A 57671-nucleotide genomic window follows, 5' to 3' on the forward strand; every position below is an offset into this window, starting at 1 on the left:
ATTTATAGAAGATAAAAAAGAAGGAATCTTCTCTTTCTTCTGATAATCAAAAAAAGAGAATTCTTTATCGTACGCTTTCGCGAAAGCGTATAAAAAAAGCTTCAAATCATCAGACTTGAAGCTTTTTTAGTTAATACATTATTAAGAAAATCTGAATGACTACTCTGCTACATCAGCAATAACAATAGCTGTTATCCAACCATTCATATTCTTATCATTAGAAGGTTGAATGTCAAGTTTTGCCGTTACATCAACCGAATTGGATGACGGTGCAATAGTTGTTATATTACTATTCATAAAAACAGCCCTTTCCCCCTTAAAATCAATGTTCTTCACCCTTAAAATAGTAACGGGTTTCCCCTTTACATTTGATATCAAACACAAAGACCTTACTCTAAATAATCAGAGTAAGGTCTTTTCTTCTTTTGTAAAGATTACAATATCAACTTGTACGAGTAACCGAAGGTGGCACCCATGTTTGTGTTGTCGCTACTGAAGGTGCGGGTATATAAACTCGCAATATCATAAAAAATGAATCATCATAATTGTTGTCCTCATCTGCTGTAGGGGTTTGAAGCCAATAAGTTCCGTCTGAGTTATCTATAGGCTCTTCTTGTTGTAAAAGAATTGTCATTCCTCCTTCATTATTACGAGATTGATATTCTGTTGCGTTACTATTTATAGTATAAGCAACAGAATTTGGTATTAATTGGTACGAGCTATTATACAGTGTAATAGACCAAAACCCATTAAAATTACTTTCAAACGGAGGAAAACTATTTTCTGTAAACTCAATCGTATAATCCTGATTTCCTGATAGGTTTTGACCACTGCTATCCAAAATGGTATTTAAATAAACCGCTTCAATAGTCCACTGCGCTGTAATGCCTGATAATGCTTGTAAAGAAGCTCTTACCAAGTAATCTCCGACTTGACCTGCCTTACCCATATATGTAGGAGGATAACTCCAGTTATTTATCAATGTACTTGTGTTTCCAGAAGATGTTTTTAAAATCTGTAATCCGTCCTGAGCTGCTTGTTGTAATATTTCTAAATTCTCGGTGGACTGGGTTCTCAAATCTTGATTAGGTCCTATCCCTATTTGAGCAAATAATTGTATTAATTGATCTTGTGCAATACTAGGGTATACGCCTGGGGGACATTGCGTCATTGCTCTATTTATGGTAACCCAATTGCCTATAGAATTATTATAATCCAAACCTATTGGAAGTTGTGCTTTAGGCGCTACCGAATTGGATTCCCCAGTTACCCAATCAGAAAGTGTTGTTAGTTTATACTGATTCTGAATCTCATTTGCTATTTGGATATCCTCTTGAGTTCCTGTAGTAATTCCCGTACGACCCATTAATAAAATAGAATCATAAAATGGTCTTGGTAATACGTCCAATATTTGTTCATCTAGCTCTTTCCCTTCATTATAACGCTCTATACTTCCATGCCAATTGGGGCTAGCCAGTAAATAATTGCCCGCTGCTGTTCCTGTTGCTCTCGTCCCTACATATCCAAAAGTATCTGAGTCTATTCCAGATAACTCAATGCAATAATAGCGATTTGTCACCTCTGGTACTGATAGAATTAGTGGTTCTTCACTAAGATCACACCAAGCAAGTGAGTATAGTGTATCTGCATTAGGGCTACCTCCGGTAGGAGTACCCGAACTTGCTAAACCAGGTGCACACCAAAAAGAATTTATGGGAGCCGATATCGCCATTCCTCCATCTTGTTCTTGAATAGTTTTACCAGCTTCAGAAGTCCAAAGCCATCTAAGTTGGCTCAAATACAACCAAGGAAATGCATATATATACGCCTGAACAGCCAGGCTATATAAATTACCTTGAGATGCATCTACTCTGCCCAATGTAGTAGAAGGTAGTGTTCCATATTCTTTGAGATTGTCTAAGATCTTTTTTCCTATTTTTTGTGGGTTTATAGATTTCATACTATTAGTTGTTAGTGTTATTAATATCCTGAATCATTGCAAACCCAGGTGATGGATTGGGATAATAAAGCTTTCCATCATATCCTATGGAAGCCAAAGAAACACTAGGATCAACATCTGAAGGATATTGATGTAATACCGTTTGTGAGCCATCATCCAGATTGATTGCCCAATATTTGAGCATTCCATCTTCTGAATCTCTACTAATAATATACCCTCTATTACTTACTGATGAGCAACAAAAAGCACCTCCTATTTGAGCAATAGGCGAGTGCCATAACACCTCCATTGTTGTCGTATTTACTGCTGCCATCCCTCCTGTTAAATCTGATGTCTCGCATATCACTATAAGCATGTTTTTATCTGGAACAGCTCCTACACAATGTGCACTTACAGATCCTATCGCTTCTGGAAATGGAATACATGTCCCCTCGACTTCTCCAGAAGTACGGTCAACACTATAGATTTGCATGGCATTATTATCTTGAGGTTTTGCCGCTGCATACACACGATTAGAAACTACAACAGCATCACTAAGATTAAAAGAAGTATCTCGTTCTTGATGAGGTACTGCCCAAACTGGATCGGGGAGTATTGTTTGTGTTTCTTGATCATACAATAATTTTGACATGAATCCATCACTTGTAAAATACAAACCACCTTCTTCATCACTTACTGGCCTAGGCATTATAGGATAAAAAGGATATACGTGTTCTTCATTCCACATAATAGAATATAGATCTAAAGAGCTTATTACTTTGAAAGTCCCATTGGTTCGTTCTGAAGAAATAATATGGGCTGCAATCGAGGTTGTTACTAGAAAATTACCATCTGGTAAAAAACAGCACGTGTTATATGCTTGTCCAGAAGGCTCAAAAGACTCTGACCATACTACTTCGCTTAAATCAGGAGAAAGTCTAGCCACTCTATCATTTGCTGTAAACCATAAATATCCTTTATCATCTAAGGTTCCTCCCGCAAAAAAAGGAAACGTTGCATCAAGATTAGGACTCGTAGCTAGTAGTTCCAGCGTTTCTGGATGAAACGCTTTTACATAATTTTCAGCTTCTTGCACATAAATTGCATTTGGTGTACTTAGCATAAGTATTACATCCGAATCTAATTGTGCTAGAATAGTACTAGCATCCTCTTGTGTAGGACCTTCATTAGGACTTGTTTTAGTGCCTTGTGGGTCACAATGAATCATAGGCCAAGTAGTATTTGCCAGTTCGTTTTGAGAAGCTAGTTTTCGCTGTTTTTTTCTTTTAATAATTGACATAGTTGTACTGTTTTAATGAGTTGTATCTACTCTTTTATCTTCTTAGGCTTATTTTTTATAGCATCTATAAGAATGGTTTTTCGACGTTCACCTATATAGAATTATGACCTATTCTATAAAACAAAATTGGTTTATAGTTTTATAAAAAAACAGCTTGCATTCCCTGAAAAAATGTGACCTAACCCCCTCCTTTTAGTAAAGGGTATACCCTGAAAACACCTATGGAATTCCATAGAAATCAAAACCCTTTCTTAGCGTAACCTCCTGTATATAAAGAGATTCTAGTAAATTTGTAAAATCAACATTCATGCTATTATGTCATTTCAGAAAGATAATCTTGTACCTTGTATACCATAAACCAACTAAAACTTTTAATCATGAAAAAATCGGTGTCTTATTATTTGATTTTCTTGCTCCTTATTATTTCTTGTAAAAAAGAAAATGAATCAGTTACAATAATTACAGAAGAAAAAAGGATAATCGAGACCTCAGAATACCCTTGTATAGATTCCGATTATATCATGTATAAAGAGACAGCTACAATGTGGGAAAAAAGTTGGGCTGGAGTATTTACAAATCCTCAAGAAAATGCTTCTATCTCACCTGTGCTTCAATTTTCAAATGATAGTATTAATAAACTACTTGATAAATTTACTGGAAGAGAACCTATTGGTGTACGTATCTATTATATTCTTCTAGAAGACAAAGACATAGTTCCTTCTCTTGCTATGGTTAATTTAGAAAGTTGTAAAAAAGATCAAACTTGTGATGATTGTGTCTTAATTTCTACCATATATGGAGAAGAAGAATTTATTTCTTCAAAAGAAGCTGATACTTTAAGAGGGTTTTGGGAAGATGCATCAGATACATATCCTGATCACACTCCTGTATATGGTTACAATTATGGGTATGAAAAAATCAAAGAGCTTATGAATAGCTCTGAAAATGCTGTCTCAAATCCATCAGAAGCGGCTATTAATATAAAATATGGACTACATACATTAGGGCCATTAGATACAGAACTATTCACCGACCCAAATTCTCCTAGTACAGATTTAAACGTCACAGGAAGTATTGTATATGCTAATATTATATATGCCAACACTATAAATACTGATAATGCCCAAAGAAATAGCGCAGACCCTGAGTTTGATTTTGATTTTGCAATGCCTTGTCCAGCATATTGTAGTGGTAATGGTTCTGAATAAATTAAATAACACCAAACTATGACGCTCGTTTATATTGCTCTTTTTTTTCCATTGTTACCTGCTATTCTTTCTATTATAAAATGGAAATCTATGGATACACCTCAACGATGGTTTGCGATTTTACTTTGGTCTATAGTTATTATTTCTTTTTCTGGAAGACTATGGACAATACAAACTCAAGAGAGTAATCTGCCTTTTTTTTACATTTATATACTAATTGAATATTTAATTTTATTACATTTTTTTAGAATATTATTAAAAATCAAAAATAGTAGTTGGCTATTTCTAACTGTCGGATTTACAATAACCTGGTGTATAAATATATGCACAGGAAAAGGTTGGTGGGCTTTTCCAGATTATATTCATGCCTTAGAAGCCATTATCATAATTACGCTAGTTATTCTTTGGTTTATAAAGATGTTAAAAGAAAAAACTATCGCACAACCTTATAAAACATTTGAGTTTTGGATTTGCGCTGGATTATTAATTTTTTTTAGTGGAAACTTCCTCTTATTCGTTTTTCCTAAATTTATATTAAATACTGGTAATGAAGTTTTTCTAGCTATCTGGAAAGTAAATAATATCTTAAACATATTATTATACAGTATATACACTATTGCATTACTATGCGTGAAGAGGAGAATCAGATAATATTCATTTTTGTAGTAAGTGCTGCCTTTGTAGTTCTTCTAGCTATTCTATTAGTGCTATTTCTAGTAATCTATCAGAAACGTATCGTTACACAAGAAAACAGACTTCAAAAACTTGAAAATGAAAAACAACAATCTTTATTAAAAGCGACTATAGAAGGGCAAGAACGAGAACGTAAACGTCTTGCTAAGGATTTACACGATAGTATAGGTTCTTTATTATCTGGATTAAGTTTTAATTTGAAGTTTCAAAAAAATTTAAAAAACCAAGATCAGCAACAACTTGTATTTCTAGAAGAAGCCTGTAAACTTGTAGATGAAGGCATTGAGAATATACGCATCGTGAGTCATAATTTAATACCTTCTACCTTAGAAAACTTTGGTCTCGTATCTGCTATCAAAGAATGTATTGTTCCCTTAATACAAACAAACAATCTTGAAATTAATATCCAAACGTCTGAAGAATTCCCCCCTTTACCTCTAGAAATTTCTCTAGGTATTTTAAGGGTGTTTCAAGAGCTTGTTCAAAACACGATCAAACATGCTTACGCCTCAAAAATAGAGGTGCTATTAATTTGTACACCAGATACTATTTCATTAGAATATACAGACAATGGCAAAGGGTTTCATATAAATGATATAGATCTATATGGCATAGGAATCAAAAACATGCAGAGCCGTATACAAGCGCTACACGGGACATTTTTTATTGATTCAAAAGTTAAAAAAGGATTTAGAGCGTATCTAGAAGTTCCTATTATTTTAAAAGAAGATACTCATGGACAAACTCATTAGAATTGCGATTGCAGATGACCACCAACTCGTACGCGCTGGCATTGCCAGAATCTTACAAGAAAACCAAGAGTTTTTAATCGTACAACAAGCAGCAAATGGTCAAGAATTAATAGATGGTATAAAAAACTCAAGACCTAACGTAATATTATTAGATCTTGAAATGCCTATTTTATCTGGTAGAGAAACGCTTATCCAAATTCGTAAAGAATATCCAGATATTAAAATTCTCATGCTTACTATGCATAAAAATGAGGCGTTCATTGTACAAATGATGGAACTCGGTGCCAACGGGTATCTCATCAAGAATACAGATCCAAAAGAGGTTACAAAAGCCATTTATAAAGTCATGGAATCTGAGTTTTACTTTTCAGATATTGTCTCTATGGCAATGCTTCAAGGAATTTCAAACCCAAAAGCAGCCACAAATCAATTAAAAGGAAGTGGTCTTACAGAGCGAGAAATAGATGTATTACGTCTTATTTGTAAAGAATATACGACTATCGAGATAGGAGAAGCCTTATTTTTAAGTCCAAAAACAATAGAAGGGTATCGTAAAATACTCATGGATAAAACAGAAGCCCGAAACATGGCTGGACTTGTCCTATTTGCTGTACGTCATGGGTTACATATAGAATCATAGTACTAAAAAAGATGCTCAGAAGAGCGTCTTTTTATTTATTTTGATATATCAAGATTAACACCCTAATCCAGATACAGACTTGCCACCACCCGGACAATTAAGATCACAACTCACTTCTATGATTTCTGAAAGACCTTGTTTATTTTGAACAACACATCCACAGCAAAATTTATCGCCAGATGGAAAACGAAGACCTGCTGTAATTTTCTTTTGTTGCTTTGATGTAAGTGCTTCGGCTCCTTTTAAGTGTACTAATTTTTTCATAACATCTATGTTTATTTTCCTTCCCTAGATTCCCTTTAAAACACTAAAGGAATCTCTCTCATGACTCCATAAATATACTAACATAAAATACTAAACACTAATAATCAATCGCTTTACCTCCGTATTTTAGACAAAATGAGGGTATAAACACATAACAAAAACACTATACATACTTTTTTTAGATTTCTTACCTTGTGGTATCATCAACCTTATATCATATATGTCTTTATCTCGTTTTATCATTCCTGTACTATGCATTGGACTTTTATTGCAGTCCGCTTTCGCGAAAGCGCAACAATTATCAAAACAAGAACAACAACTTATTGTTAAAGTATCTGAAAATAATCAGGAAGCCATTCGGTTTTTAGAAGAGGTTGTAAATATCAATAGCGGAACATTAAATACCGAAGGTGTTAAAGAAGTTGGAGCTGTCTTTACAAAGGCATTTCAAGATATAGAATTTAATACAGAATGGATAGATATGCCCTCAGAAATGAATCGTGCAGGACATCTATTTGCCTCAACTCAAGGTAGCAAAGGAAAACGATTATTACTCATTGGACATCTAGATACTGTTTTTGAAAAAGACAGTGAGTTTCAACAATTTGAAATGGTCAATGATTCTATTGCAAAAGGCCCTGGAGCAAATGATATGAAAGGCGGAAATGTTGTTGTACTCTATGCATTAAAAGCTTTATATCAATCTGGATTACTTAAAGACACTCAGATTACTGTTGCCTTTACAGGAGATGAAGAAAGTACAGGAAAGCCTTTAAGCATAAGTAGAAAATCGTTAATTGATGCTGCTAAACAAAGTGATATTGCATTAGGGTTTGAAACCTCAACAGGTTTTGACAATGCAACAGTAGCACGTAGGGGTTCTTCAAACTGGAAGGTAACTGTCACAGGAAAAAGAGCACATTCTTCTGGTATTTTTAGTGAATATACAGGAGCTGGAGCAAATTTTGAATTAGCTCGTATACTACATCAGTTTTATACCGATGTGCGAGGAGAAGAGTTACTCACTTTTAATCCTGGTATGATGTTAGGAGGAACGACTATGGATTTACAAGCACAAGAAAGTAAAGGTGCTATTTTTGGAAAAGGAAATGTTGTTGCACAAACGGCTTACGCGCAAGGGGGTCTTCGTTTTATCTCAGAAGAACAAAAAGAACGCGCGCGTACTAAGATGCGAGAAATCGTGGCAAATAATCTCCCACATACAAGTGCAAAAGTAGAATTTCAGGATAGCTATCCTGCTATGAATCCAACACCTGAAAATTATAAATTATTAGACGTATTAAGCCAAGTGAGTCAAGATCTTGGGCAACCTAAAGTAGAAGGATACGATCCTGGTAAACGAGGTGCTGCCGATGTCTCTTTTGTAGCTGAGTATGTTGCATGTCTTGACGGTCTTGGAACCATGGGAACTGGAGCTCATACTCCTTCTGAAACTGTAAATCTCAACACGATAGAAATGCTTACAAAACGTACGGCAATCTTAATTTATAGATTAATAAGTCAACCTAGATAGTCCTTCTACAAATGCTTCTCTTGATAAGGGTTTGATCTTTATGCTATAAAATCACTTTAAAGTTGTAGAGTCATAAGTCACTTGGATTACTTCTGCATGACCTGTAAGGCCTGAGCATATCTCTCTATGGTTGGTTTGCTAGGAACAGTTCCTCTTGTATATCCTAACACGATTATGAATTCCTTTTAATCGTTGTATAACAGCTTCTACACACCAAAACAACTGCCTCCAAAGGTTGCCACTTCCATCGTTGAATTATTCATATCCCTTTTTGGTTTTATCAATTTTTAACCACACTTTATCTGTATTGAGATGAAATGTTCCTACAAAACCCCAACTACATTCTTCTGGGGAAATTAAGGATAAAAAAGGGTTGCCATCTTTAGAGCGATATAAATGATACGTTTCTCCTACAATAGGTTCAAAAGAAAATTTAGCTGAATAAATAAGATTATTATATTCAAATTGCTCCATCATGGCTTCATATTTTGCCTTTAGATCTTCATACTCTGTCTTAAATTGATGATTAACTCTATTGATACTTGTATTCTTCCAAGTTGTCACATCATCTGTTGCAATTGCAGGAGCTCCAAGATTTGTCCCATAAGGAGTAAGTGACGCATCATAACGTTCTTTTTCTTCATTATAAACAACTTGATCTGGTTTTTTCTTTTTCACGAAGTAAAGATACTTATTGACTTTATAAAAAGAAAGGTAGTGTGGCTTATCTATGTATTACTATTATTTGATATAGGTATTTTAGGAGTGTTTGTTTTTTTGCTTTCGCGAAAGCAAAATTTATAAAAAGTAAAAAGGGTCACACTAGACTATGACCCCTTTTACACAACTCAACCAAACTAGTTTTTAATCTACAGACAGGTAAAACAATCTGCGTCAAGACTTAATAATTGATTTATCTCAGTAGGATTTAATGCTTTTTTGTAAACTCTTAAGTCATCTATATGACCTGTAAATCCTTGACCTAGGGTAAAAAAGGATAGAGGGTCGTCTCCAATATAAAATGGAGAGTTTTGTATAATATCTCTTAACGTGCCATCTCTATATAGACGTACGGTATTATCTTCATCTACGGTAACAACAAGGTGATGCCAATCATCATTTGTCCATATAACATCAACTTCATGATTCCAATCTGAATCAATAACAGCGTACCCAGGAATGTCTATAAAATAAGGAGCATTTAGATCAAATAGCTTCAATTCAAACCCTTCAGCTATCTGAGTTCCTTTTTGAAATAAAACTTCAACATCACTCGGATTTGTGTTCTGCATTCTAAACCATACACTTATTGAAAATGAATCTCCTTGTACAATCTGGTTTGTATCTGTTACAGGAATAGATAGTGCGTCTGCATTTACAAAAGAGTATGCACAGGTAGGATTTCCTGCTCTATCTTCTACAAATGATCCATTTGGATTATCTATAGAAAAATCATTTATAATATCCTTAAACTCGTTTGAAAAAGGCATATAAATGATTAAGTCTTCTATTAGTACATCTGGGTTATCGCAGCAATCTTCCACCGTTATGGTGAAAGAAAATATTTCAAAAATGGTTGGATCAGAGACTAAGGATGCCCTATAATAAATAGTTTGAGGATTATCCATATTAGTATATGCGGTCGGATCAATTATAGGGGATGCTTCATTTATAGCATCTGCCTCTGTTTCATAAAAGGCGACATTATAAGATGCTATATCATCACAATTTTCTATGGCCGCTGTCAAATCAAAAACTTCTACACCATTACCATTTCCATCACATATAAATAAACCTACTGTATTAAAACATATATCAGGAGGAGTAATACTACAGTTTTGATCTGCATTACTTATTGCTTCTTCTAATTCTTGATTGCTATTTACAGATATAGTATCTCCGTTTTCATATTCTAAAACGATAGGGTAATTTAAACTAGCGATAATAGCTCCATCTGAACTTCCTATGCTTAGTAAGAATTCATATAGTGCTTCATCATTACCTATAGTCACTGTATCTGCGTTTTGAAAATCTGTATTAAAAACAGAAAATGATATTGGATATTGAAAATCTGCACAGGATACAATATCGTTTCCAAAACAATCGAGAACATATTCTAACAACTCTTCTTCACTATTTACAACAACATCTGTATAATCACTAAGTGTTATAGTAATAGGGAATGAAATTTGAATGATATCATCATCTGTATCTGAAGCATCTATACTTTCTTCTACAAGTGATATATCATTAAGGTTGTTAATGGCAATTGTACTTCCATTTACTGTAACTGTCACTGGAAGATTAATTTCTATACAGCTAGCATTATCTAATAAATCATCTAAAGAACCGTCATTTATAGACATTTGCTCTAGTAGTAGTATTAAATTAGAATTTACACCTACAACCTCATCATTATTAGGATTTGTAATCTCTGTTTCTTCTTGCTGACAAGACACAACGAAGGCCATCAGGAAAAAAATCCAGAGAAATGAGATATTAAAATTAAATGTTATTTTCATAAATGTTTATAATACAAAAAAAAATGGGTTTACCCCCTTTATTTGTGAGCTATTACAATATTATACTACATATCTAAAACAATTAAGCTATAAAAACTCCTACCTTTACACTCCAAAAAATGTATCATAAATTTGTATTTTGACTCCCTGACACCCTCTTATGAGCAAAAGCTTACATAAAAATATATGTGATAAAGTGTTGTTTTCTAACTTCTTCAAGAAGCATTCAGAAGATTTACACTCTTTCTTATATTATAAATTTGGAAATCATTTAAATCCAAAAGATAAAGTACAAGAAGCTTTTATTAAAGTTTGGGAGAATTGTAAAAACATCTCGCCAGACAAAGCTAAAAATTATGTATTTACTGTAGGGAACAATTTAATGCTTAATGAGGTAAAACACCAAAAAGTGGTTTTAAAATTTCAGCAAGAAAAACCAACATCTCATACCAATGAAAGCCCTGAGTTTTTATTAGAAGAACATGAGTACTCTCTAAAATTACAAAAAGCAATCTCAAATTTAACAGAAGCACAGCGCGTTGCCTTTTTATTAAATAGGATTGAAGGAAAAAAACATAAAGAAATTGCACAGCTTTTAAACATTAGCACAAAAGCGGTAGAAAAGAGAATATACGGAGCTCTAAGGAAACTAAAAGAAGAAATTAAAGAATTATAATAGTAGGGTAGGTAGGAATTATTAGGTTTAAGTTGTTATACTATTGGACACATGTTATGAAAAGAGAAGAATTAATAAAAAAGTGGTTAGATAATGAACTTGATTCTAAAGAGCTCGAACTCTTTAAGAATCTGGATGATTATGAAGATTTACTACGTATCTCTAATAGCATGCGTTACTTTAAGGCAGATTCTTATGATACACATGTAGAATTTGAAAAAATAGAAAAAATCATAGAAGTAAAACAAAAAAGGAATTGGTTCAAACCTTTGTCTTCTATCGCAGCTGTTCTTTTAGTCATTTTTGGCGTATACTACTCTTTTTCTATTCAAGAAACTGAGGTATCAACACTGGCTAGTCAAAAACAAACGTTAGAACTTCCTGATCACTCTAGTGTATCACTTAACGCCTTATCGTCATTAACCTATGATGCTGATGAATGGGATATAAATCGTGAAGTTGAATTAAAAGGAGAAGCTTTTTTTAAAGTAGAAAAAGGAGCTACATTTCATGTAAAAACAGCGTCAGGACTTGTAACCGTTGTTGGTACCGAATTTATAGTAAAAGATCGTGAAGAATTATTTGAAGTTATTTGCTATGAAGGATCTGTACGTGTAAATCATAATGGATCATCTATTCTTTTAAAAGAAGGAGATCGTTATACATACATAAATGGTACTTCAGGTCAAACAAAAACAACACAAGAAAATCCATCTTGGATTAACAACACTAGTACATTTAAAAGCATGCCATATAGTGTTGTAATTGCTGAATTTGAAAGACAGTATGGGATTGCTATACATCTAGAAGAAATAGACGCCAAACAACTTTATACAGGAAGTTTTATCCACGATAATATGGATATTGCATTAAAATCGATTACCTTACCGCTAAATTTGAAATTCTCTAGAACAAATCGAATGATAACTTTAAAGAGTGAATAACAAGAATAGACTCATTCTCTTTTTTATTATTGTCCTTTTTAGTTTCTCAAAAATCCTGTCTCAAACCAAAGAAGAAGCTGAAAAACAATCCCTCTCCTATATCCTTGAGCTTATAGAGTCTCGCTATGACATCCGCTTTTCTTACGCAGATAACACCATACTCAATAAAACATCTATTATTCCCGAAGACAATCTAACCTTGAAAGAGGTTTTATTTATTTTAGAACAAAACACAGATTTAAAATTTCAAGTTATAGATAATCGCTTTATTGCTATCAAAAAAACATTAGAAAATAGCTTTATAAATCAGCAACTGGAAGAAGTATATATAAAAGACTATTTAACCTCAGGTATTTCTACAAGTAACACTGGAGCTATTATTGTAAAATCTGATGATTTTGGAATATTACCTGGACTCATCGAGCCAGATATATTACAAACTATACAAGCGCTTCCAGGTATATTAAGTGTTGACGAAACAGTCTCAAACATTAATGTAAGAGGAGGTACTCATGATCAAAATCTCATTTTATGGGATGGGATTAAAGTATATCAATCTGGACACTTTTTTGGCTTGATCTCTGCCTTCAATCCACATCTTGCAAAAAATGTTTTTATTGCAAAAAATGGCACAAGTGCTATATATGGAGATGGTGTTTCTAGTATTATAGATATACAGTTAGATCAAACTATAAATGACACCTTTTCTGGAGGTTTGGGATTTAATTTTATTGATGCAAATGGAATTGCAAAAATCCCAATATCAGATAAATTAGAACTTCAAGTATCTGCGCGTAGATCTATCACCGATGTAATACAAACACCTACGTTTAAGCAATATTTTGATCGTATTTTCCAAAATACAGAAATCACAAATAGCCGTCCTGACACTGACCAAACAGTCATTAGAGATGAAGCATTTTATTTTTATGACATAGGGACAAAATTCCTTTACGACATTTCAAAAAAAGACAGATTACGTCTTAATTTTACTTCCATTTTTAATTCTCTAGATTACTTAGAAGAAACAACAGTTTTAAACACAAGAGAAGCATCTAGTAGCGGTATCACACAACGTAATCTCGCTACTGGATTTACATATAGTAGAGACTGGAGCTCTACTTTTACTAGTGATGTACAGGTATACGGATCACTCTATACACTAGATGCTACAAACTCAGATATCTTGAACGATCAACGTTTAAATCAAGAAAATGAAGTTTTTGATACAGGAGTAAAACTAAACACAACCTATAAGCCTCGCAAGGGGATTACCTGGATGAATGGTTATCAATTTTTTGAAGTTGGTATCACAAATCTAGAAGATATTGATAACCCTCCTTTTAGAAGTAATGTAAAAGAAGTTCTAAGAAGTCACGCACTTTATAGTGAATTACATCTAACTTCAAACTCAAAAAAAACAAATTTAAAAACAGGGTTACGTGCTAATTATTTCAGAAAATTTGACAGGGCTATCATAGAACCTAGATTAAGTTTTAGTCAGAAATTTCTCAAGTCATTTAAACTAGAAGTTTTAGGAGAATTAAAAAGTCAGACTACTTCACAAATAATAGATAGACAAAATGATTTCTTAGGAGTAGAAAGTAGACGTTGGGTTCTCGCAAATGAAACATCAATACCTATTATCAAAAGTAAACAAGCTTCTGTAGGGGTACAATACAATAAGAATAAATTACTTATAAGTGTAGAAGGGTTTCTTAAAAAAGTAGATGGAATTACAGCGCGAAGTCAAGGTTTTCAAAACCAATTCCAATTTGTAAATGCCGTTGGAGACTTTGAAGTAAGAGGTGTTGACTTCCTCGTTAATAAACGATTTAGGAATGTAAGCGCTTGGTTAAGTTATTCTTTTAGTGATAATAATTATCAATTTGACTCTCTTAATGATGGGAATCCTTTCCCTAATAATGCAGATATAACGCACGCACTAACCTTTGCCGGCACATACTCTATAGGCGACAACCTAAAATTTGCACTAGGTGTTAACTGGCGATCTGGTAATGTAACTACATTGCCAAGTGGGGATAGTCCTTTTGTTAGAGAAATTATCTATGGTTCTCCCAATAGTGAGCGTGTAAATGACTATGTAAGAACCGATTTTTCATCAACCTATAGCTTTTCTTTAAAAGGGAAAGCAAAGGGGAAAATAGGTGTATCTGTCTGGAATGTTCTAAACCGTAAAAACATACTAAACACCTACTTTATAGTAAATGATGACAGTACTATTTCTAAAATTGATAATACATCACTAGGAATTACACCTAACTTCAGTTTTAGAGTATCTTTTTAAAAACTAAAACAATTTGTTATTTAATATATTTATTTCTTAAATTCTCAAGCATTGTCTGTGTGATCTCATCAAGACCAAATTTATGTGACCAACCCCAATCTCGTCTCGCTTCACTATCATCTATACTCTGAGGCCAAGTATCGGCAATAGATTGTCTAAAATCAGGTTCATAGATGATTTCAAAATCTGGGATCTGTTTTTGAATACTCGCCGCAACATCTTCTGGCGCATAACTTACAGCAGCCAGATTATAAGAAGATCGTATTTTAATATCTTCATCTTTTGCATCCATAATACCTATAGTTGCCTTAATAGCATCATCCATATACATCATAGGAAGAATCGTTCCTTCTTTTAAGAAACAACGGTATTGCCCATGTTTTAACGCTCGATGATAAATATCTACCGCGTAGTCTGTAGTACCTCCTCCTGGTTCTGTAGTATAACTTATAAGTCCTGGATAACGAATACTTCTCACATCCACCCCAAATTTTTTATGATAATACTCACACCAACGTTCTCCTGTTTGTTTAGAAATCCCATATACCGTAGAGGGTTCCATGACGGTCGTTTGTGCTGTGTTTTGAGCTGGAGTTGTTTCTCCAAAAACAGCAATACTAGAAGGCCAAAATACCTTCTTTACTTTTCCTTCTTTGGCTAGATTAAGGATATGAAAAAGAGAATTCATATTAAGATCCCATGCCTTTGCAGGAAATCGCTCTGCAATAGCACTTAACATAGCAGCCATAAGATATACTGTATCTACTTTATATCTAAAAATAACATCTTCTACCGCCTTTAAATCTGTCGCATCAAGCAATTCAAAATGAGAATTCTTCATCATAGATTCATTCCCTTCTCGTATATCACTAGCTACAACTTTATCTTTTCCAAAACGCTCACTTAATGCCATTGTAAGTTCTGTCCCTATCTGGCCGCAAGCTCCTATAATAAGTATTCTTGATTTCATGTAAATATTTTTTGAATAAATGTACGCTTTCGCGAAAGCGTATACAAAAGCAAACTTAATCATAAAATTTTCTTGTATATTACGATTTAGGCTACTTTTGTCTATCAACTTTTAAAATACTTATGAAACTGCGTATTTCCATATACTTACTAAGCTCCTTATTTTTTTTAAGTGCTTGCACAAAAAAAGAAACACAAAGTATAGAAAACACAGCCTCTATAGGCACAATAGACACTTTAACAATTCCTGCAGTCGCTGGATTAAAACCTTCATTACGTCTCACTTCAAAAGCTAAAGAAGCAACCAAAGACTGGCAACTGTATCAAACCTTTTCTACAAGATTTGATAGTATTCAGAATGTATCTTTAGGGACACTCAAAAACCAATTAAGTAATATCATTCCATTGTTTAATGCACAGGAAGAGGCAGAAGAGGCGAGTGTAGCACTTATTCCTAGTAATTTAGATAGCCCCGCTATAAAAGCGAGATTATTAACGATAGAAACAAAGCTAAAAGTCTTAAATAATTATGTTCAAAAAGGGGAACCAGATGCTCAAGAAATAGGGCTAGCTGTGGTAGAACTCAAAAATGCTTTTCAAAATCTAAATCTACAAATCAATGAGAATTTTGCGCTTAGTATAGAAGAGATGCTAAAAGAGCTCAATCAAGTTCCAGATGCCCCAAACGAACCTGAAGATGAAAAACCAACTCCTCGAGGAAAACCACCTGTAGAAATATATAAAACAAAACAATGATACGGATCTCCATATTTCTTCTATTTTTATCTATCTCGACAACAATACTAAGTCAAAATTCAGATAAAGATGTAATAGATGCAATGCTTGTTTCATGGCATAAAGCTGCTGCAGAAGCCTATTTTGATGCCTATTTTGGTAAGATGGCAGACGACGCAGTTTTTATAGGGACAGATGCAACAGAAAACTGGCAAAATATAGCTTTTAGAGATTTCTCAAAACCTTATTTTGACAAAGGAAAAGCTTGGACATTTACAACATTAGAACGGAACATCTATATGGATACTAATGGGGATACAGCATGGTTTGATGAGCATCTCAAAACACAAATGGGTATCTGTAGAGGGTCTGGAGTAGTAAAAAAAATAAACGGAATCTGGAAAGTAAAACACTACGTACTATCTATTGCAATCCCAAATGAAAATGTATCTGAAATTACTGCAATCAAGAAGAAATGGGATAGCTTACAGACTCTTAAAATGCTTAAGAATTAGCACTTTACATTATACTGCAAATCCTCAATATATACTTTTGTATTTTCGTTGTAACAATATATAAGAAATCACGTCTTATTCACCATAATCAAGAAACCTAATAACAGCATGAAACTAGTAAAATCTGCGATTATTCTAGCTTCTTGTGCTATTGCGTTTACAAGTTGTAAACAAGAAACCACAGAAGGAGGAAAAACAGCGCCCGTTACAGAAAAAATACCTGGAATTGTCCTTGAAAATATGGACACTTCGGTAAGTCCAAAAAATGACTTTTACAACTACGTAAATGGTAGTTGGATGAAAAACACAGAAATCCCTGCAGACCGTACAAGCTGGGGAGGCTTTAGTGTATTACGTAAATCTACAGATGCAGATGTATTAGAAATACTAGCAGAAGCAAAAGCTAGTGGAAAATACAGTCCTGGTTCTGATCAAGCAAAAGCACTTGCTATCTTTGATACAAAATTAGATACTGTTGCCCGTAATAAGGCAGGAATCACACCTCTTTTACCAGCTCTAGAAGAAATAGATGGAATAAAAAATCTTGTAGACTTACAAACAGTACTTTCTACAAATCCTGCAGTAAGCTCTCCTTTTATAAGTATAGGAGCTGGAGCAGATCTTAATGACAGCTCTATGAATGCAGTATATCTAGGAGCAAATGGTCTTGGATTACCTGATCGTGATTACTATCTAGAACAAGATACAAAGTCTAAAGAGATACGTGAAGAATACAAAAAACACGTTGCTCGCATGTTACAAATGCTTGGAGATAGTGAAGCAGATGCAACTGCTGCTGCTGAGAAAATCTTAGCTATGGAAACAACACTAGCCGAACCACGCCTTGATAAAGTAGAAAGCCGTGATGCTAGAAACTTTAACAATGTGCGTTCTATAGATCAAGCAGATGCTATATTTTCGTCAATAGACATAAAAAAGATGATCTCCGATATAGGGATCACAAAGAAGTTTGACTCTCTTATTGTTACACAATTAAAATACTCAGGAGCTTTAGACACATTCTTAAAAGAAACTTCTATAGATGACCTTAAGACATTAGTACGCTGGGATACATTTAATAGTGCTTCGGGACTACTAAGTACAGATATAGAAACTGCAAACTGGGAATTTTATAGTAAATACTTAAGTGGCGCAAAAAAACAACGTGCTGCAGATGAACGTGCACTCGCTACTGTAAATGGAACTGTAGGAGAAGCATTAGGGCAATTGTATGTAGATGCTAAGTTTCCGCCAGAAGCAAAAGCAAGTGCAGAAACAATGATTAAAAATGTGATCGAAGCATATAAGTCTCGAATCCAAGATTTAGACTGGATGGGAGCAGAAACAAAAACAAAAGCTATCGAAAAACTTGATAAATTTACTGTGAAAATTGCATACCCAAATAAATGGGAAGATTATAGTGCAATGGAAGTATCTGCAGACAAGACATATTTTGAAAATATGACTGCTGTAGGTAAATGGGGTCAAGACAAAAACTATGCAGATATAGGAGAGCCTGTAGATAAATCAAAATGGGGGATGTCTCCACAAACAGTAAACGCATACTTTAATCCATTAAACAACGAGATTGTATTTCCAGCAGCTATTTTACAGCCACCTTTCTATAACTATACAGCAGATGAGGCCGTAAATTATGGAGGAATAGGAGCTGTTATTGGTCATGAGATTTCTCACGCATTTGATGATAGTGGAGCTCGTTTTGATAGCGACGGAAACTTAAAAAACTGGTGGACGGATGATGATCTTAAAGCATTTACAGAAAGAGGAAATGCACTTGCAGAACAATACAGCAGTCTAGAAGTTTTAGACAGTGTATATGTAAATGGAAAATTCACCTTAGGAGAAAACATTGGAGATTTAGGAGGTGTTCTTGGAGCGTATGATGGTCTTCAAAAATTCTTTAAAGAAAATGGTCGTCCTGATGATATTGATGGATTTACGGCAGAACAACGTTTCTTTATGTCTTGGGCAACTGTATGGAGAACAAAAGCTCGTGATGAGTCTATTCGTACACAAGTAAAGACAGATCCGCACTCACCTGGTCAAGTACGTGCTATACAACCTCTTTTAAATGTTGATGCTTTTTACAAAGCTTTTGACATTAAAGAAGGAGACGATATGTATTTAGCTCCAGAAAAACGTGTTCGTATCTGGTAGTATTATATAGTATACGCTGAAGTTTATGCTGAGCATAGCTGAAGTACGAAAGCATAAAAAAACCACCTCATTAATGAGGTGGTTTTTCTTTGAAATAATATTTGTATCGTACCTTAAATACGGCACTACAATCAAGATAATTTCACGGCATACGACATTAACACAATCACAATGTCACTTTAAATGTATAGGACAATATACTATCTATACATATACTATCTACTTTCTTAAAATTAGCATCTTTTTCTATACTATATTCAGGAGATTCTAAATCTAATTTTTCTGCTTGCGCTGTATAATACTCTCGTTTTGTAGGGTGTTGTGGCGCCACGGCATTAAACATATGCCCAAAAGCATCTTTTTGAATAATAGATAAAAGAATCCCAATACAATCCTCCCGATGAATCATATTTACAGGAGCATCACCATTACTTAATCCCTTTCTACCTGCTACAAAACGCACAGGATTGCGATTACCTCCAAACAATCCTCCAAAACGCACAATAGTCGTCTCAAAAGCAGGCGTATTAAAAAAGATTTGTTCAACATCATATAATTGCTTTGCAGCATTATTTTGCGGTTCTGGCACATCCTTTTCGGTGACGTGTCCTTGATCATCATCATACACAGAAGTGCTACTTACAAGAATTACTTTTTTAATGGATGATTCTTCTATTTGGTGTGAAAAATGAGCCATTCTTAATGCATAATTTACCCCTGTATTTCTACGAAGTCCTGGTGGAATCATAATAGCCAATACATCTGTATCAGAAAGTAAACTTCTCACTTCTCCTGTAACGCCTCCTTCTGTTAAAACAAGTGGGAATGCAGTAATTCCTCTTTCGGTAAGTTCTTGTGCTTTACCACTATCTGTAACGCTTCCTTTTACGGTATACCCTAAACTTATAAGGGTGGATGCAAAGGCATTGCCTAACCATCCTAAACCTGCAATTGTGATTCTTTTATTCAATAGTTCTTTTTTTCTTTCCTACAAAAAGCAGGAATCTTAGTACTCTTTTTTAGTCGTAAAAAATGTAAGTTATTCGCTTTCGCAAAAACGAATATAAACAACATCAAGATATGCCTCTATTTTCTTTTTTGATCAATATCCATTTAAATAATACCCAAACATAATGTGATTCCCAAGATGCACCATACTGTGTAGCATGTTCAAACTCGGCTATGGTATGAATTGCAAATACACCACCCGTTTTTATTTCAAAAAAATAATGATATCTCCCTTTTTTATTCCAATCATACTCTTCTATACACTTATTGGGTAACGCCTCGCACAATTCTAATTTATATGCTGCAAAAATAGGAAAAGACGCCACTACTTTCTCTTCTTCTAAGGGGGCATTTGCTCCTACAAAAATCTCTTCAAATTCATTTTCTGAGAAAAAAACAAAAGTTTCATAGTGTTTTCCAATCGGATATATAATATTCTTTTTTCCAAAGAGATAATAGGTAGTACATTGTATACATACAAGTACAATCAGTATCAAAAAAAACCCTTTTAATAACTTTCTAATCAATCGATTTCTCTATAACTTCTTGACCAACGGCAATTGTATCATTTTTTGCTTTCGCGAAAGCGGACACATCAATCTTACGCTCTACAACAACAGCATCATTTGCTATAAATGGATTTGGTTTTGTTGTATTAGGTCTCGCCGAAACTGTAAAACTAGGATTGTCAAGTAAATCATACGAGAACTCTTTCAGGGTAAAATTAGGGGTTACTCCTTTAGCAACTCCATATTTAAATTCTAAAGAATCTCCTAAGGACATATAATAACTTAAGATTCCTTTACTTCCTCTCTTTTTATACAATGTTTCTGTACTGTCTGGCGCATATACTTTCCCATTATACTCCATATGGGTAAATACGGTTTCTTGATCTGTATACAAGCGCATTTGATTCACGGCACGCTGAGGAACAATGGTCATTGTTGAATATACTACATCTCCTATAACCGTATCTTGAACCACGTTTATTTTGCTTTCGGGCAATTTAATAACGGCTGTTTCTTTTGCATATGTATAAGGTGTGTTATACTTACTTCCGGCTGCATTTCCTATGTATGTAGTTGCCAGTTCTGGATTATCTCCTAAGTAACCACGAGTCCAATCATCTATCTGTTTATTATAGGTCGCCCAGTATGCCTTATTTGTATCTGCATTATGATAATATAATAGACTATTAGGTTGTTGTCTCTCTGGAGATGCATCAGATTTTACATGTGCTATTCCTAAAAAAATGATAGCCATTAACAGGCTTAGAACTCCAACTATTTTCTTATTTCTAAAAAGACCAAAAACAGGAATTAGCAATCCAAAAAGTAAGACTAGAAAAATAACTGAAACATATAACATATTTGGTCCTAACCCTATCGGGAAAAACTGTATTAAAGGAGCAAAAATAAATATAGCTGGTGCCGATAGCAAGACCAATAAAGTCATACTAGGATTATGCTGTCGTATTAATAAGAAAAGAGCGAGTAACCCAAAATAAACAGGTATAATAAAAAATGCCGCTCCTTGAAGTTCTAACGCCAATGCCGTATTTATAAGTAACCAGATTGTAAGAGGAGCGACTAATGAACTTGCGGTATGCTCTGGTTTTACCATCTTATGATAAATTCCAAAACACAGACTCAGACCTAAAAACACAAACGCAATGATATACCAATGACCGTTGTAGAGAAATACAGGAAGGATATCATTATAAGACGGGTATAGTAATTTGATGAGTTCCCAAAACAAATACATAGTTCCTCCTCCAAGAATTAAACTTAACATAAATGCTCCAAACCCTTTTCCAATCGCTTTTTTATCAAGTCTTTTCTTTCTATATCCGTATACTAAAAGAACAATAAAAAGTACAATAGCAAGCACTAGCATAGGCCAAACCCAGGAAAAAGGATATGCAACAAATTTTGCTACAGCAATATCAAAATACACATAATCTTCACTTGCTTTTACAGTAGATAAATCTGCATTTGCATAATGTGCTAGTAAAGGCATTAAATAGCTTCCTTGATGTTCTAAGCTATTTCTGTCTAAGTTTTCTGCAGTATCATTAATGGTATGATAATCATAATGGTCATCTACAAAGGCAAAGAAAAAACCATCAATATCTCCATCTTCTCTTAAGATGGTAGAATCTGTATCATTAGGCAATTTTTTATAGATACTATACATCAATGAGGTAGCTACTGGATACGTCACATCTGCTTCTATAAAACTCTTAATAAGATTAGCATTTCCTCCATTTGTTTCTACAATCATATTTGAAGGCCCTCCACTTCCTCTTGCCTCAAAATTAAGTGCCAAAGCAACGTCTTTTGCCCAAGGATGTTCATTTACAAATAGAGAAGCACCATTAAGTCCTAGTTCTTCAGAATCTGTAATACAGATAATAATATCATTTTTAGGTGTTGCTCCACTTGCTACATAAGCTCTCACACTTTCTAGTATTGTAACAACTCCAGAACCTGCATCACTAGCTCCGTGAGAAGAACTATGCGGAGCACTGTCATAATGAGACATCAATAATAATGCTTTTCCGTCACCAGTTCCTTTGATACGAGCTAAGATGTTTTGTGGCTTTACTAAGTTGCCATATCCATTCCATTCATCAAAAGTATATCCCTCTTGTATTTGAGGGTTCAATCCTAATTTTTTAAGCTCCTGTACAATATAATCACGTACCTCATCGTGTGCTTTTGTTCCCACAAAATGTGGTTCTTTTGCTATAATTTCTAGATGTTGCATAGCACGCTCGGTAGAAAACTCAGTCTCTGGTGTATCCAAACCACTTATCTCTTTTGGAAGTAATGAGTTAAATGCGACCGAAATCAAAGCAACAATGAGCACAAGAGAAAAAATATGGACAATACGTTTCATAAGAGTTAGTTTAGTTATCCTAAAAATACAATTTTTGAAGATGTTTCTGCTTTCGCGAAAGCAGAAACCACACAATATCCTTTTATTTCACTAACTTTAAGTGGATTTACTTATTAAAAAAAGAAAACGTTATGGGAATCAAAAGTTTTACTGGACGTCGCGCCAAACCTACAAAAGGCAATCCAACAGATATAAAAGTGAGTGATTACATGACTAAAAAACTCATCACATTCAGACCAGATCAATCTGTCCTCGAAGTCATGAATACCCTCATTAAAAATAAAATTTCTGGAGGGCCTGTTGTTAACGAAAACAACGAACTTATGGGCATTATTTCTGAAGGTGATTGTATGAAGCAAATCTCAGAAAGTCGATATTACAATATGCCTATGGCAGATATGATTGTAGAAAAACACATGGCAAAAGAAGTCGAAACCATAGATGGAAATATGAATGTTTTTGATGCTGCAAACAAGTTTGTAAATTCAAAACGCCGTCGTTTTCCTATCGTAGAAAACGGAAAACTCGTAGGGCAAATCAGTCAGAAAGATGTTCTTAAAGCTGCTTTAACCTTAAATGGTCAAACTTGGAAATAATTAAATTACGAAAGTTCACTATCAAACCAAGCTAGCATAAGATTTTCGGGTTCATAAAAAAAATCTTCTTTACGTTCCAGTCCTATTTTTTCTAGCACACGGCATGAAGCACCATTTTCTAACTCCGCTATTCCGCAAAGTTTCTGCTCTGGAAAATGCTCAAAAAAATAGTCTCTTGCTGCGATAGAAGACTCTGTAGCGTAACCTTTACCCCAATATTGAGGCATAAATCGGTAGCCTATATCATAAAAATTGCTATGCCCATTTGGTGACCACTCGGTATTCATTTTAAGCCCTGTCCATCCTATCCAATCACCACTCGATTTTTCTATAGCAGCCCAACGACCTATCCCATGCTTCTCATATTGCATACGGATATAATCTATATAATAACGAGCCTTCCCCTTACAATGAAGAGGGTTATTTCCTAGGTATTTATGCACCAAAGGATCACTATCCAAACGATACATATCACCGGTATCTTCTATAACAATTTCCCTAAGAATGAGATGTTCTGTCTCTGCAAATATTTTCATGAAGAATGTGTTTTATGATATAAAGTATGTGATGAATATATCTAAGTAAAATTAAGAATACTATAAGATATAATCGATACTAAATAAATTATTTTCGCTCTACTCTATTTTCATAGATCATCTCTTTATAAAAAATTGCTATGCAACATCAAAAACACCTCTTCTCACTTCCAGAAAACGCAACATACATCAATGGAGCTTATATGTCTCCTCAACTCAAAAGTGTTGCGCAAGTAGGACTGGAAAGTATTGTGAGAAAAAATAACCCCATGGCGATTTCTCAAGATGATTTTTTTACAGATCGGGTCTTAATAAAACAACGATTTGCACAACTCATCGATGCTCCTGATTATCAGAATTGTGCCATCATTCCTTCGGTATCTTATGGAATTGCTACCGTTGCAAAAAATATAGCATTACAACAAGGAGATGAGATTCTTCTGGTAGATGAGCAGTTTCCAAGTAATGTATACGCTTGGCGCGAAAAAGCAAACATAACTGGCGCTATTATAAATGTGATAGCTCCACCTACAACTTTTGAAAACAGAGGTCAACGCTGGAATAAAAGTATTCTGGAAGCTATAAACCCAAAAACAAAAGTTGTCGCTATAGGACATATCCATTGGGCAGACGGTACTCTGTTTGACCTAATAGAAATACGTAAAAGAGCGCACCAAGTAGGTGCAAAATTAATTATAGATGGTACTCAAAGCATAGGCGCACTTCCTTTTTCTGTAAAAGAGATTCAGCCAGATGCATTAATTACTGGTGGCTATAAATGGTTACTAGGCCCTTACTCTATAGGAATGGCTTATTATGCTGATACTTTTAATGATGGGCAACCACTAGAATACAATTGGATCAACAGAAAAAATAGTGAGGATTTTAGTCAGCTTGTGAACTATCAAGATGAATACCAACCCAAAGCCGATCGTTTTTCTGTAGGAGAATCTAGCAATTTTATTCTAGTTCCTATGCAAATCAAAGCGATTGAGCAATTATTGGATTGGGGCGTTCAAAACATTCAAGATTATTGTCATACAATTTCTGCTACTGCGATACAACAATTACGAGATCTAGGTTGCTTTATAGAAGACGAAGCCTATCGTTCTAAACATCTATTTGGTGTCTATCTTCCTGATCATATGGATATGGAAGTGTTAAAAGTACGCTTTCGCGAAAGCGATATCTCCGTAGGCATACGAGGAGAAGCCATTAGAGTTGCTCCACACGTGTATAATACTGCCGAAGATTTTGAAAAGTTTGTTGCTTGTTTTAAGTAAACAAAACTCTAAATAATTTTAATGGTCTGAGCAATAACCTACCTTTGCAGTCTAGTAAAATAGACACTCATGAACAAAGACACTTTAGAACTTTCTAAAGAAGAGATGACTGCTTATGGCTATAGCGTTGTAGATGCTGTAGTTGCACATTATGACACTCTTAATGACAAAAATCCTATTGCAACAGGAAGTCGTAAAGAGATGGACAACTTATTTCTTGAAGAAGCTCCAGAAAAAGCTTCAGACCCAAAAGAAGTCTTAGATTTTGTGATTGAAAAAGTCATGAATAAAGGGGCTATTGCAGCGCACCCAAAATTTTTCTCATTTGTTCCTGGACCTAGCAATTATATAAGTGCTATGGCAGATACACTTGCTACAGGATACAATGTGTTTTCTGGTGGATGGTCACAATCACCACCCGCTGCAGAACTAGAAATTGTAACTATAAGTTGGCTACTTAAAATATTTGGGCTTCCTGTAAAAAAAGGAGGTGGCATTTTTACCAGTGGTGGTTCTATGGCAAATCTAACTGCTATTGTAGCTGCGCGTCGTGTGATGTGTGGTGATGATTTTTCTAAAGCAATTATATATCTATCCGATCAAGCACATTCTAGTAATGTAAAAGCGATTAGAACCATAGGATTTAGAAAAGAACAAATCCGTTTGATCCCAACAGATTCTGAGTTCAAGTTTTCTACTATAAAATTAAAAAATGCGATTGCAAGAGACCGCTTAGAAGGGCTTCATCCCTTTTGCGTTATAGGGACTGCAGGCACTACAAATACAGGTACCATTGATCCGCTTACAGAAATTGCAAGAATCTGTAAAGAAGAGAAACTATGGTTTCATATAGATGGAGCCTATGGAGGTGCTGCGATTCTTTCTAAAAAAGGGAAAGAACTCCTTAAGGGAATTTCTAAAGCAGACTCCGTTACTGTAGATCCTCATAAATGGTTCTTCCAGCCTTACGAAATGGGATGCCTATTAATACGTAATCATAAACATCTTAAAAGTACATTTTTAGAAAAACCAGAATACCTAAGAGATATAGAAGGTAACGAATCTGAGATCAACTTTTATGATCACGGGGTTCAACTTACACGGCGTTTTAGAGCTTTAAAGTTTTACATGTCTCTTAAAACATTTGGGTTAAAAGCCTTTAGGAATGCGGTTACCTATAACATAGAACTCGCTGAAAAAACAGAACGATTACTCCGTAAAAGCTCAAAGTGGGAAATTGTTTCTCCTGCGACATTAGCCATTATAAATTTTAGATACAACCCTATAGGAAACCATCATTCTGAAAAACAGCTTGATGCTTTAAATCAGAAAATATCAGAAAATGTCGTCGCATCAAAAGAAGCCTTTCTAGTTACTACCATCCTTAATGGTCAAGTGGTTCTTAGAATGTGTCTTATTAATCCTCGTACTACGTTTCAGGATATTAAAGATACGCTAGCGCTTTGTGAGCAATTTGCATAAATTATTGTTTTGAGTCCGCTTTTAAGAAGTAAACAACACAGAAGTTTATACTGAACTTAGCTGATGTGCAAAAGCATACGTACCTTTATAAAAATCCATCAAGGAATTATGAAAAAAGTACTCGCTATTGTAAACTTACTTTCAGTCATTCTCGTCCTCTTAGTAAATGGCTTATCCCAATCACAACGTTGGAATAATACAACCATAGGAGAAGTAAGTGATGCCTACGAGAATCTCTTTACACCTGCTGGATATGCATTTGCTATTTGGGGCCTTATCTTTTTAATGCTTATTGGGTATGTTATATTTCAAATACGCAGCGCTTTTTTTAGCAAAAAAGAATCGTTGTTTATTGAGCAAACTGGCTGGTGGTTTACCATTGCAAATATCTTAAACGCAAGTTGGGTCGTCGCCTTTACCTATGAATATGTAGGTCTTTCTGTATTCATTATGCTAGGTATTTTAATCAGTCTTTTACAAATCATACGAAAGACTAATATGGAACGATGGGATGCTCCTATAGAAATCATTGCGTTTGTATGGTGGCCTATTTGTATCTATTCAGGCTGGATCGCCGTAGCTACTATTGCAAATTTTAGCGCCTTTTTTGCAAGTATAGATCTTACGGGGGTTGAGTCTACTCAAATTACATGGACCATACTCATGATTACTATTGCTGTCCTTCTCAATATTTTTATGATTAAGACACGTAATATGCGTGAGTTTGCTGGTGTCGCAGTATGGGCGCTCATCGCCATTTACATACGGCATAAAGACAGTATAGAAAGTATTGCTTATTATGCCCTTTGTGGCGCTATTGTACTACTAGCAATGATTTCTTTACACGCATATACTAACAGGAAAACAGCGCCACATATCAAATTAAAAGAGCGTTTGAATAAGTAAAGACTCGATTATGAAATCGCCCCTTGGTTTAATGCATCTCCAATAGTGGTTCCCCAAGTGCCATTAGTATCACTAGAGAATTGCCAGTTCATCATACCACCAAGTACTCCATCTTGTTGTATAGGTTGCATAACATCTGTCACAATTTCGTTTACAGGCATGTATCCAGATCCCGCATCATGACTTGTTACTGGAAGTCCGATCATCAATTTTTCTGGGCTCATTCCTTGTAATTGAGAGAATGTATGATAGGCACTTATAATTTCGCTAGGATCGGCGCTCCAAGGTGGGTTATTATAAAACTGAACATTGAGCCAGTCTATTTGATCACCTGCTTCTTCCATAATGGTTACATATCCATCCATCCCACTTCCAACTTGTAGATACGGTGGTTGCGGCGCATGTGTAATCAGGTATTGCGGGCTTGGTAGTTCTTGTCGAAGTGCCTTGGTTAAATTAACGAGAAGATCAACACCATTATAGGTTGCTTTTCCCATAAAAGCCTGCGTATCTTCAAAGTCAAGGTCGACACCATCCAGGTTGTATTTTTTTACAAATGCCGCAATAGATTGCGCCATTTGCACTTCATTGCCAACAATACCAGCATATCCTTTTGAAGACATCTGACCGCCTCCAAAAGAGATCATTACTTTTTGATCATTAGCCTTTAATGATGCTATGGCATCAATAGTGTGCTGTGTTAATTGAGGTGGAGATGCCGATGCAGCCATTCCTCCTGCAATTTGTAATGACAATGGGTCATTTTCATTGGTAAATAAGAACGCTAAAATCAATGTTGTATACGGAAGATTTACAGCCGAACTAAGTGCAATATGACCGCTGTTGTAATAGGAAATTAATTGAGACATAATGTGTGGTACTTTGAGGTTTTAGTGATTCATAGAGTGTATCATACATACCTGAGAATCAATACATATGACCCTCAAATATACATAAACACGTTTGTAATATCCTAACAAACAGCTCATTAATAATGCGAAAACAGGTAGTTATACGGGTAGATTTTGATTAAATGTCGCTTCTTATAAAAGTTGCTGTACTAAGCGTGTTGAAGTACATTATTATATAAAAATCAATGACCTTGCTACGTTTAGGCTCTAATCCCGTCATTTCGATACTATAAAACAATAACCTAAGGACATTGAGTGATTTATAGAGTGCTAGAAGCACTTTATAAATAGTATCGAAATGACCGAATGACCGACTAGGTGCTTTAATAAAAAATAGAGTACTACTCTAATTTAGAGTGTTACTCTATTTTTTAATCATCATTACATGTGCACAATTTTACGTTCGAGTCTTCTCTCCTAAAAAGGAGGGACTGAGGGAGATGTTCCTAGTGTGTAAAAAACTCAAAACAATAATTAATTTTCTGTTTCCGCTTTCGCGAAAGCGTAATTACCACGTATCTTTGTTTTAAATTAATTCTCACGTGAGTAAAACAACACTCTCGCATCAACTTGCACAGTCTCAACAACTCTTGAAACTGCAGGATGCTATTGCCCAAAATCACCGAAACATACAAGCAAAAGGCCTTATAGGTTCTGCATTATCTTATACTATAAGTGCTGTTTTTGAGCAAATAGAACGCCCAATTCTACTTATTCTTAATGACAAAGAAGAAGCTGCGTATTACCTTAATGACTTAGAGCAATTACGTAAAGAAGTCAACGTATTATTCTATCCAGGAAGTTATAGAAGACCCTATCAAATAGAAGAAACAGACAATGCAAATGTACTACTGAGAGCAGAGGTTTTAAACCGAATTAATAGTAGGAAAAAGTCGGCACTTATTGTGACCTATCCTGATGCGTTATTTGAAAAAGTAGTTACGCGTAGAGAATTAGACAGGCAAACCTTAAAAGTAAATGTAGGAGATAAATTGTCTATCGACTTTATAAATGAGATGCTTTTTGAGTATCATTTTAAGCGTGTTGATTTTGTCACAGAACCTGGTGAATTTTCTGTGCGTGGAGGAATTGTAGATGTATTTTCTTTTAGTCATGATGAGCCGTATCGCGTAGAGTTTTTTGGAGACGAAGTAGATAGTATACGTACCTTTGATGTAGAGACGCAACTTTCTTCTGATCAAGTAAAGAAAATCTCGATCATGCCTAATGTAGAAAACAAAGCATTAGAAGAAAAACGTGATACTTTCCTTAAATATATTGCGAGCAATACCTTAGTTTTTATAAAGAACAGATCCTTATTTTATGATCGGATTGATACTAATTTTGCAAAAGCGGAAGAAGCCTTTACAAAATTGTCTTCGGAGATCAAACATGCTACTCCTGCCGAGTTATTCTGTAAAGGAACCTTATTAAAATCTGAATTAGAAAGCTTTCAAACCATAGATATCAGTACATCGGTAACGGATGTAAAGATAAATACACTGGTGGTATATAACCAGCAACCACAACCTTCATTTAATAAGCAATTTGATTTACTCATTCAGAATTTAAATGATAACCATAAAACTGGATATAAAAACTATATCGCGTGTGTAAGTGAGCAACAAGCTAAGCGTTTTCGAGATATTTTTGATGATGCGCAAACCGATGTTGCTCCTTATGAAACTATTGTCGTTTCCTTGTATCAAGGATTTATAGATGATGATTTAAAAATAGTAGTATATACAGATCATCAGGTTTTTGAACGATATCATAAATTCAATCTTAAAAATGGATATGCAAAGAAGCAAGCCATCACTCTTAAGGAATTAACAAACCTTAAAGTAGGAGATTATGTGACGCATATCGATCACGGGATTGGAAAATTTGGTGGACTTCAAAAAATAGATGTCGAAGGCAAAAAGCAAGAAGCCATAAAACTTGTATATGGAGAGCGTGATATCCTGTATTTAAGTATTCACTCACTTCATAAAATTACCAAGTTTACAGGAAAAGATGGAAAAGCACCTCAAATCTATAAACTAGGAAGTCAAGCTTGGAAAAAATTAAAAGCCAAGACAAAATCGCGTGTCAAGCATATTGCTTTTAATCTCATTAAATTATATGCAAAACGTAGGACACAAAAAGGATATGCTTTTGGTCCAGATTCGCATATGCAACACGAGCTTGAAGCTAGTTTTATTTATGAAGATACACCAGACCAAAGTACGGCTACAGAAGATGTAAAACGAGATATGGAAAGCGATCGTCCTATGGATCGATTGGTATGTGGAGATGTAGGCTTTGGAAAAACAGAAGTAGCCATACGCGCCGCTTTTAAAGCCGTAGATAATGGCAAACAAGTTGCCATTCTGGTGCCCACCACTATTTTAGCATTTCAGCATGCAAAAACCTTTAGAGAACGCCTTAAGGATTTTCCTATCCGTGTAGAATATCTTAACCGTTTTAGGACAGCAAAACAAAAACGTGATGTCCTAGAAGGACTCACCAATGGATCAGTAGATATTGTTATTGGAACCCATCAACTCACGAGTAAAAATGTCATTTTTAAAGACCTAGGATTACTTGTTATAGATGAAGAACAAAAATTTGGTGTTGCTGTAAAAGACAAGCTCAAGACAATAAGTGAAAATGTAGATACATTAACGCTTACGGCAACTCCAATTCCAAGGACATTGCAATTTAGCCTGATGGCAGCAAGAGATTTAAGTACGATTACAACAGCACCTCCTAACAGATATCCTATTGAGAGTAGTGTCGTTCGTTTTTCTGAAGAGACCATACGAGATGCCGTGAGTTATGAAATTCAACGAGGAGGGCAAGTGTTCTTTATTCATAACCGTATAGAAAATATTAAAGAAGTTGCTGGACTTGTGCAACGATTGGTGCCAGATGCAAAAGTAGCCGTAGGACACGGACAAATGGAAGGTAAAAAACTAGAAAATCTCATGCTTGCCTTTATGACTGGAGAGTTTGATGTACTAGTCTCAACAACCATTGTAGAAAGTGGACTTGATGTGCCAAATGCCAATACGATCTTTATAAATAATGCTAATAACTTTGGACTATCCGACCTTCACCAAATGCGTGGTCGCGTAGGGCGAAGCAATAAAAAAGCATTCTGTTATTTTATCACACCTCCATACAGCGCTATGACAGAAGATGCCCGTAAGCGTATCTCTGCTTTAGAGCAGTTTTCTGTATTAGGGAGCGGATTTAATATTGCCATGAAAGACCTTGAAATACGTGGTGCTGGAGACTTATTAGGTGGAGAACAAAGTGGTTTTATAAACGAAATAGGTTTTGACACCTATCAAAAAATCCTAAATGAAGCCATCGAGGAACTTAAAGAAAATGAGTTTAAGGAATTGTATGAAGGAGATGCCGCTTTCGCGAAAGCAAATAAAGACTACGTAAAAGATACCGTTATCGATACCGACTTTAGTTTGCTTTTTCCTGATGATTATATCAATAATATTTCCGAACGTCTTAATCTGTATACACAACTTAATAATACCAAAAATGAAGATGAACTTGCCATTTTTGAGGCAGAACTCATAGACCGCTTTGGAACATTGCCAAATCAAGCAAAAGATTTATTAAATTCTGTTCGTATTAAATGGATCGCTACCAAAATTGGTATCGAAAAAGTAGTCATGAAAAACGATAAATTTATAGGTTTCTTTATCTCAGATCAAGCATCAGAATTTTATCAAAGTGATGCCTTTACTAGCGTATTACAATTTGTACAAGAAAATGCATATCGTGTAAAATTAGAGGAAAAGAAAACACGTACTGGATCTCGATTATTACTCAAGTTTGAAAGCGCAAGATCCATTCAAGAAGTCTTTGAAGTACTCCTTCCTCTTATGCCTAAAACGAAAGAAGCTACATAAATACCATTATTAGAAAACGGTGATTCTATGTTTCTGCTTATATATTTCTTTTGGGAAGATTTACCTAACAAAAACAAGATAGAATTAGGATTGGACTATAGAATAGATTCTTTTATAAATAGTTCTCCAGATCGCAGATATTGGACACAGATAGGATATTCTCTTTCATTATAAAATATACGCTTTCGCGAAAGCGTATAAGAAAACAGTCTTTAAAACATCTATATTAACGTTTTAAAGAGATGGTTTTTAAAATTTTATGCATTTTTTCACGTTAATAACATTAGTTATAAACTAACTTTATAGTTTTAATATCTATAATCATCAATTATTTGCTATATGAAAAAACACATTACACTATTTCTTAGTCTGTTTCTCACTGCAGGATTTGCCATCGCGCAAACCTCTGGAGATGTACAATCATCAACCCCAATTCCTACAGCAGAGATTCCTGTAGATCCTAATGTAAAAGTTGGAACACTCTCTAACGGGCTTACCTATTACATACGTAATAACGGAAAACCAGAAGACAAAGTTGAGCTTCGACTTGCAGTAAATGCTGGATCTATTATGGAGACAGAACGACAATTAGGTCTTGCCCATTTTATGGAGCATATGAACTTTAATGGAACTAAGAACTTTCAAAAAAATGACCTTGTAGATTACTTACAAAGTATCGGAGTAAAATTTGGTGCAGACTTAAATGCCTATACTAGTTTTGACGAGACGGTATATATCCTTCCTATTCCTAGTGATGATCCAGAAAAACTTGAAAAAGGATTTCAAATCATAGAAGACTGGGCACATAACACTACCCTTTCTGAAGAAGCCATCGATGGAGAACGCGGCGTTGTTCTTGAAGAGTTACGATTACGTCTTGGAGCTGAAGAGCGCATGCAACGTGAGACGTTACCAAAAATAATGTATGGATCTAGATATGCAGATCGATTACCTATAGGAACTAAAGAAAATCTTGAAAACTTCAGTTATGAAGACGTTCGTAGTTATTATAAAACATGGTACCGTCCAGAGTTAATGGCAGTAGTTGCTGTAGGAGATCTTGATGTAGAGACAATGGAGCAAAAGATTAAGGATCATTTTGGAAAAATTCCTGCAACTACTAATGGAAAAGAACGCGAGAGCTACCAACTTCCTAATCATGAAGAAACTTTTATTGCAATAGCATCCGATCCTGAGGCTGCTTTTAGTCGTGTAAATGTTATGTATAAGGATCGCAAAAATGCCGAACCTAGTGTAAATATTAAAGATTACAGAGAAGGGCTTGTACGCAATCTGTTCTCACAACTTATTAATAATCGTCTTGGAGAATTACGTAATAGTGCAAAACCTCCTTTTGTATTTGGTTTTTCTTTTTACGGAGGCACTTTTGCCAGAACAAAAAACGCCTATCAATCTATCGCACAAACTAGCGCCGAAGGACAACTAGAAGGACTAAAAGCACTACTTCTAGAGAACGAACGTGTAAAGCGTTATGGATTCCAACAAGGAGAATTAGATCGTGCAAAGAAAAGTATCATTGCAAGACTAGAGAAATCATATAATGATCGTGATAAAATAGAGAGTGGTCGTATTGTAGGGCAATATGTAAGCAACTATTTAGACAAACAACCTATTCCAGGAATAGAGTGGCAATTTACAACTACAAAAAGATTGCTAGATGGGATTGAGCTTGAAGAAGTAAGTAAGCTTATCAATGCTTTTATACATGATGACAATCGTGTGATCACACTTACAGGACCTGAAAAAGAAGGGCTTGAAAAAGTAACCGAAGCACAAGTACTTGATTTAATCAAAGAGGTAGAAAATGCAAACATTACTGCATATGAAGATGAAGCTGTTCGAGAAGCTCTAATCGAGAAGTTACCTGCACCTGGATCTATTGTTTCTACTACAAAAAATGATGCTGTAGGAACTACGACAATGACACTTTCTAATGGAGCGACCATTACGATTAAAAAAACAGACTTTAAAAATGATGAAGTCCTTTTTCAAGCCTTTAGTTTTGGAGGAACAAGCTTATACTCTGATGAAGATTTAATTGCTACATCTTTTGCCAATGGTGGTATTACACAAGCAGGAATAGGCGGTTTATCTCTTACAGATATGTCTAAGTTTATGAGTGGGAAAATTGCTAATGTTTCTCCATTTTTATCAAATTCGGCAGAGAATTTTAGAGGTTCGGCAGCACCTAAGGATTTGGAAATATTATTCCAAATGGTACACCTATACTTTACAGATATAAATAAAGATAATGAAGCTTACCAATCGTTTGTCACAAAACAAAAAAGCTTTTTAGGAAACTTAATGGCAAACCCTAGTTTCTATTTTCAAGATAAAGTTGGATCAAAACGTAATGAGGGCAATCCTCGTTATGGAGGTTTTCCTACTGCTGAGAAATATGATGCCGCCGATTATGATCTAGCATATACAAAATTTAAAGAACGCTATGCCGATGCAGGGGATTTCCATTTTTACTTCGTAGGGAATGTTGATGAGGCGCAAGTGGCCGCTTTCGCGAAAGCGTACATAGCATCTTTACCTGGTCTTAATAGTAACGAAAAGTATATCCCTACAAAATTTAGAGAAAAAGACACCTATGAAAAATTTGTCGTTAATAGAGGAGCAGATCCAAAAAGCTCAGTGTCTATCGCTTGGCGAGAAGAAACCACCTATGATAGAGAGACTGAACTTGCAGCAAATGCACTTGGGGAAGTACTTACTATCAAACTTGTAGAGAAACTACGTGAAGAAGAAGGTGGCGTGTATGGTGTAGGCGCTCGAGGAAGTCTTAGTAAGATTACATTTGTCGATTTTGATTTCTCTATTTCTTTCCCTTGTGGACCAGAAAACGTAGATAAGTTAGTAGCTGCTTCACTTGCTGAGGTAGAAAAAATCAAAAAAGAAGGTGTTACGGCAGAAGATCTTGCCAAAGTAAAAGAAACCTACTTAGTGGCTCGAAAAGAACAGGTAAAAACGAACCGTTTCTGGCTAACAAATCTTGTAAATTTAAGACAGCAAGACCGTGATGCCACGTATATTTCGGAATATGAAAAAAGAGTACATAATCTTACTGCAAAAGATATTCAGAATGTAGCACAAAAGTTTCTTGATGAAAACTATTTCTTGTCGATACTTATGCCAGAAGAAAAAGAATAAGCACCACGTATTTTATATTGCGAAAGCCTCCTATTCTATATATAGGAGGCTTTTTATATGGTAATAATATGCTTCGTTATTCTGTAATAGGAGTTACTGTATATCCTGCTTTACGCAGTAGATTAATGACTCCTTGATCTCCTGCTAAGTGACCAGCACCAACACCGTAAAATGCTTTTTTGTCTTTAGAAATAGTTCCTATTTTACCGATCCAATCATTATTCCGGTCATCAAGAAGTGCTTTTTGTAATGCTGGGTCCATCTCAAACGTTTCATTCATGGCATTATATAACCCTAGAATATCTTCCTTTTTATATTTTTCGATCATATTGTCAAACATACCAGTAACCTTCTTCTCATCAGACACATATTCTATGACTTGATCCATTTGTGCATCATATGGTTGTGCATCAAAAACTCCTATTTGAAATTCTGGTGTTTCTAGTCCGATTACTTCTTTTTGACCTTCCTTTGTTCTTTTAATAATTTCAGCTTCATAACTTACTGTTTGTTTTCCCATCATCGCTATTGAGATCATAGATGATACTGCAAAAGGTTTAAACGTATTAAAAGCGGTCATTCCTACTCCCATATGTTCTTTAAGATATGTATCTAATATTTCATATTCTTTCTCATCCATATATGAACTCAATTTCTCATCTCCGTCTAATTGCATAAGACCTTGCATTCCCCCCATCATTTGAGGGTCATCCATATCAAGTTCTAAAACCGTAATTTCTGTATCCTTAATTGCCTTTTCTACTTTATCCTTAAATACAAAATCTGCTTGCGGAATTAAATGAAAGGTTCCAAAAACATAAGAAGTCTTAATGTCATCACCTTCTATTTTCCATAATAAACTAGATTCTTCTTGAGCGATTAAAGAAAAGGTACTAAGACAAAATGCTATAAATGCTTTACATGTGTTTTTCATAATTATATTTTCCTGTTTTCTATACTGTGTACATGATTACATGTCATATAGGTGTATATTCCTATTAAAATGTTACACAATCAGGTACAAACTCTTATTCTTACTACAATGACGGGTAAATACTCCTATTATAGTAAAAGCAGTAGATCTTATCAGAAGGTAGTATTAAGTAGTACCACATTAGATCATTGTGGCAAAAAGTAAGCCGAGGCAAATATAAATTTGACCTCGGCTAGTAAATCATCAATTTTTCTATTCAATTTTATCTCACTAAAAATAAATATGATATTCTTTGATGATTATAAGTGTTACACTTATGTCTTAAATGTGTGCTTCACTAATTAGAAGCTATCATTATAAAATTATTATTTCTAAATTCTTAAGTCTCTTAGACTTTTACCATATAACAATAACATGTTTTTTTATTGTATATATCAGTCTTAAAACGACTTCCTTTTACTATTAGTATATCATTTGTCATATTAAGGGACTTATTTATTTATAAGATCAAAAGCAAACGATTTGACCACATCTTTTTTTGATATCCAATCCTCTAGTGATATAGAAACTGGATAATCAGGAATAGTGCCTCTCCCTATATTTTTGTTTGGATCTACAGCATTTACATATTTATGTAAAGGAACCGTAATTACAAATCCTCCCTGCATTATTACTTCTGGCATAAGACCACTGGTATTTCCTTGATACCCACCAGCACTCTCTTCACCTACTACTTTTGCTTTTTTGTTATCAGATAAAATAGCAATAAAATCGGCTGCAGAAGACATACAAAATCCATTAGTAAGAAGATATGTTTGTCCTTTAAAATTATATTTTGCCGGTTTTTGAGGCTTATAATATCTAAATTCTTTTGTGAGCAAAGCTCCTTTCCAGAGATAAGTCGAATCTTTTTTCTCAGGCTTACTATAAAATATTTTTGCCATGCCTTTGCTTACCTGTCCTGCTATTTGTTCCGTAACTTCAATGCGATCCCAATATCTAAATTCTTCATCAAAGAAATAAGAAGCAAGCAGTGCTGCATTACCATCGGTTCCTCCCGTATTATATCGCAAATCGATAATCAAGTTTTCTACTTCCTCTTCTTCTAATGTTTTAAAAACATCTTTTATAAACTTCTTAAAATGTTGTCCATTACTTTTGATCGTAGTCTTAGCAAAGGTTTGAATTTTCAACACTCCAATGTTATCTCTAACCTCAAAAACTAACTGTTCTTTGTTTGTTGGAGCAATCATATCTTGGGTGGGGAAAACTTCAGGAGTAATTCCTTGTATTGTATATTCTTGTATTATGTTTTCTGATCTAATCTTCACTTTAAATGCATCTGTCATTTCAATAATACTTTGATACCAAAACGGAAATCGAAGATTGAGTGCCAGTACTTTTTCTGTTTCATTATATCCATCAGAAGGGATCGCTTTAAGTAAGGTTTCTATTATAGAATCAATAGGTGTATCATTAATAGAAAGGAGTTCTCCTTTTATAGGAATAGTTACATTCTTAGCATGATCTTTTGTGATAAACACCTTTCTGTTTTCATCTATAAAAATTTCTAACGGAATATGTGTTTTTGTTTCTCTCATTGCCGTTTCATAGGCTTCAGGAAGTGCAATACCTGTATGTAAACATCCTATTTGTGCAATAAGCGGTTTTATGTTTCTATAAAAATCTAATGTAGTGAGCGAATCAGTAACCGTTTGTAATCTAGCATCTATAATCACATCAAATTCTTCTTTTGAGGTGTATCTATAAAATCCTGGATGTCCTTTTTGCATAATATCCAAGATATTTTTAGTCCATGTCTTAATGCTATCCTGATGGTATTTTTTATCAAAATTTACTCCCTCATTTTCTTGAGAGAAAAGAGGCATTATAAACAGGCTACAAACAAAAAATAAAATGGGTTTTATATACATAAATGATCCTCTAATAGATTATGAGCCGAAAAGTAAGTAATCATACATGACAAGTCTTTATTCTTAACAAAACTATAAGCCAGTTTTTAGATACAATTATACTTTATACGCTTTCGCGAAAGCGTATACACGCACATTTAATTCCTCAAAATAGACGCACCTCTATTTCGATTTAGATTATGATTGTTTTATAAATACAAGTTGTCCCACATGATCTCCGTCACAATCTGTTCCTGTAAAATCAATAACAAAATTTTCATTTGCATTGATTATTCCATCGCCAGAAAAACTTCCTTCACAATCTACAATCGTATCTGTAAAAGTAAAAGAGGTAATCGTCGTACCATCAAGATTTATGACCATTGTTCCGTCATTTGCATTAGTACTACAACATGAAGTGTAATTTGAGGTTGCAAAAAATGCTGCATCAATACGATTTGGGTTTGATGCACTTACAACAAATCTCGCAGAGATGGCAAAATCTGTATAGGTTATTGAAGGTGTAACAGAGTTCCAAGTACCTCTATAATTTCCAGAAAATGTTTCTTCTATAGGGTCTTCTTCTTCCATTTGTTGAGGTTCATTATCATTATCTGAGCCACAGCTAGAAAGGAATAAGCATAGACATAGCATCCATGCATAAAGTGTTAGGTGTTTTTTCATTCTTAATTGTTTAGTTAGTTAATTAATTATACTCACTAAACAAATATTTTGGCTAAGGTGCGCCTTTTGAGAGTACTAAAAGTACGTTTTTAAAATCAAAAATAATAAAAACGTACTCAAAATATTTTATTTCTTCTTGTATTGTGGTAAGCGCGCTTGCTTTATTAAAAAGAGGTTTAACGATACTCTGAATATCTGGCACGCGTTCACGTATTTTTATATTTTAATACTTTTTTATAATACTATTGTTTCACAAATTTTCGATTCACTACGGTTTCTCCAATCTTAATTTTAACAACGTATACCCCTTTGCTCCATGTACTTGTACTTAATATTGATTGTAAGTTTCCATTTTGAATAGAACCTTCTGCTGTTTTTACTAATTGACCTGCAGTATCATATACACTAACGGTATACTTTTGTGCATTTATTAATGTCGCTTGAATTGTTATAGAATCATTTTGCGGATTTGAAAACAACTTAACTCCTATCGTGTTTTCAGAATCATTTAAACCTAAGGTTTCTAAATCTATGGCACGAATCAACCCAACTTGTCCATCAAGAACATATAGTGTATCCCCTGCCTCATTAACCGTACAGCTATTTGGAAAATTAAACTCAGCTTCTAGTAATTCGCCATCCGTTGTTGAGGATCCACCAGAACCTGCAAAATGCTCCACACTACCATCGCCAGTATTTACTCGATATATCATTCTTAAATTAGGTGAAGGAATATACACATACTCATTAGAATAAACGATCTGATTAATTTGAGCTCCTGCAACAGTGGCGATAGTTTCAATGTTTTGAGCAGTATCTACTTTAATAACATTTCCTCCAACAAAATTGGTTATAAATAAGTCTTGATTTTCATCTACAGTTATGCCGATGGCATCTAGTATTCCATTACCAGAAGCATATATCTCAGAATTACCCTCGAGATCGAACTTTAATACTGTGCTACCAGTTCCACTAAAATTAGCGCCAAATAAGGTGACCAATATTTCATCGTTTTCAGTAACAATGAGCCCCGCTGGACCATCCAAATCTGAAGCAAATTCAGTTATAGTTCCTTCTGGTGTTACTTTACTAATTGTATTTCCAGTATAATTAGACACATAGAGGTTTCCATCTGAGTCAAAACCCATACCAACTGGTCCCAGTAATCCAGTAACATGCTCTGTTACCTCTCCTTCTAGAGTTATCTTTAAAATATTGGTTTTGTTAAATCCTCCCGACACTAAAATATCACCCTCTGGAGTGATGATCATACCATCTCCATAATTTGATTCTATTGAAGCTAGTGTTGTAACTTCTTGTGAAAAAAGCGTATTTACTGTTGCTAATAATGCTATTATTAATGTAAGTTTCCATTTTTTCATAATTATTTGAATTTTAAATTAAATTCAAATAAAAAACGAATACTTTATACTTACGACAGTATGGGTACAAGGCTACCCTTTTAGGCTACTTTTTTACTTTTTATATACGCACTAGGTGTCTGTGAAGTCACATGTTTAAAAGCCTTATTAAAGGTTGACTTTGAATTAAATCCAGCATCAAAAGCAATCGCCAGCAAGGTTTGCTTGAGGTGTATTTCCCGATCAATACTTTCTAATACATCTTGTACACGATGTGCATTGATATAATCATAAAATGATTTTTGATAGATTTGGTTCAATAACCATGAAAGATTATTGGGTGATGTATTCAATTTTTCAGCTAAGGTTTTAAGAGATAAGTCTGATACTTTATAAATCGCTTCCTCTTGAATATAGAATTGTAATCTTTTCTGCAATTTTTGGATTTCATCTGGCTTAAGACGCGCTCTTTCCTCTTTTGTTTTAAGGCGTAGCGGTATTCTAAAAATTTCTGGCTGACGTAAACTATAGTATCCAATCACATAAATAAATAATGGAATAGAAATCCATACCAATTGATAATTAAGCACTGTACTGAAGCTTGAAAACCCAAATATCTTACTTACAAAACTAACAAGCCATAATACTGTAAATAATGTAATCGTTCCTAACACATACGTAGTATATCGACGTATAATAAGCACATAAGAAACTTGATGCATCATCACTTCTCTATGCTTTTTAAATAACTTATATGAAGCAAGGATGTAAGCAATAAAACTTATAATTCCGATAAGCTCTGCAAAAAACCAAAAAAATGGCAAGAAGCTACTTCCCTGTAAAGCTGCAATACTTTTAGGAAGTAATGAATACGTAGTAAGTGTTGTTCCAAAATGTATTATGGCAATCAAATAATGCCAAAAAGAAAGCCTAAAAACAGTTGCTTCTTGAAAAAGAAGACGTCGTATATAACAATATATAAGAGGCCCAAATAAAAAAATTGTTACATCTACTATATCAGAAACATAAACGACCCAGAGTGCGTCTATTCTAAAAGCAATAACACGACCAAATAGCATCACTACTGCAATACCTATTGCTATAGAAAGCACATCATTTGCCGCTTTATTACGATTGTCTATAAAACGTAATGTGATGGCCAGAAAAATTCCTTGGCTTACTCCCAAAAAAAGAATAATATCTAAAAGTGTAAACGACATCTTTATCTTACTTTATTGGTGTTTCGTCTATTAGTAAAATAAGTAATCATAGATAACTAATCTTTATTCTTAACAAGAATATACGTGTTTTTGGGTACACTCATACACTATATATCTATCATGTAGGTTGTATACGCTTTCTCGAACCTGCCTGTCGGCAGACAGGAGCGCACTCTTAATCATTTCAGAAAAATCAAAAATGATAAAAAGCGTCTTCAAAATGTTTTATTTCTTCTTGTGTTGTGTTTTTAAGAACCGCTATAATATCAAAACGGACTTCGACATCAAGATCTTTTGAGATCACATACTCGTTGGTCGCTTTTACAATGTTCTTGATTTTGCCTTGTGAAACAAAGCTTTGTGGATCTCCAAAAAAGTCAGAATTACGTGTTTTTACCTCAACAACAACAAGAGTTCCTTTTTCTTTCTGACATACAATATCCAATTCTGCTTTATTGTAAAACCAATTACGCTCTAAAATGGTGTATCCTTGTTTAATAAGGTATAGCGTTGCATATTCCTCTCCCCATTCGCCAAGTTCGTTATGTGTCATAAACTTTCTTCTCTACGTACTCTTTCTATAAATCCTATTATCTGTGTATTTTCTGCTAGATCTAAATCGACAATCATTTTTTCTAAATATTTAAAACCAGACATCCATTCTTCATTTTCGATATAGGTATTTACTTGAGTAGTGATATCTTCAACATACTGATCATTATTCTTAAACATAGAATAATCCTTATCAAATTTACTTTCTTGATAAGCTTTTGTAACATGATTTAAAAGTATTTTGAGTTTTGTTTCCTGATTTAAAATAATAGCATCACTGACTTCTCCTAAATTTAAATCACTATCACCATTTAATGGATCATACCCTTTTTGAATTCCTAGTTCTATAATTTGTTTTATGATATATGGGCTAATAGGAAAACATTGAAACAAATTAAAATCATAAGAAGCGTAATCTATATTTGCAAATATCTTTTTACTATTTGTAATATTTGCAGCCATCACTGAAATATTATTTCGAAATTCCGAATACTCTCCGCTTCTTGAACAAATCCAATAATATGGATTTCCATTTACTTCAATTTTTCTTGATTTCTTTTTTGGGAATGCCATTACTTTTTATAGGGTTATGATTCCTTCTTCATCTCAGGTTGATCCTTCACATCAAGTGTAAAAATATCAGGTCGCGCATAATGCCCTATGGTATCAAAGTCAAGTTTACTACGTGTGATTTCGTGAAGATCAATGGTTGTGGTAAGTGCTCCTGCTTTATCAAAAAGAGGTCCCGCAAGAATCTGACCGTTGGGTGCTACAATCACACTCCCGCCACGGCACATCATTTCAGGTTCATCTACAGCAAGCGCTTGATACTTTTCTGAGTACATAGACTTGGTAAAAAACTGATTACATCCTAGTACAAAACAGCGCCCTTCTAAGGCAATATGTTGCATGGTCGACGTCCAGTTATCTCTAGCATCGGCTGTAGGGGCAATATAAATTTCTATCCCTTTTTGATACATAGCTATACGTGCTTCTGGCATATAATTTTCCCAGCAAATCAATCCGCCGAGTTTTCCTATATCCGTATGAAAAGTAACCAATCCTTCGCCTCCCGCTTCTCCCCAAATAATACGTTCAAAACCTGTTGGCTTGATCTTACGATGCACACCTAATAGTCCAACTTTAGGAGAGATATACAACATGCTACAATACAAAGTCCCATTTATCGCTTTGCGCTCGGTAACGCCTAAAACAAGGTATACATTTTGCTCTTTGGCAAGTTGTTCCATCCGAGGAAGATCATCACTTTCTAAATCAAAACTGTGCTCATAATACTCGGCATATAAATCTCTTCCTGCTTCGGTACGGCTTCCTACTTTGGTGCCAAACATAAATCCACGAGGGTAACCAGGCACAAAGGATTCTGGAAATACGATAAGCTCGCTTCCTGTTGCCGCGTGTGTTTTTGCGAGTTGTTCTACTTTTTGAAGTGTTGCCTCTTTATTAAAGAATACTGGACTGTCTTGTATGAGGGTTACCTTAACTTTCATAAGTTACTATGCAATTATTTTTTGTTACTTCAACCGCAACGGTTGCTCCCATAATTAAGGCTCGGTTATCGTCTACGTGTCCTGCTGGGAAATCAAAGGCGACTGGGTATTCACATTCTCCAATGGCATCTATCACAATCTCTTGTGCCGTCTTCCCAAAAGGAATTCGATTATCGTGCATTTTGGTCATACCTCCTACAATAAGACCTGATAAATGATCCAACATTTTATTTCGTTTGAGATTCATAATCATACGATCTACATGATAGAGATATTCATCCAGATCTTCTATAAATAAAACTTTCCCGTCGGTATCTAAGGCAGAACTGCTTCCGCACATAGAGTATAGCATCGATAGATTTCCTCCTACGAGTTGTCCTTTGGCGGCACCTATTCTATTTAATGTATGAGATGTCTCGTATGTGATTGTTGGTTTTTCTCCAAATAGGGCTTGTTTTAAAGACGCTTTCGCGAAAGCGGTATTATCCTGAACACTAACAGGCATTGTCCCATGAATGGTTTTAAAGCCTATTTTATGTATGTGACTATGGAATACAGTTACATCAGAATATCCAACGATCCACTTAGGGTATTTTACAAATTTGTAAAAATCGAGTTGGTCAATAATGCGTACGCTTCCATACCCGCCTCGAGCACACCAAATGGCTTTAATATCTGGATTATCAAGCATTTCTTGAAAATCACGTGCACGAGCAGCATCGTTGCCAGCATACTGGTGGTCTGATGCTCCGATTGTTTTTCCAATGACAGGAACCAGCCCCCAACTTTTAATAAGTTGAATTCCTTCTTCAAGTTCTTCCAATGAGATTTTACGTGCCGTAGCAACCAAACCAACTTTATCACCGTATATTAATGCGGGAGGTGTAACCATAGTGTTGTTTTACTCGTCTCAAGATACTAAATGAACTTGTTTAAACGTTTTCTTTTAGTGCTAAAGTCTAAAAAGTTTTAGATTCTAAATAAAAAGGAGACACTCGTTTGAGTCATTAAACCTTTTCGTTTTTTAAAAGTCAAAAGTTAACAAATTGCTTGTTTAGAACGATTTGCATACTTTTAAGATAACCAAACCTCACATATTATGGAAATTCTTACTTCATGTAACCTCGCTTCCATTGCTCCTTATGTCCCCGATGCTGGGAATCCTTGGGATATAGCCAAAGTAAAACACGTATACCGACGATTGAATTATGGTGCAACAGATGCTACTTTAAACATTGGTATTATAGGAACGCCTAGCGAACTTATAGATACGCTTGTTCAAGAAGCCATAGATACTCCCAATCCATCGCAACCTGTTTGGGGGTTTTGGAATATAAATAATTATACCGATTTTGAGACTGAGAATCCAGCTCAAATTAATGAGTGGTATGCCCAAACTTCCATTGAATTTATTAATGGGAATTTAAAAAATCGCCTTGCATTTTTCTGGTTTAATCATTTTGTAACGCAAGTAGAGGTATATTTTTATGGACCTTATTTATACCAATATTGGGATTTGATGCATACGTATGCAGTAGGCAATTTTAAAGAATTTGTAAGAGCTGTAGGAACATCTTCTGCCATGTTATTCTTCTTAAATGGGTTTGAAAATACCAACAATAGTCCTAATGAAAATTATGCAAGAGAACTTTACGAACTCTTTACATTAGGCATCAATAATGGATATACACAAACCGATATAGAAGAAACCTCAAGAGCACTTACGGGATATAATCATTTTGGTGGAAATGTCCCTGGAAATCCAATTTCTTTTGATGCCTCTACGTTTGACGATTCTGTAAAAACCATTTTTGAACAAGAAGGTGCTTGGGGATATGATGATGTGATTGATATCCTTTTTGATCAAAAAGCAGATTTAATAGCTCCTTATATCTGTGAGAAATTATACAACTATTTTATAAGTCCTGATACCAATCAGAATATTGTAAATGAAATGGCTGTGACATTTCTCGCTAATGATTTTGAAATAGCTCCTGTATTAGAGCAGTTATTTAAAAGCGAACATTTTTATGATATTGACGCTACAGGGCTTGTTATAAAAAGTCCTTATGATCTCACCACTACTTTTGTAAGAGAAACGGGTTTTCAATATGACAATACAGACGATCAGTTTACAAACTTTATTATTTACCTCAATCAGATTACAGGACAAAATTTATTTCAACCTGTAGATGTTGCTGGATGGCAACGCAATCGAGATTGGATTAATAGTAGTACTCTTGCTGGACGGTGGGAAGGAATGCGCATATTACTGTATAATTTTTGGAATTTTGATGAAGAGCAATTTCGAGATTTTGCTATTAATATGACTGGAAATAGTAATGATCCTGCCATCATTACAAGAACTATTATTGATTTCTTGATGTCTAGACCTCTACATACAGAGGCAGATTATGATATTGCAATCACCGTTTTTAGATGGGAGATTCCGGATAATTATTATGACGATGGCCTTTGGAATCTCAGCTGGGAGTCTGCACCTTATCAAGTGCTTCTCCTTTTGTTTCATATTATCAGAATGCCTGAATTTCAACTTAAATAGCCTTTATTATGTGTGATCACCATAACACTCCCAAAAAAAATAATACACAGAAAAAAGGACAAAAATTATATAAAGGTCCTTCTGCAAAAATCACTGATCATCATCACGATGAAGAACACACTACTTGGAGTAGGCGTTCCTTTATGCAAGCTCTTGGTCTTGTAGGAACAGGCTCTATCATGGTAGGTGGATCTAACTTATCTGCTGCCGCACCTTCTAGGTTAACAACAGCACTTGCAAATGCAGATAGTGATCGCATCTTAGTCTTAATTCGATTAAAAGGAGGGAACGACGGCTTAAATACCATCGTACCTATATACGATTATGACTTTTATGCACAAAGTCGTCCTACGATACGATATCAAGAAAGTGAGCTCTATAATTTATCTCCAGATTTTGGGATTCCTCCGTCTATGGATCCTTTACAGTCTTTATGGGGTAATGGCCAGATGAAAGTAGTACATGGCGTAGGCTATCCTGACCAAAGTTTATCTCATTTTAGAGGATCCGATATTTGGGCTTCTGCACAACCTAATGACGTAGAAGATACAGGTGTTTTTGGTCGTTATTTTGAAGATTTATATCCAGATTTTTTAATTAATCCACCGGATATTCCACCAGCAATCCAGATAGGAAGTAGCGGGAATTTAATTTTTGACGGTGATGAGACTAGGTATGCATTTTCTGTAGCAAACCCACAACAGCTCGAAGATATTGCTGAGAATGGTGTCTTACATGATGTGACAAATATCCCTGATTGTACTTTTGGGGATCAATTGGGATTTATGCGTAGTGTGATCAATACTTCTTTTACTTACGCAGGTACTATAAACGAAGCGTATGAAAATGCCTCTAATGCAGTTGAGTATGGTGCAGGACAACTAGCAAGACAACTGGCAATTGTCGCTAGAATGATCAAAGGAGGATTAGGTACACAAGTGTATCTAGTTACCTTAGGTAGTTTTGATACACATGCCAATCAATTAGAAGATCACGGACAATTACTCGAGGATCTCTCTGTTTCTGTAAAGAACTTTTATGATGATCTCAATAGTACTGGGATGGGTGAAAACGTATTGTCTATGACCTTTTCTGAGTTTGGACGTCGTATTGAAGAAAATGGGTCTAACGGAACCGATCACGGAACAGCTTCTCCAATATTGATGTTTGGAGATGGTCTGAACGATCAAGGTTTTGTAGGCACACATCCAGACATTCAAAATCCAGACACGACAGGAAACCCTTCCTTTACCACCGATTTTAGAAGTGTATATGCAACAGTACTAAAACAATGGCTTTGTATAGATGAAAGTCTTGTAGATCAAATCCTTTTTGGGCAAACATTTGACCCACTTGATTTAGGATTTAGTTGTGATTCTTTAGGGATTTCTGATTTTGCAACTTCTGGTGGTTTCCAACATCTTGCTACCTATCAAGGAAAAGAAACGTTTATAGAATTTACGATGCCTACGACCGCAAGAGTCACCGTCTCTTTATTTAATTTATTAGGACAAGAAGTAGGCAAACTTAAAGACGAGTTTATACTAGAAGGACCGCAACGCCTTAATGTCAAACAATCAATACGTACCCGTTTACGCATAGGACAATATATCTATCGGATTTCTTTTAATGGGAAGAGTTATAGTAAGTCTATTTTGGTGAGGTGATAGGGTAAATCGTATTGTTTATGCTTTCGCGAAAGCGTAAACATCATCTATTTAGATAAAATATTGGATTCATTACAAGTTTACAAGTATAAATAAATTATTAAATTCATTTATTATCAATAGTTTTGCAAAATGTTTTATAGAAGAAAATTAGTGTTTGCATTATTAGAAAAAATTGAAGGAGATCTCGAGAGGACTCGAATTCAGAAACTAATTTTTTTACTTACTCAAAAACAAGCTAAATCATCTTACGATTTTGTGCCATATAAATTTGGATGCTATTCCTATTCTTTAAAAGCAGACTTAAATGCAATGATTAAAAGGGAATGGTTAATAGATAATGAAAATCATTATACTTTACTCACTAAAAAAAAGTATTATGATGAACTTACCCTTATAGATAAAAAGATTGTCAACGAGACAGTAGAGTTATACGGTGAAATGCGAACAGATATAATTACTAAACACACTTATTTAAATCATCCATATTACGCGATAAATAGTATAATAGCAAAAGATATTTTGCCTAAAAAATATTATGATCGTATTATCAATTCCAAACCAAAAAACACGGACACTGTTCTTTTTACTATTGGATATGAAGGTATTTCATTAGAAGAGTATTTAAATCGTTTAATTAAAAATGATATTAAGTTATTAGTAGATGTAAGACGCAATCCTTTAAGTCAAAAATATGGATTTAGTAAAAAATTACTAAAAGGCTTTTGTGAGAAGTTAAACATAAATTATTTACATATACCTGAGGTAGGTATAGATTCAAGTAAACGTAGATCTTTAAATACTCAAGATGATTATGATTTATTGTTTGATGACTACAAACAAACCATTTTAAACGAAACTACTGACAGTCAAAATCTAATTCTAAAATTACTTAAAGACCACAAGAGAATTGCCTTAACCTGTTTTGAGTCAGATATTTGTCAATGTCACAGAACACATCTTGCTGAAAAAATAAAAAATTCCCCTACATTTAGATATGAATTACAACATATCTAATTTATGGCAACCACCAAAGTACTTATTACAGTAAAAACATACCCTACAATTTCGAGTAAATATGATGAATTAGTCTGTACCGCAGGGCTTTTAGAAGATGGTTCGTGGATTAGAATTTATCCAATACCTTTTAGAAAGAAAGACTATGAGCAACAGTATAGTAAATATGATTGGATTGAAATTGATCTAGTTAATAATAAAAGTGATTTTCGACCAGAAAGTTATCGCCCTTACTCTGCAAAGACGAAGATAGCCATTATAGATAAAATTAATACAGATCATAATTGGCAAGCCCGTAAGGATATAGTTTTACAAAACGTACACTATGATCTTGCTTCTCTTATATTAGATGCGCATAATAAAGAAAAATGCACTTCACTAGCTACATATAAACCTAAAGAGATTATTGACTTTGTTGCAGAACCTGTTTCAAGAAAATGGGACCAAAAGAAAATTGCTAAATTAAAAGCATCAAGAGAGCAAGGAAATCTTTTTGAACACCCGGAAGACCCTTTTGACGTAGTAGATAAATTACCATATAAGTTTTCTTATGTATTTCTAGACAAAGATGGAAAACAACGAAAGATGATGATTGAAGATTGGGAAACTGGAGCTCTATATTGGAGACAACTTGCAAAATATGAGGGAAACGAGGAAAAAGCTGTTTCCGACGTTATTAAGAAATATCTTAATGATTTTGCAAAAACAAAAGATTTATATTTTTTCTTAGGGACAACACAATTACATCACTATAGATCTCATAATCCTTTTGTTATCATAGGTACATTTACACCTAAAATTGACATTCAAACTAAGTTATTTTAGTGTTTTTTTTCGCGAAAGCGTAAACATCATCATTCAACTAACTCAAAAAGCATCTCTATTAGGTTGTGATTGGGGGGGTTGATTATAGGATTCTAATGTAGAAGATTGGTTATAAATCCTCTGGAGGGTTTAAATAAAACACCACATATAAACTCTTATATTCAATGCTGCATATCCTAACAGGAACTGGTGTTTTTGGACTATTTATAGTTGAATTACTCATAATTTGCTTTTGAGTCTCTTAATGGTGCTTCACCTTTCTTAAATTCCCTATTTTTGTGCCTTTAAATCATACTTAATGTCTCAAAGATATACTATTACCGCCGCTTTACCTTATACAAATGGACCTCTTCATATAGGCCACCTTGCAGGAGTTTATGTTCCTGCAGATATTTATGCACGTTACCTCCGTATGCAAGGAGCCGATGTTGCTTTTGTATGCGGAAGCGATGAGCATGGTGTACCTATCACAATCAAAGCAAAAAAAGAAGGCATTACACCACAAGATGTAGTCGATAAATATCATGCCATTATCAAGCAATCATTTCTTGATTTTGGGATTACATTTGACAATTACTCACGTACTTCTGCTCCGATTCATCATGAGACAGCATCCGATTTTTTTAAGACGATGTATGATAAAGGGAAGTTCCTTGAAGAAACCAATGCACAATTATACGATGCAGAAGCAAATCAGTTTCTAGCCGATCGTTTTGTGACAGGAACCTGCCCTAAATGTGGTTTTGAAGAAGCCTATGGCGATCAATGTGAAAACTGTGGAACGTCACATAATGCCACCGATTTAATCAATCCTAAAAGTGCGATTTCTGGAGCAGTGCCAAGTCTTAAAGAAACCAAACACTGGTTTTTACCGCTTGATCAATATGATGCATTCTTTAGAGAATGGATTTTAAAAGGACATAAAAAAGATTGGAAATCTAACGTATACGGACAATGTAAATCATGGATTGACGATGGGTTACGCCCTCGCGCCGTGACACGTGATCTAGATTGGGGAATCCCTGTTCCTGTTGAGGGAGCCGATGGGAAAGTACTCTATGTTTGGTTTGATGCACCTATCGGATATATCTCTGCGACCAAAGAATGGGCAGCAAGAGAAGGAAAAGAATGGGAACCGTATTGGAAAGATGAAAACACAAAATTAGTTCACTTTATTGGGAAGGATAATATTGTATTTCACTGTATTATTTTCCCAGCAATGCTTAAAGGTCATGGTGATTATATCTTACCAGAAAATGTGCCAGCCAATGAGTTTTTAAACCTAGAAGGTCGTAAGCTTTCTACTTCAAAAAATTGGGCGGTTTGGTTACACGAGTATCTAGAAGATTTTCCTGATAAGCAAGATGTATTGCGCTATGTATTAACAGCAAATGCGCCCGAAGGAAAAGACAATGACTTTACGTGGAAGGATTTCCAACAACGTAATAATAGCGAACTCGTAGCCACTTTTGGTAATTTTATAAACCGTGTCACTGTACTTACACATAAGTATTATGACGGTGTCGTTCCTAAAATTAGTGCTCTTTCTGAGATAGATCGCAAGACACTTGGAGAAATGGCCGCATATCCACAAGTTATAGGAAATAGTATTGAAAAATATCGTTTTCGCGAAGCTCAGAACCTCCTTATGAACCTTGCTCGTCTTGGAAACAAATACTTAGCAGATGAAGAGCCTTGGAAAACGATCAAAACAGACGAAGAGCGTACCAAAACAGTAATGTGTGTTGCTCTTCAAATTGCAGCAACACTCGCAGGATTATGTGAGCCATTCTTACCGCATACTAGTACTAAACTGAAAAAAATACTTAATCTGAGTAGTGACTTAAATCTATACAGAAGACCTGAGAAAAAGCATAATACCCCTTCTAAACATGAAATAGATGCTACTATATTACCTGGACACATCATCAATACATCAGAACTCCTCTTCTCAAAGATAGAAGATGCGGAGATCCAAAAACAATTAGATAAATTGGAAGCAAGTAGAAAAGCAAATGAAGCTGAGAATGCTGTGGCCGAGCCTCAAAAAGAGACCATAGGTTTTGACGATTTTACAAAAATCGATATGCGTGTGGGTACTATTACTGAGGCAGAAAAAGTTCCTAAAACCAAAAAGCTCATGAAGCTTACGGTAGACACCGGTATTGATACACGTACAATTGTTTCTGGAATTGCTGAGAGCTTTACTGCAGAGGAAATCATAGGTAAAAAAGTAACCGTATTGGTAAATCTAGCGCCTCGTGCTTTACGTGGTGTTGAGAGCCAAGGAATGATCCTAATGACAGAAGATACCAATGGAAAACTAGTTTTCTTAAACCCAGATACGGATGGAGTAAAGAACGGGGAAACGATAAATTAATATGTAATAAATGAAAAGATATATTTATTTCTTAATGATCACACTAAGCACTATGCTTAGTGCCCAAGAATCTGCTGATCTAAATATATCTATGATTGAAAGTGAGGTTTTCAAATCTCAACATAAAAAAGCTGATCTTAATGCACGCCATAGTGATAATGCAGGAGGTGGGTATTTACTTTTAAATAACTATTCTGATGAAGTAGATTACATTGTTCAGCATATAAATAGTGATCTACAGATAGATACTGAGAAAACATTTTCTTTTGATAAAGAACGTATTATGTCCAGTTTTTTAATTGACGATACGTTTTACTTTATCACAAATGTCATAAATAAGGATACGCGCAAACTTGAGTTTAGAAGCTATTATACAAGTGACTATGCAAAAACGTTTGATCAAAAATTATTTTTAGAAATTCCCATTGAAGATTTAGAAATCAAAATAGGGTTTTCAAAACTTGTTGATTTTCTAGTTCCATCATTCAAAATAGATAATGTAGATAAGGATCGTAATGGTTTTATTTCATTTTCGGAAAACAAAAACTTTTTTGCTATTAGCTTTGATAAGCCTGAAACGAAAACAGACGAGCATTTAATCTTTGTTTTTGATAAAAAATTTCAGCTTATACACGAATTAGCTATAGATAGTGGAGAGGCAAGAGATGAGAAATATAACTTTGTAGATATGGAGGTTTCTGATCTAGATGGAACCGTATATTATTTATCAAAAGTAACCACGAAGAAAAACTTTTTTGGTATTCGTAAATATGAATTTGAAATTCTAAAAATAAATCAACAATCTACACAAGCATTCACTTTTAAAAAAGAAGGGATCTCTTATGGTTCTTTACGATTAAGAATTGACAAACTCGACAATAGTCTTAAAGCGATAGGTACCTATTCTGAAATCTCAGATTATTATGATAAAGGAATTGTAATGGTTTCTTTTGATCCTATAAATCTTGAGGAATATACAACAAGCTTATCTCCTTTTTCTGATGACTTGATTGCTCAGAAATACGGCAATTCTAAAAAAAAGGAATTAAGACAATACTTTATTAGAGATATTGTTCAAAAGGACAATGGAGATTTTATTTTTATAAGTGAAGAACTAAAAGTAATAGATAGAAGCAACGAGTACGGACACGTAAGCAGTCCTTTTTATTTTCAGTTTAAAGATATATTGGTTGCTGAAGTTTCAAATGAAGGCGCAATTAATTGGGTGAAGAATATTAATAAGCATCAAGAAATATTAAATTTAGCATACCTCCCTATGGCATCTTTTTCTGGTATTGTGCGTAATGATGAAATCTATCTTTTCTTTAATGCCAAAAAAATATTGAATAAGAAAAACAAACCAAATGTGTTCTTCTCTTCTTCAGTATCTCCTTCTCGTCAATACATTGTAAAGTTGGACAATACTGGTAAAATGACGTATCAGGAACATACAACAGATAAGCCTAAAATGTTGTACGCTACTGGAGAGGCTATCTTTTCATCAGAAAATAATACTACGCATTTGATCATTACAGCATCTTCTTTAAATAAAAGAAAGTTTTTAAAAATCAATTTATTGGAAAGTAACTAATCCAATCTTTCTCACTCCTGCAATACCTCTTTAATTCGAGAGATAAACACATTATTACTCGTCCATGACTTTCCAAGACGTACAATGATTAAATCTTCACTAGGAGAGATATACACTTGTTGCCCTAAGATTCCTAAAGCATAAAAGTCCTCTGCACAATCTTTACTATACCATTGGTATTGATAACAGTCGTTTTCTTTATTGGGAGTGGTTAGTTTTTCTACCCATTGTTTCGATACGATTTGCTTTCCATTGTATTCTCCTTTATGAATCATTAATCGAGCAATTTTAGCAAGGTCAATAGCGGTAGTATTTAGACAACAAAATGCTTTGGTATTCTTATTCTTCTCATCGTCATAACTCCAGGTGGCTGGATTTTCCATTTCTAGCGGAATCCACAATTTGGCTTCTAAGTATTTACCCAGTCGCATTCCCGTAACACGTTCTATAGCAATTCCTAGAAGTGTTGTACATACACTTTGATATTCATGATGCGTTCCAGGTTCATAATTAAATTCCATATTAGAAATTTGCTTGAGTTGTTGTTTCCCATAATATAAACGGCTTACTTCATCAAAAGGACTACTATAGGTCTCGCTAAATGCTAATCCTGATCGCATGTCAAGTAAATGCTCTAAAGTCAGTTTTTTAAACAACGGATCTGCTTCATTAAGCTCTGGAATATATTTGGTAATAGGATCATGTATACTTTCTAGCTTTCCCTCTTCTATCGCAATACCAACGAGAAGAGATGTCACCGACTTAGATACCGAAAAGATATTAGAAATAGAATCTCTTTTATACCCTTCATAATACTTCTCAAATACAATAGCATCGTTTTTGATCACAAGAAATGCAGTCGTTTCTGAGTAGTCATCTAGAATTTTATCCATCACAAATCGATTTCCATTTGCAGAAAAAACAAGCGTATCTAGTATTTTTGCAGCATTAGTGTTACTTCCATCTTCAAAATAGAAGGTGTTCTCTCCAATGTTTACTTCTGTATATGGGAATATTTTGTGATCATCTATATCGGCTTTATAATATCTAATCATACGTCCATAATGACAGGATTGTAAACAGATAATTAAGAGTAAAAATGTTATATTTTTCATTGTTCGTTTAGTATTAATGCTACACAAACATATTTTCTTTCTGGTGTGTAAACGTATTATTTAGGGCTATTGTGGCGAAATGACATCTATTTGTGGTGAGTTGTAATACACTTTATAGAAAGCATCCGAGTTTACATTTGGTTTCTATAGATAAGCCTTTAGAAAAGCTACGTTGAAGTAGTAATATACACCAGTATTTTTAATTACTTTTGACTATATTCATCTAAAGAAAGATTCCTTGTTACAATATATACAGAAACACACACAACTTCCTGAAGTTGGTATAAAAAATACGCTCAAACTCTTAACCGAAGATTGTACGCTTCCTTTTATTGCACGCTATCGTAAAGAAGCTACAGGTAACCTAGATGAAGTAGAGATTGAACAGATCATCACTTTTAAAGATCAATTTGAAACACTTGAAAAGCGTAAAACTACCATCTTAAAAGCATTAGACGAACAAGGCATTTTAACAGATGAGTTAAAATCAAAAGTGACTACCTCCCAAGACTTAACAACACTAGAAGATCTATACCTCCCATACAAGAAGAAACGTAAGACCAAAGCAGAAACAGCGCGTAAAAATGGATTAGAACCACTCGCCAAAATGATCATGAGTCAGAATGCTCGTGACATAGAAGGGCTTGCGCAACGCTATACAAATAATGAAGTTCCATCTTTTGAAGATGCCCTAGAAGGAGCACGTCATATCATTGCCGAGTGGATCAATGAACGTGTTGATATACGTAATAACATACGCTATCAATTAGAGCGTTTTGCAACCATCGAGACCAAAGTCATCAAGACCAAAGAAAGTGATGAAAAAGCGCAAAAATTTAGAGATTATTTTAATTGGTCAGAATCTTTAAATAGATGCCCATCACATCGATTACTTGCTATTTTACGTGCAGAAAAAGAAGGGTATATCCGTGTTAAAATCGAGATCGATCATGAGCGTGCACTTAACAAGATAGAGGATCGAATCATACGTTCTCAAAATGAATGTGCAACACAAATAAAACGTGCCATCGCAGACGGATACAAACGGTTACTCTTTCCTGCATTATCTAATGAAGCATTATCTACTGCCAAAAAGAAAGCAGATGAAACGGCCATTCAAGTCTTTGCAAAAAACTTAAAACAACTTCTTCTTGGTTCACCTCTTGGAGAAAAACGGATTCTTGCGATAGACCCTGGATTTAGAACAGGTTGTAAAGTGGTTTGTCTGGATGCACAAGGCGCTTTATTACACAACGAAACCATATATCCACACGCACCCAAAAATGATGACAAAGGAGCCATTAAGAAAATAAGTTCGCTCACTGATGCTTATAAAATAGAGGCTATTGCGATAGGGAATGGAACCGCTTCACGCGAAACCGAACGCCTTATAAAACGCATTCATTTTAAAAACGAATTACAAGTATTTGTAGTGAGTGAAGCTGGTGCTTCTATTTACTCTGCCTCTAAAATTGCCCGAGATGAATTCCCAAATTATGATGTAACCGTTCGTGGTGCTGTCTCCATAGGAAGACGTCTCGCAGATCCGCTGGCTGAGCTTGTAAAGATTGATGCCAAGTCTATTGGTGTAGGTCAATACCAGCATGATGTAGATCAGACGGCGCTTAAAAATAGTTTGGATCGTGTTGTAGAAACCTGTGTAAATAATGTGGGGGTTAATGTGAATACGGCAAGTGCTTCGTTACTAAGTTATGTGTCAGGTATTGGTCCAAAACTAGCAGAAGGTGTGGTACGCTTTCGCGAAAGCGAAGGCCCCTTTACTTCAAGAGTCGCCATAAAAAAAGTGCCTCGTCTAGGTGGAAAAGCCTTTGAGCAAGCTGCAGGTTTTCTTAGAATTAAAGGTGCTAGTAACCCGCTGGATGACTCATCGGTGCATCCTGAACGGTATAAACTTATAGAGAAAATAGCCAAAGATCAAAAAACGGCCATCTCAGAAATGATAGGGAATAGTTCGCTCTTAAAAGCTATTGATCTACAAAAATATGTCACTGAAGAAGTTGGACTTCCTACGCTTACAGATATCATTAAAGAACTCGAAAAACCTGGACTTGACATACGAGAGAAGGCAAAAGTGTTTACCTTTAATCAAAATATCAGAACAATAGAAGATTTACAAGCAGGACAACTATTGCCAGGCATTGTAAATAATGTCACCAACTTTGGATGTTTTGTAGATATTGGAATTAAAGAAAGTGGGCTCATTCATATTTCAAATCTCGCTGATGGTTTTGTGTCTGATGTATCGGCACATGTGAGTTTACAACAACAAATCATTGTCAAAGTCCTCGAGGTTGATATTTCGCGAAAGCGTATTCAGCTTAAACTACATAAATAGCAATGTTAAGCCTCATAAAATAACATGGGAAAACCACGAAGAAGATATGTAGCAAAAGGAGTTCCAGGCGGGTGGCGCATCTGGAACA

49 protein-coding genes (1 of these 49 cut by a window edge) are annotated in these 57671 nt (G+C 34.8%); 26 read left to right on the top strand and 23 right to left on the bottom strand.

From position 1 onward, the window contains the following. Position 1 carries a 1-nt sliver of a hypothetical protein gene (locus tag ABJD27_RS08165; RefSeq protein WP_348172307.1) on the top strand. It extends 422 nt beyond the left edge of the window, so just 1 of its 423 coding nucleotides falls inside the window; the start codon falls outside the window, past its left edge; its stop codon straddles the left edge of the window (only 1 of its three bases is visible, at position 1). 158 nt (positions 2–159) lie between these two features. On the opposite strand, the gene ABJD27_RS08170 is transcribed toward ABJD27_RS08165, so the two are convergent. The 3 genes from ABJD27_RS08170 to ABJD27_RS08180 are packed head-to-tail and all read right to left on the bottom strand — an operon-like array spanning position 160 to position 3239. After that, positions 160–384 carry a hypothetical protein gene (locus ABJD27_RS08170; RefSeq protein WP_348172304.1) on the bottom strand — a complete coding sequence of 75 codons (225 nt, stop codon included), beginning with the start codon at positions 382–384 and terminating at the stop codon, positions 160–162. A 58-nt stretch (positions 385–442) separates the two neighbouring features. Next, a complete protein-coding gene (locus ABJD27_RS08175) occupies positions 443–1960 on the bottom strand; it encodes a DUF1254 domain-containing protein (RefSeq protein ID WP_348172301.1) in 1518 nt (505 codons plus the stop codon). Between the two features lie 4 nt (positions 1961–1964). Further along, positions 1965–3239 (bottom strand): hypothetical protein, encoded by a 1275-nt coding sequence (locus tag ABJD27_RS08180; RefSeq protein ID WP_348172298.1) that lies wholly within the window; start codon positions 3237–3239, stop codon positions 1965–1967. Between the two features lie 377 nt (positions 3240–3616). Here ABJD27_RS08180 and ABJD27_RS08185 point away from each other — a divergent pair, with 377 nt between their 5' ends. The 4 genes from ABJD27_RS08185 to ABJD27_RS08200 are packed head-to-tail and all read left to right on the top strand — an operon-like array spanning position 3617 to position 6532. After that, on the top strand, positions 3617–4447 hold the full coding sequence (locus ABJD27_RS08185) for a hypothetical protein (protein ID WP_348172295.1): 831 nt from the start codon (positions 3617–3619) through the stop codon (positions 4445–4447). Between the two features lie 18 nt (positions 4448–4465). Next, positions 4466–5098, top strand: coding sequence for a hypothetical protein (locus ABJD27_RS08190; RefSeq protein WP_348172292.1), 633 nt, complete (start codon positions 4466–4468; stop codon positions 5096–5098). Next, positions 5074–5892, top strand: a complete 819-nt coding sequence (locus ABJD27_RS08195; RefSeq protein ID WP_348172289.1) for a sensor histidine kinase — start codon at positions 5074–5076, stop codon at positions 5890–5892. The genes ABJD27_RS08190 and ABJD27_RS08195 overlap by 25 nt, the downstream gene beginning before the upstream one ends. After that, positions 5876–6532 carry a response regulator transcription factor gene (locus tag ABJD27_RS08200; protein ID WP_348172286.1) on the top strand — a complete coding sequence of 219 codons (657 nt, stop codon included), beginning with the start codon at positions 5876–5878 and terminating at the stop codon, positions 6530–6532. The genes ABJD27_RS08195 and ABJD27_RS08200 overlap by 17 nt, the downstream gene beginning before the upstream one ends. A gap of 54 nt (positions 6533–6586) precedes the next feature. Here ABJD27_RS08200 and ABJD27_RS08205 read toward each other — a convergent pair whose 3' ends face one another. Next, on the bottom strand, positions 6587–6796 hold the full coding sequence (locus ABJD27_RS08205; protein WP_348172283.1) for a hypothetical protein: 210 nt from the start codon (positions 6794–6796) through the stop codon (positions 6587–6589). A 220-nt stretch (positions 6797–7016) separates the two neighbouring features. Here ABJD27_RS08205 and ABJD27_RS08210 point away from each other — a divergent pair, with 220 nt between their 5' ends. Next, a complete protein-coding gene (locus tag ABJD27_RS08210) occupies positions 7017–8330 on the top strand; it encodes a M20/M25/M40 family metallo-hydrolase (protein ID WP_348172280.1) in 1314 nt (437 codons plus the stop codon). 51 nt (positions 8331–8381) lie between these two features. On the opposite strand, the gene ABJD27_RS08215 is transcribed toward ABJD27_RS08210, so the two are convergent. The 3 genes from ABJD27_RS08215 to ABJD27_RS08225 all read right to left on the bottom strand — a co-directional run bounded on the left by ABJD27_RS08215 (position 8382) and on the right by ABJD27_RS08225 (position 10852). Then, positions 8382–8450, bottom strand: coding sequence for a hypothetical protein (locus tag ABJD27_RS08215; RefSeq protein WP_348172555.1), 69 nt, complete (start codon positions 8448–8450; stop codon positions 8382–8384). Positions 8451–8585: 135 nt separating this feature from the next. After that, the gene (locus ABJD27_RS08220; protein WP_348172277.1) at positions 8586–9008 is read right to left on the bottom strand and encodes a DUF2452 domain-containing protein; all 423 of its coding nucleotides are present in this window, start codon (positions 9006–9008) and stop codon (positions 8586–8588) included. 191 nt (positions 9009–9199) lie between these two features. Continuing rightward, a complete protein-coding gene (locus tag ABJD27_RS08225; protein WP_348172274.1) occupies positions 9200–10852 on the bottom strand; it encodes a LamG domain-containing protein in 1653 nt (550 codons plus the stop codon). A 160-nt stretch (positions 10853–11012) separates the two neighbouring features. Here ABJD27_RS08225 and ABJD27_RS08230 point away from each other — a divergent pair, with 160 nt between their 5' ends. Genes ABJD27_RS08230 through ABJD27_RS08240 form a run of 3 tightly spaced genes read left to right on the top strand, consistent with a single transcriptional unit; the run spans position 11013 to position 14780 of the window. Next, positions 11013–11528: an RNA polymerase sigma factor gene (locus tag ABJD27_RS08230; protein ID WP_348172271.1), complete on the top strand. Its 516-nt coding sequence runs from the start codon at positions 11013–11015 to the stop codon at positions 11526–11528. Between the two features lie 56 nt (positions 11529–11584). After that, on the top strand, positions 11585–12472 hold the full coding sequence (locus ABJD27_RS08235) for a FecR family protein (RefSeq protein ID WP_348172269.1): 888 nt from the start codon (positions 11585–11587) through the stop codon (positions 12470–12472). Next, the gene (locus ABJD27_RS08240; protein WP_348172266.1) at positions 12465–14780 is read left to right on the top strand and encodes a TonB-dependent receptor plug domain-containing protein; all 2316 of its coding nucleotides are present in this window, start codon (positions 12465–12467) and stop codon (positions 14778–14780) included. The genes ABJD27_RS08235 and ABJD27_RS08240 overlap by 8 nt, the downstream gene beginning before the upstream one ends. Before the next feature lie 16 nt (positions 14781–14796). Here ABJD27_RS08240 and ABJD27_RS08245 read toward each other — a convergent pair whose 3' ends face one another. Beyond that, entirely contained in the window at positions 14797–15750 is a 954-nt protein-coding gene (locus ABJD27_RS08245; protein WP_348172263.1) for an NAD-dependent epimerase/dehydratase family protein, read from the bottom strand. Between the two features lie 122 nt (positions 15751–15872). On the opposite strand from ABJD27_RS08245, the gene ABJD27_RS08250 reads away from it, so the two are divergent. From ABJD27_RS08250 to ABJD27_RS08260, 3 genes are all read left to right on the top strand, one after another. Next, entirely contained in the window at positions 15873–16505 is a 633-nt protein-coding gene (locus ABJD27_RS08250; RefSeq protein ID WP_348172260.1) for a hypothetical protein, read from the top strand. After that, positions 16502–16999: a nuclear transport factor 2 family protein gene (locus tag ABJD27_RS08255; RefSeq protein WP_348172257.1), complete on the top strand. Its 498-nt coding sequence runs from the start codon at positions 16502–16504 to the stop codon at positions 16997–16999. The genes ABJD27_RS08250 and ABJD27_RS08255 overlap by 4 nt, the downstream gene beginning before the upstream one ends. A gap of 108 nt (positions 17000–17107) precedes the next feature. Beyond that, a complete protein-coding gene (locus tag ABJD27_RS08260) occupies positions 17108–19177 on the top strand; it encodes a M13 family metallopeptidase (RefSeq protein ID WP_348172254.1) in 2070 nt (689 codons plus the stop codon). Between the two features lie 166 nt (positions 19178–19343). On the opposite strand, the gene ABJD27_RS08265 is transcribed toward ABJD27_RS08260, so the two are convergent. The 3 genes from ABJD27_RS08265 to ABJD27_RS08275 all read right to left on the bottom strand — a co-directional run bounded on the left by ABJD27_RS08265 (position 19344) and on the right by ABJD27_RS08275 (position 23086). Further along, positions 19344–20147 (bottom strand): NAD(P)H-binding protein, encoded by an 804-nt coding sequence (locus tag ABJD27_RS08265; protein WP_348172251.1) that lies wholly within the window; start codon positions 20145–20147, stop codon positions 19344–19346. A 103-nt stretch (positions 20148–20250) separates the two neighbouring features. Next, positions 20251–20682 carry a hypothetical protein gene (locus ABJD27_RS08270; protein WP_348172248.1) on the bottom strand — a complete coding sequence of 144 codons (432 nt, stop codon included), beginning with the start codon at positions 20680–20682 and terminating at the stop codon, positions 20251–20253. Between the two features lie 22 nt (positions 20683–20704). Then, positions 20705–23086 carry a M28 family peptidase gene (locus ABJD27_RS08275; RefSeq protein WP_348172245.1) on the bottom strand — a complete coding sequence of 794 codons (2382 nt, stop codon included), beginning with the start codon at positions 23084–23086 and terminating at the stop codon, positions 20705–20707. 131 nt (positions 23087–23217) lie between these two features. Here ABJD27_RS08275 and ABJD27_RS08280 point away from each other — a divergent pair, with 131 nt between their 5' ends. Further along, positions 23218–23682, top strand: coding sequence for a CBS domain-containing protein (locus ABJD27_RS08280; RefSeq protein ID WP_348172242.1), 465 nt, complete (start codon positions 23218–23220; stop codon positions 23680–23682). 5 nt (positions 23683–23687) lie between these two features. On the opposite strand, the gene ABJD27_RS08285 is transcribed toward ABJD27_RS08280, so the two are convergent. Further along, the gene (locus ABJD27_RS08285) at positions 23688–24218 is read right to left on the bottom strand and encodes a GNAT family N-acetyltransferase (protein WP_348172239.1); all 531 of its coding nucleotides are present in this window, start codon (positions 24216–24218) and stop codon (positions 23688–23690) included. 140 nt (positions 24219–24358) lie between these two features. Between ABJD27_RS08285 and ABJD27_RS08290 the strand changes: the two genes are divergently transcribed. From ABJD27_RS08290 to ABJD27_RS08300, 3 genes are all read left to right on the top strand, one after another. Next, positions 24359–25501 (top strand): aminotransferase class V-fold PLP-dependent enzyme, encoded by a 1143-nt coding sequence (locus ABJD27_RS08290; RefSeq protein ID WP_348172236.1) that lies wholly within the window; start codon positions 24359–24361, stop codon positions 25499–25501. Between the two features lie 69 nt (positions 25502–25570). Beyond that, positions 25571–26983: an aminotransferase class V-fold PLP-dependent enzyme gene (locus tag ABJD27_RS08295; protein WP_348172233.1), complete on the top strand. Its 1413-nt coding sequence runs from the start codon at positions 25571–25573 to the stop codon at positions 26981–26983. Positions 26984–27091: 108 nt separating this feature from the next. Next, on the top strand, positions 27092–27889 hold the full coding sequence (locus tag ABJD27_RS08300; protein WP_348172230.1) for a tryptophan-rich sensory protein: 798 nt from the start codon (positions 27092–27094) through the stop codon (positions 27887–27889). A gap of 8 nt (positions 27890–27897) precedes the next feature. Here ABJD27_RS08300 and ABJD27_RS08305 read toward each other — a convergent pair whose 3' ends face one another. Continuing rightward, positions 27898–28758: a glycoside hydrolase family 18 protein gene (locus tag ABJD27_RS08305; RefSeq protein WP_348172227.1), complete on the bottom strand. Its 861-nt coding sequence runs from the start codon at positions 28756–28758 to the stop codon at positions 27898–27900. Positions 28759–29342: 584 nt separating this feature from the next. Here ABJD27_RS08305 and mfd point away from each other — a divergent pair. The 3 genes from mfd to ABJD27_RS08320 all read left to right on the top strand — a co-directional run bounded on the left by mfd (position 29343) and on the right by ABJD27_RS08320 (position 35894). After that, positions 29343–32717, top strand: coding sequence for a transcription-repair coupling factor (gene mfd / locus ABJD27_RS08310; protein WP_348172224.1), 3375 nt, complete (start codon positions 29343–29345; stop codon positions 32715–32717). A gap of 27 nt (positions 32718–32744) precedes the next feature. Continuing rightward, a complete protein-coding gene (locus ABJD27_RS08315; protein WP_348172215.1) occupies positions 32745–32891 on the top strand; it encodes a hypothetical protein in 147 nt (48 codons plus the stop codon). A gap of 165 nt (positions 32892–33056) precedes the next feature. Further along, positions 33057–35894: an insulinase family protein gene (locus ABJD27_RS08320; RefSeq protein WP_348172212.1), complete on the top strand. Its 2838-nt coding sequence runs from the start codon at positions 33057–33059 to the stop codon at positions 35892–35894. Between the two features lie 76 nt (positions 35895–35970). Here ABJD27_RS08320 and ABJD27_RS08325 read toward each other — a convergent pair whose 3' ends face one another. The 9 genes from ABJD27_RS08325 to ABJD27_RS08365 form a co-directional block, all read right to left on the bottom strand. Next, a complete protein-coding gene (locus ABJD27_RS08325; protein ID WP_348172209.1) occupies positions 35971–36828 on the bottom strand; it encodes a TraB/GumN family protein in 858 nt (285 codons plus the stop codon). 491 nt (positions 36829–37319) lie between these two features. Beyond that, positions 37320–38717, bottom strand: a complete 1398-nt coding sequence (locus ABJD27_RS08330) for a S41 family peptidase (protein ID WP_348172206.1) — start codon at positions 38715–38717, stop codon at positions 37320–37322. A 222-nt stretch (positions 38718–38939) separates the two neighbouring features. After that, complete coding sequence (locus ABJD27_RS08335) at positions 38940–39425, bottom strand: hypothetical protein (protein ID WP_348172203.1); 486 nt, start codon at positions 39423–39425, stop codon at positions 38940–38942. A 242-nt stretch (positions 39426–39667) separates the two neighbouring features. Then, positions 39668–40807, bottom strand: coding sequence for a T9SS type A sorting domain-containing protein (locus ABJD27_RS08340; RefSeq protein ID WP_348172200.1), 1140 nt, complete (start codon positions 40805–40807; stop codon positions 39668–39670). An 80-nt stretch (positions 40808–40887) separates the two neighbouring features. Beyond that, positions 40888–42006 (bottom strand): helix-turn-helix domain-containing protein, encoded by a 1119-nt coding sequence (locus tag ABJD27_RS08345; RefSeq protein ID WP_348172198.1) that lies wholly within the window; start codon positions 42004–42006, stop codon positions 40888–40890. Positions 42007–42199: 193 nt separating this feature from the next. Then, the gene (locus ABJD27_RS08350; protein ID WP_348172195.1) at positions 42200–42559 is read right to left on the bottom strand and encodes a YraN family protein; all 360 of its coding nucleotides are present in this window, start codon (positions 42557–42559) and stop codon (positions 42200–42202) included. Beyond that, positions 42556–43131, bottom strand: a complete 576-nt coding sequence (locus tag ABJD27_RS08355; RefSeq protein ID WP_348172192.1) for a hypothetical protein — start codon at positions 43129–43131, stop codon at positions 42556–42558. Before ABJD27_RS08355 ends, ABJD27_RS08350 begins: the two co-directional genes overlap by 4 nt. Positions 43132–43145: 14 nt before the next feature. Further along, positions 43146–44069: a carbon-nitrogen hydrolase family protein gene (locus ABJD27_RS08360; protein WP_348172189.1), complete on the bottom strand. Its 924-nt coding sequence runs from the start codon at positions 44067–44069 to the stop codon at positions 43146–43148. Further along, positions 44059–44961: an LD-carboxypeptidase gene (locus tag ABJD27_RS08365; RefSeq protein ID WP_348172186.1), complete on the bottom strand. Its 903-nt coding sequence runs from the start codon at positions 44959–44961 to the stop codon at positions 44059–44061. Before ABJD27_RS08365 ends, ABJD27_RS08360 begins: the two co-directional genes overlap by 11 nt. Before the next feature lie 207 nt (positions 44962–45168). Between ABJD27_RS08365 and ABJD27_RS08370 the strand changes: the two genes are divergently transcribed. The 6 genes from ABJD27_RS08370 (at position 45169) to ABJD27_RS08395 (ending at position 54112) form a co-directional block, all read left to right on the top strand. Beyond that, complete coding sequence (locus tag ABJD27_RS08370; RefSeq protein ID WP_348172183.1) at positions 45169–46632, top strand: DUF1800 domain-containing protein; 1464 nt, start codon at positions 45169–45171, stop codon at positions 46630–46632. Positions 46633–46640: 8 nt separating this feature from the next. Next, positions 46641–48299, top strand: coding sequence for a DUF1501 domain-containing protein (locus ABJD27_RS08375; RefSeq protein WP_348172180.1), 1659 nt, complete (start codon positions 46641–46643; stop codon positions 48297–48299). A 132-nt stretch (positions 48300–48431) separates the two neighbouring features. Next, a complete protein-coding gene (locus tag ABJD27_RS08380) occupies positions 48432–49316 on the top strand; it encodes a DUF488 domain-containing protein (protein ID WP_348172178.1) in 885 nt (294 codons plus the stop codon). A 3-nt stretch (positions 49317–49319) separates the two neighbouring features. Next, positions 49320–50141: a hypothetical protein gene (locus tag ABJD27_RS08385; RefSeq protein ID WP_348172175.1), complete on the top strand. Its 822-nt coding sequence runs from the start codon at positions 49320–49322 to the stop codon at positions 50139–50141. Between the two features lie 298 nt (positions 50142–50439). Further along, on the top strand, positions 50440–52521 hold the full coding sequence (gene metG / locus ABJD27_RS08390; protein WP_348172172.1) for a methionine--tRNA ligase: 2082 nt from the start codon (positions 50440–50442) through the stop codon (positions 52519–52521). A 10-nt stretch (positions 52522–52531) separates the two neighbouring features. Continuing rightward, positions 52532–54112 (top strand): hypothetical protein, encoded by a 1581-nt coding sequence (locus tag ABJD27_RS08395; RefSeq protein ID WP_348172169.1) that lies wholly within the window; start codon positions 52532–52534, stop codon positions 54110–54112. An 11-nt stretch (positions 54113–54123) separates the two neighbouring features. On the opposite strand, the gene ABJD27_RS08400 is transcribed toward ABJD27_RS08395, so the two are convergent. After that, positions 54124–55227, bottom strand: coding sequence for a serine hydrolase (locus ABJD27_RS08400; protein WP_348172166.1), 1104 nt, complete (start codon positions 55225–55227; stop codon positions 54124–54126). Positions 55228–55465: 238 nt separating this feature from the next. Between ABJD27_RS08400 and ABJD27_RS08405 the strand changes: the two genes are divergently transcribed. Then, positions 55466–57583, top strand: coding sequence for a Tex family protein (locus ABJD27_RS08405; RefSeq protein ID WP_348202027.1), 2118 nt, complete (start codon positions 55466–55468; stop codon positions 57581–57583). Positions 57584–57671 lie beyond the last annotated feature (88 nt).

Source organism: Dokdonia sp., from assembly GCF_039945015.1.
In the GTDB taxonomy this organism is placed as follows: Bacteria; Bacteroidota; Bacteroidia; order Flavobacteriales; family Flavobacteriaceae; genus Dokdonia.

Bases quoted from the DNA above. Each gene is read 5' to 3' on its own strand.
- ABJD27_RS08175 (WP_348172301.1), bottom strand. From the start codon at position 1,960: ATGAAATCTATAAACCCACAAAAAATAGGAAAAAAGATCTTAGACAAT.
- ABJD27_RS08180 (WP_348172298.1), bottom strand. From the start codon at position 3,239: ATGTCAATTATTAAAAGAAAAAAACAGCGAAAACTAGCTTCTCAAAAC.
- ABJD27_RS08185 (WP_348172295.1), top strand. From the start codon at position 3,617: ATGAAAAAATCGGTGTCTTATTATTTGATTTTCTTGCTCCTTATTATT.
- ABJD27_RS08190 (WP_348172292.1), top strand. From the start codon at position 4,466: ATGACGCTCGTTTATATTGCTCTTTTTTTTCCATTGTTACCTGCTATT.
- ABJD27_RS08195 (WP_348172289.1), top strand. From the start codon at position 5,074: ATGCGTGAAGAGGAGAATCAGATAATATTCATTTTTGTAGTAAGTGCT.
- ABJD27_RS08200 (WP_348172286.1), top strand. From the start codon at position 5,876: ATGGACAAACTCATTAGAATTGCGATTGCAGATGACCACCAACTCGTA.
- ABJD27_RS08205 (WP_348172283.1), bottom strand. From the start codon at position 6,796: ATGAAAAAATTAGTACACTTAAAAGGAGCCGAAGCACTTACATCAAAG.
- ABJD27_RS08210 (WP_348172280.1), top strand. From the start codon at position 7,017: ATGTCTTTATCTCGTTTTATCATTCCTGTACTATGCATTGGACTTTTA.
- ABJD27_RS08225 (WP_348172274.1), bottom strand. From the start codon at position 10,852: ATGAAAATAACATTTAATTTTAATATCTCATTTCTCTGGATTTTTTTC.
- ABJD27_RS08230 (WP_348172271.1), top strand. From the start codon at position 11,013: ATGAGCAAAAGCTTACATAAAAATATATGTGATAAAGTGTTGTTTTCT.
- ABJD27_RS08235 (WP_348172269.1), top strand. From the start codon at position 11,585: ATGAAAAGAGAAGAATTAATAAAAAAGTGGTTAGATAATGAACTTGAT.
- ABJD27_RS08245 (WP_348172263.1), bottom strand. From the start codon at position 15,750: ATGAAATCAAGAATACTTATTATAGGAGCTTGCGGCCAGATAGGGACA.
- ABJD27_RS08250 (WP_348172260.1), top strand. From the start codon at position 15,873: ATGAAACTGCGTATTTCCATATACTTACTAAGCTCCTTATTTTTTTTA.
- ABJD27_RS08255 (WP_348172257.1), top strand. From the start codon at position 16,502: ATGATACGGATCTCCATATTTCTTCTATTTTTATCTATCTCGACAACA.
- ABJD27_RS08260 (WP_348172254.1), top strand. From the start codon at position 17,108: ATGAAACTAGTAAAATCTGCGATTATTCTAGCTTCTTGTGCTATTGCG.
- ABJD27_RS08275 (WP_348172245.1), bottom strand. From the start codon at position 23,086: ATGAAACGTATTGTCCATATTTTTTCTCTTGTGCTCATTGTTGCTTTG.
- ABJD27_RS08280 (WP_348172242.1), top strand. From the start codon at position 23,218: ATGGGAATCAAAAGTTTTACTGGACGTCGCGCCAAACCTACAAAAGGC.
- ABJD27_RS08285 (WP_348172239.1), bottom strand. From the start codon at position 24,218: ATGAAAATATTTGCAGAGACAGAACATCTCATTCTTAGGGAAATTGTT.
- ABJD27_RS08290 (WP_348172236.1), top strand. From the start codon at position 24,359: ATGCAACATCAAAAACACCTCTTCTCACTTCCAGAAAACGCAACATAC.
- ABJD27_RS08295 (WP_348172233.1), top strand. From the start codon at position 25,571: ATGAACAAAGACACTTTAGAACTTTCTAAAGAAGAGATGACTGCTTAT.
- ABJD27_RS08300 (WP_348172230.1), top strand. From the start codon at position 27,092: ATGAAAAAAGTACTCGCTATTGTAAACTTACTTTCAGTCATTCTCGTC.
- ABJD27_RS08305 (WP_348172227.1), bottom strand. From the start codon at position 28,758: ATGTCTCAATTAATTTCCTATTACAACAGCGGTCATATTGCACTTAGT.
- ABJD27_RS08315 (WP_348172215.1), top strand. From the start codon at position 32,745: ATGTTTCTGCTTATATATTTCTTTTGGGAAGATTTACCTAACAAAAAC.
- ABJD27_RS08320 (WP_348172212.1), top strand. From the start codon at position 33,057: ATGAAAAAACACATTACACTATTTCTTAGTCTGTTTCTCACTGCAGGA.
- ABJD27_RS08325 (WP_348172209.1), bottom strand. From the start codon at position 36,828: ATGAAAAACACATGTAAAGCATTTATAGCATTTTGTCTTAGTACCTTT.
- ABJD27_RS08330 (WP_348172206.1), bottom strand. From the start codon at position 38,717: ATGCCTCTTTTCTCTCAAGAAAATGAGGGAGTAAATTTTGATAAAAAA.
- ABJD27_RS08335 (WP_348172203.1), bottom strand. From the start codon at position 39,425: ATGAAAAAACACCTAACACTTTATGCATGGATGCTATGTCTATGCTTA.
- ABJD27_RS08340 (WP_348172200.1), bottom strand. From the start codon at position 40,807: ATGAAAAAATGGAAACTTACATTAATAATAGCATTATTAGCAACAGTA.
- ABJD27_RS08345 (WP_348172198.1), bottom strand. From the start codon at position 42,006: ATGTCGTTTACACTTTTAGATATTATTCTTTTTTTGGGAGTAAGCCAA.
- ABJD27_RS08350 (WP_348172195.1), bottom strand. From the start codon at position 42,559: ATGACACATAACGAACTTGGCGAATGGGGAGAGGAATATGCAACGCTA.
- ABJD27_RS08355 (WP_348172192.1), bottom strand. From the start codon at position 43,131: ATGGCATTCCCAAAAAAGAAATCAAGAAAAATTGAAGTAAATGGAAAT.
- ABJD27_RS08360 (WP_348172189.1), bottom strand. From the start codon at position 44,069: ATGAAAGTTAAGGTAACCCTCATACAAGACAGTCCAGTATTCTTTAAT.
- ABJD27_RS08365 (WP_348172186.1), bottom strand. From the start codon at position 44,961: ATGGTTACACCTCCCGCATTAATATACGGTGATAAAGTTGGTTTGGTT.
- ABJD27_RS08370 (WP_348172183.1), top strand. From the start codon at position 45,169: ATGGAAATTCTTACTTCATGTAACCTCGCTTCCATTGCTCCTTATGTC.
- ABJD27_RS08375 (WP_348172180.1), top strand. From the start codon at position 46,641: ATGTGTGATCACCATAACACTCCCAAAAAAAATAATACACAGAAAAAA.
- ABJD27_RS08380 (WP_348172178.1), top strand. From the start codon at position 48,432: ATGTTTTATAGAAGAAAATTAGTGTTTGCATTATTAGAAAAAATTGAA.
- ABJD27_RS08385 (WP_348172175.1), top strand. From the start codon at position 49,320: ATGGCAACCACCAAAGTACTTATTACAGTAAAAACATACCCTACAATT.
- metG (WP_348172172.1), top strand. From the start codon at position 50,440: ATGTCTCAAAGATATACTATTACCGCCGCTTTACCTTATACAAATGGA.
- ABJD27_RS08395 (WP_348172169.1), top strand. From the start codon at position 52,532: ATGAAAAGATATATTTATTTCTTAATGATCACACTAAGCACTATGCTT.
- ABJD27_RS08400 (WP_348172166.1), bottom strand. From the start codon at position 55,227: ATGAAAAATATAACATTTTTACTCTTAATTATCTGTTTACAATCCTGT.